Here is a 55,488-nt window from a genome sequence, read left to right as displayed (position 1 = left end):
TCATAACCGATTAGAGGCTGCCACAACGACTTGCGGTTCACCAGACAGAGCCTAGGCGTGACGTACCGTACCGGCCCGATGGGATGGACGGACTTGCACGCTGGCGGAATCTTCTTCTGCGTCGTCTATCGGGAATGCCTGCGGTTCGATGACCAAGGCCGTGTCCGTCGGTGGTGCGAGGTGCTTGACGATTCCCGACCCCTTGACGATGAGGTCGAACAACTTCGGGCGCACCGTTCGCGCGGGAAGTATCGAGTCAATGATCGCGGGTATCTATCTTGCCTCTTTCCCGATCTTCAGTTGACCGGACTGCCTTGCGACCAAGTGCCAGAAATCCTCGCATTCCATGCATATCGGGCAGAGTCGGGCGTCTCGTCCAGTTTGGTTTACCGCAGGCGACGAACCAGTCGAAATCGGGACCATAAGTGACCTGGGCCACGTTCCAGGGCCGCGACTTCCGCCTCACCGACGTCCACGGCCACGTCGTGAAAGACATCCTGGCGTGACCGCCGCTCGACCCGCACATCCGGCACGGCCCGCACAGGTTCCCGTGCGGGACAACTTGAACAATTCCGGCGCGATTCTGGTAACGGGGGTGCAACCACTCCCTTGAGAGTGCCCCAACCCGCTGTTAGGCTAGAACCGGTACCGGAAGCCCTCTCCGAGCATCCCGTCCGACGCCGCCCAGAGGCCACCACATGCGCCGCGAATCGAAGTGGGTCGTCGCCGCCGCCTTGGTCACCGGGAGCGCCGGCGTCGCGAGCTGGGCGCGAGAGGACGCTGCCCCCGAGAGCAAGCCGGCCCCGGCCCCCGCACCGCTGGTCGTCCGGCCCGACCCCAGGGTCGCGCAGCTCCTCGCCGACCTCGGGTCCGACGACTACCGCACCCGCGAGAAGGCCGGCCGCGACCTCACCGCCCTGGGCGAGAAGGCGCTGCCCGGCATGAAGGCGGTGCTGCTCGCGACGGACAGCCCCGAGGTCCAGCGGCGCCTCGCGGTACTGGTCCGCAAGATGGAGGTCGACCGGCTCGTCGCGCCCAAGCGGGTGACGCTCGCGGTGAAGCAGAAGACGGTGAAGGAGGCGCTCGACGAGGTCTCGAAGCAGACCGGGTACAAGATCGAGTACGGCGGCAACGGCGGGAACGAACTCAAGCACGACTTCGAGTTCGACGGCGCCCCGTTCTGGGTCGCCATCGACCGGGTCGCGTCGGCCAACGGGTGTGTGGTGTTCGCCGAGTACGACGACGAGACGATCCGCGTGTACAACCAGGACTCGGTCAACCCGTACGTCGCCTACGCCGGCCCGTTCCGGTTCCTCGCCACGAACATCAACTCGAACAAGAGCGTGCAGCTCTCGGGCATCAACCGCCGCGGCGGCAACGCCCAGCGGCACGAGAACATGAGCTTCCAGTTCCAGATCCAGTCGGAGCCGAAGAACCCGATGCTCGGCGTCACCCAGGCCGAGGTCATCAGCGCCACCGACGAGAACGGGGGCAGCCTGATCCCGCCCAGGGACCCGAACAACCGCCAGGCGTACTACGAGAACCGCGGGATGCGGGGCCACAACACCTACGGGAACCTGAACCTGAACCGGTCCGGGGCCGGCGCGGCGACCACCATCAAGTCGCTCAAGGCCAAGATCGGCATCATCCTGCTGTCGGGCGTCACCCCGGAGATCCTGATCGGCGACCCGCTCAAGGTGAAGGGCAAGGCGTTCGTCGGCCGCACCGCGGAACTGGACTTCACCAGCCTCGTCGAGGACCCGAACACCAAGGGGTCCTACGTCCTGGACGCCACGATGCGGAAGCTGGGCGTCACCGACGAGAACCAGCAGGACTACAACTGGAGCAACTCGGCGTGGAGCCGCATCGAACTCCAGGACGCGGCCGGCAACAAGTACCAGACCCACGGCCCGAACAACCTCAACAACAACGGGGCGTCGGTCCAGTTCACGATCCCGTTCACCCCGAACGACCGCCGCACCGGCAAGGCGAACAAGCTCGGCCCGCCGGTCAAGGTCGTCGTGAACGAGTGGCTCTCCGTCACGCACGAGGTGACGTTCGAGTTCAAGGACCTGCCCCTTCCGTGATTGTTGAAGAGTGTTGGGAGTGTTTCCGTGTTGAGCGTCTCTTGGACACCAACACGGAAACACTCCCAACACTCTTCAACACTCCGAATCAGAATTCTGAATCCGAGCTGTACACGCGGTCGAAGTCGCCGACGCCGAGCCGCAGCGCAAGGTGCTGGAACTCGTCAGCATACCCCGCGGTGGTGTGGTGCAGGTGCTCGCCCTCGGAGAGCAGGGGGAGGAGCTTGCGGCGGCGGACCCCGGCCCTCCGCAGCGCCCGGCGGAACGGCTTCAGGTTCTTGGCGTAGACGTGGAACAGCTTGTGCTCGTCGAACTGCACCTCGACCGCCCGCCCCGGGGCCATGACCGCGATGCCCGTGCAGCCGTCGTGCGTGAGCAACTGCTCGAACTCGCACAGGTAGCTCTCGAGGACCGGGCGGTCGATGTGGTCGCGGCGCAAGTCGGTGTGGTCGGTGCCGTTCCCGTGGCTGCTCTCGAGCACCACGTGGACGACCTCGCCGAGCGGTTCCAGGAGGGCCAGGAACGTGTCGAACACCCGCTCGGCCGAGACCGCGGCCGAGAGCATCGGCATGCGGACCCCGACGCTCGGGTCGCGGTAGACCTCGACCCGGTAGCCCTCGTGGGGCCGGACGGGGACGCCGGGTCCGGGCCGGACCGCGTCGGTCAGTTCGAACGCGCCGTAGCGGTTCGTGGAGAGGTGCGTAGCCAGCCAGTCCGAATTCACGGAACGCCCTCGCGACAAGGGGGAATGACGGCCCGGGCGGGGTGAGCTGCGTGGTGTCGCGTCGTGGCGTGTGGTCTGGTCGGGTGCCCGGTCCGTCTCGATCTCAAAAACATAGTCCCTGTTCCGAACCCGTGGCGTCCGTGCCGCGGGAATTATACTCACCCGGCGGCCGAAAAGGCGCGAAACTGGCGGGTCTCCGGGGTGTTCGGGTTCTTCGGGCGGGACCGCGGCAGCCGGGATTACCGGCCGTTGGGATGGCACCGGGCCAATAAACGGGTAAGCTCGAACCTGCTTTCGGGCCGAATAGTATGTGGTCACCCCTCCGGGGACCCGCGCCCGGCAGCTCCTCGCCCCCCACGACCGGCGGTCCGCGCCATGCGAATCTGGCTCGCGCCACTCCTGTTCCTCGTGTCGGCTGCGTGGTTCGTGGCCGCGCAGCCGCCCACCGGGTCGCCGGCCGACCAGGGGAAGCTCGTCATCCGGCCGGGCGGGAAGGGGATCGAACTCCCGCAGCCCGCCGACGCCGCGCCGGGCGCGCCAGGCGCGGCTGGTGACGAGAAGGCCGGGTTCATCGTGATCCGGCCGGGCGGGAGGGGCGTCCCGTTCTCGGCGACGGCGAGCACCGTTCCCAAGCAACCCGTGCCCACGAGTGGGCAGCCCGTGCCCACCGCGGGCGTGCTGAACGTGCCCCCGCCCGGCCCGCAGCCGGCCCCCGGCAAGGACGAGAAGCCGCTCTTCGACTACTGGTTCGCGATCGGCGTCGAGGGGCAGCGGGTCGGGTACGTCAACTGGGCGGCGAAGGAGGTGGAGAAGAACGGGAAATCCTTCGCCGTCGGCGTGCGCTACCTGAACCTCACGGTTTCGCGGTTCGGCAGCGCCGTGACCCAGTGGGGCGAGGAATCCACCGTCGAGACGCTCCCCGGTGAGGTACTGATTACGTCGATGCGGCAGGGGCTGGGCAAGGACCAGGCGCTGGCGCTCACCGGGGCCGTCGAGGGGAAGACCCTCAAGGTGAAGGGTGACGGGGCCGCGGCCGGCGCGACCGACACCCCGTGGGTCGAGGGGGTCGTGGGGCTGGCCCGCGAGCCGAGGCTCTACAAGGAGCTGAAGCTGAAGGCGGGCGAGGGGTACGAGTTCCCGTCGTACATCCCGACCGTGAACCGGGTGGTGAAGACGACCCTCACCTACGAGGGCGAGGAGACCCGCGTCCTGTGGGACAAGACCCCGGCCCAGAAGTTGCTACGGTTCGTCACCAGGCCCGAGCCGATCGGCAAGGTGAAACTCCCCGCGTCGACCACCTGGGTCGATGCCGAGACGTTCGAGCCCTTGATGATGGAGACCGACTTCCCCTCGTTCGGGGGCCGGCTCACGTTCCTGCGGACCACGAAGGACGCGGCCACGGTCGCGGTCGCGAAGCCGATCGAACTGTTCAACGTGCAGTCGATCCGCCTGGACCGCGAGATTCCGGGAATACACGGCAAGGGGTCCGTCGTCTACAAGGTTGCGATCTCGAAGGACGACGACCCGACGACGGTGTTCGCCACCGACACCCGACAGGTGGTGAAGAACCTCGACGACAAGGCGAAGACCTTTGAGCTGCACGTTTCGGCGAGCCACGGCCCGGTCAAGGACGCGCCCGCCCAGCCCGCCCCCGGCAAGGAGTTCCTCGCGAGCAACTTCTTCATCAACTGGGACAACGACGCGGTGAAGGCGCACGCGGCGAGGGCCGCCACCGGGCTCCCCGCGGCCGCGACCCCCTGGGACAGGGCCGTCGCGGTCGAGCGGTGGGTGAAGGCGAACATGAAGGCGTTCGAGTTCTCGCAGGCGATGGCCACCGCGGACAACGTTGCGAAGACGCTGAGCGGGGACTGTACCGAGTACGCGATGCTCTCCGCGGCGATGTGCCGGGCGCTCGGCGTGCCGTCGCGGACCGCCCTCGGGGTGGTGTACGCACCCGGGCCGGGCGGGAAGCCGTACCTCGCGTACCACATGTGGTTCGAGGTCTACGCCGGGGACCAGTGGGTGCCGCTCGACGCGACCCTCGGGCTCGGCGGGGTCGGCCCCGGGCACGTGAAGATCACGGACCACAGCTGGCACGAGGAGCGGTCCCTGGCGCCGCTGCTCCCGGTGCTCCGGGCGCTGACCACCCGCCCGGCGTTCGAGGTGCTGAAGGCGAGCCCGTGACGGGGAAGGCGCGAGCCGGGGACGCCCACCGCGGCCGTTCGGATTTCGAGCTCCGAGCTTCGATTTCGGGTTCCTTGTGGTGGCGTTGTGAAAATTGAGTGCGAGATAGCTTCCTTGCCGCGCGGCGTCTATACTCGTGGAGGTTCGAACTCGTGCCCCCGCCGCGGCCGGCGGGTCGCGCAAGCACACACGGGGGCCGGCGTTCCCCCAGCGAACGGGTCGGTGTGTCGGGGCCGTGCGGGACGATGCCGTGAGCCAGAACCGATGAACCCGCTCCGCGCTCCGCTGTCGGGGGTGCGGACATGACCGACCGGGAACCGACAGTCCCGGCCGAGCAGCCCCCCCACCCCGGGGGGGCACGGGCCGCCGTTGCGGGGGGCCGGCCCGTGACCACCACCGCGCACACCGAAGTTGCCCACCGAGGCGATGCCCAGCCGATGTCCCTGACCCTTTCACCACGGCCGCCCGTTCGCGCCCCGGCCACCGACGAGCCGCCGGCCGACCCCGTCCGCGGCTTGCTGGCGCGGCTCCTGTCGCCCGGTGCGGAGCCCCCGGCCTTTGCCGCCGTCGCGAGTTGCCCCCCTCTCGACCTCTCCCCCGCCGAGTGCCACGCCGCCCGCCGCGCCGCCGCGTGCCCCGACCTGTTCGTGGCCCACGCGCCGGACGCCGCCGTCCGCGAGCGGGTCGTCGCCGCCGTCGCCCGGCTGTGCGGTGCCGGCCGGTGCCTCGTGCTGACGCCCAACCCGGCCGCCGCCGACCGGATCGCCGAGCGGCTCGCGCGGCTCGACGCCGCGTGCGTCGCCCGCGCCCTGGCCGACGACGAGAACCCGGTCCGCCCGTCGCCCCTCGCCTCGAAGGTCACCTCGGCCGCCCTCGGGGCCGCCCACGCCGACGCGCTAAAGTCCGACGCGGCCGCGGCCGTGGCCGCCGCCGACGCCCGCCTCAGCGCCCTGGAGCACCTCGCCGGGCGCGTCGCCGCGGTCGCGGGGCTCGAAGCCGACGTCGCCGCGTGCGCCGCCCGCCACGCCGCGGTCGAGGCGGCCGTCCGGTCCGAGACCGACACGCCGTTCGCGGCCCGACTCGCCGGCCTCCGGGCGACGCACGAGCAGCACGCCGCCCGGCTGACGGCCGAGGTCGCCGCGCTCGAACTGTCCCGCTCCGAGAAGGAGGCCGCCCTCGCCACCGCCCACCAGCAGCACGCCGAGTTGGCGGCCCCGGGAGCGAAGAAGCCCGGGCTGCTCGGCCGGCTGTTCGGCGGCGGCAAGCACGGCCCCGACCCGGTCGAACTCGAGAAGCTGACGCACGCGCTCGAAGCGGACCTCGCCGCGATCGCCGCCGGCACCGCCGACCGCCGGGCGCAGCTCGCGGCGGCCGCGGCCGCACACGCCTCCGAACTCGAAGCCGTGGTCCAGGCCGAGGTCGCCGCCCGCCGCACCGGGATCGAGGCCGAACTCGCCCCCCTCACGTCCGAGACCGAGAAGGCCCGCTCCGATGCGTGGGCCGCGGCCGCGGCCGCCGGTGTGACGTCCCTCGCGGCCGACGAGCTGACGGCGGCGCGGTACGCGACGACGCTCTCGCTGGTGGAGGCCAAAGAACGGGCCGCCGAGGCCGTTCGGTCCGCCCCGGACGCGGCCCGCCGGCACCTCGAACGCGTCCCGGTCGTCGTCGGCACCCCGGGGAGCGTTCACGTCGATCCCGCGTTCGGCCGTGGCCCCGACGGCGGCGCACCGTTCGACCTGCTCGTTCTGGATCAGGCCGAGGAACTCGGGGAGAACGACTTCGTGCAACTCGCGAAGCTCGCGACGCGGTGGGTGTTGATCGGCGACGCGGCGCTCCCCGACGAGCCGAAGCCGACGCACAACGGCACCGGCCCGCGGCGCAACGGCCGGCCGGTGGAGGTCCCGTTCGCGGCCCGGCTGGCCCGGGCGCTCGACCACGAGCCGTGGGCCGCGGAGCGCGACCGCCTGGTGTTCCGGCTCGTGCGGGTCGCCCCCGAGCAGCGCCGCAGCCTGTCCCGTGAGGCGGTCATCGACCGCCCCGAGGTCGAACTGCGGATCCTCGACACCGCCGCCGAGCCCGTTCTGGCCGAGGTCGCGTTCCCGCTTGCGACCGACGTCGCCGCGGCGAAGGCGTTCCTGTTCCGCGAACTCGGCGAGACGCTCCTCCGCCCACTCGGGACCGTCCGCTGGGAGGCGACGCCCGCGGGCGTGACCGCGTGCTGGCCCGACGCCGGCCGGCCCGACGGCACCTGGATCGACCTGGAACCGGGGGTCCGCGAGCGTGTCTGCGGCGCCGGGTGCGGGGCGTTCACCGCCGCGATCAGCTTCGACGCGAGTGCCGGCTGGGACGCCGACCGCGCCGCCGAGTGGCTGGCCGCCCGCGTGAGCCCCGAGTCGAGCGCCCGCTACGCCGCCGTGCCCCGCTCCGCTCGGGGCTGATACCGAATCCCCGGGATTCGTTTCTGTTCGTGGGGCAGGCATTCTTGCCTGCCCCCAGGCGCGTCGGGAGGCAGGCAAGAATGCCTGCCCCACCAAGGGCAACTGAGCCACGCGATCCGGGCTGAGTTGCCGCTTCTCGTGTGGCGTACACTGAACGTATGCCAATCCTCCTCGTCTTCGCACTCACCGCGGCCTGCATGCCGGTCCCGTGGCCCGAACCGCTCGTGGGCGGCGGTGAGCGCGCCGCCGTCGGGCTCACGGCCGCGGCGGTCACGCTGTCGGTGCTGCTTTCGTTCGCGGTCCGCACCTGGGTCGTCCACGCGCTCCGCGGCTCGCCGTCTCGCAAGATCGAAGTGGTCGACGGCTACGCCAGGCTCCGCCGCGTCCTCCTTTTTGTGAACCTCGGCCTCGCGGCCGCCTGCGTCCTCGCGTTCGGCTGGGGCTGGTACGTCTACCGGGCGGCCCTGATCGCCAACCCGTCCGGCGGCGGACTGATCTTCGCGCCGTTCGCCGAACTGCTCGTCCCGGCCCCGTACTTCGCCATCCTCCTCGCGGCCTGGACCATCTACTACGACGCCGAGCGGCTCATCCACCGGACGACCGTGCTCGGCCCGGTGCCGCGGCCGTTCTGGACCCGCGGCGGGTACGTGTTCCACCAGTTCCGCCAGTTCGCCCTGCTGGTCATGCTGCCGGTGGTGCTGTTCACCACACAGCAGACGCTCTCGCGATTCGCCCCCGAATTGACGCGCACCGACGGCTACCGCATCGGTTCGCTCGCGGTGGTGCCGGTGCTGGTCCTGTTCATGCCGCTGCTGATGCGGCCGCTGCTCGGGCTGAAGTCGATGCCCGCCGGGCCGCACCGGGCGCGGCTCGAAGCGCTCGCGGCCCGGCTCCACTTCCGCTGCGCCGACTTCCTGCTGTGGCCGACGCACGGGGCCGCGGCGAACGCGCTCATCGTCGGCCTGCTCCCGCGGGTGCGGTACGTCGTGTTCACCGACCGCATCCTCGACGACCTCCCGCCCGACGAACTCGACGCGGTGCTGGGCCACGAGGTCGGGCACGCGAAGCACGGCCACATCTGGCTGTACGCGGCGTTCCTCGGCCTGAGCATGACGGTGCTGGCGGCGCTGCTGGTGCTCCTCGACCAGCGGTTCACGGCAGCGGGCGTGGTGCTCCCCGAGTGGTCGAGGGACTGGCTCGCGCTGCCGCCGGTCGCGGTGCTGGCGGCCTACATTTTCCTGGTGTTCGGCTACCTGTCGCGGCGGTGCGAGCGACAGGCGGACGTGTACGGGTGCCGGGCGGTGTCGTGCGGCGACCCGAACTGCACGGGGCACGACTCCAGCACGGTGTACCCCGAGCGCGCCCGCGGCCTGTGCCCGACGGGCATCCGCACGTTCGCCCGCGCCCTGGAGCGGGTGGGGCAGGTGAACCACCTGGACGAGCCCGCCGGCGGCCGCCGCTCGCTGGTGCAACTCGTGCGGGGGTTCCTCGGGTGGCTGCGGGCGTGGCAGCACTCGACGATGCCGCGCCGCGTCAACTTCCTCCTGTCCCTGATCGCCGACCCGGCCCGCGAGCGCCGCTTCCAGCGCTCCGTGACGCTGCTGCGCTGGGCCCTCCTCGTCGGCCTCGTGGCGCTCCTCTACGCGCTCGGCGAAGCCGTCGGTTGGCACGAGTTGATGCAGGTAATGTGAAACGGGACCGGAGGTGTGAAGATGGCGAGCCGAAAACAAGAGATCTACTGTGCGCTTCTGTACGACGGCTTGATTCACATTCGCTTCTTGTGCGGCCGAGGGGCGCGACTCTCGGCCGAAGAGGCACTAAATTTCCAGGGCTGGTTCGAAGTTGGTTGGGAAGAAGCCAACTTCCTTCACCACGTCCACAACTCGATCCTTGATCCGGAGTATGTGGAGAATGACATCTCGTTCATCAACTTTGCCTTCCCGTGTCACATTTCGAGAATGGGTCACCAACTCGGGGGCTCGAAAGCGGCGTTAATGCTAGAGTTTTACGAGGGCGTTCCGGAAGCTCTGCACCCGCAACTCACCTGGCACCCATCAAAGGAATTCCGTGTGCTCGCAGCGCAGGGTAGGGGAGAGTGATGAGCGGGCTGGACTCCCTCAGCGTTGTGCCGTTCGCGGCGAAGCGGATCCCGAACGAGTACCCCGGCGGCGACCTGCCGTGGCAGGTGTACCACACGGTCCGCAACGCCATCGTGGCGACGTGCCGGAGGTGCGGACCGACCGGGCCGATGGGCGTGGTCAAGATCGTAGCGGACGCCGTAGACCCGTACCTGATGCTCGCCCACGATCCCAATTTCTGGGAGCGCGGCGACCAAGGCCCGACCTACTACATCCTCGACGACCAGCCCAACAGCGAGCGGTACTGCTACGCGGAACTGCTCGGTGACGACTCGTTCAACGCCTGCTGGTTGCTCGCGATCACGGCGACGCTCCGCGAGTTCGACGGCTGGGAGCTCGGCGTCAGCAACATCCCGGGCAGCTACGTCCTCATCTTCGGCAACCGGTTGATGGTCCGCGGTCGCCTCGCGAAGTGTCGAACCGCGACGGAAGTGGTCGAAACGGCGCAGCGACTGATCCGCCGCGGCCGCAAGCGGTGGTGGCAGGTCTGGCGGAGCGGCCGCGGAGAGGGATGAGGCGTCCCCCCGTCACCGGCCGCGGGTCGCGGCGCCCGTGCCGAACATTCCCTGTCCCGCCGGCCGCGCTCCGGGTACGCTGCACGTCCTTCCCCGACGTAGCCCGGTGCCCCATGCCCGCCAAGAAAGTCGCAGCGGTCGTTACCGAGTACCGCAAGTGGTCGCACGCCGACGTGATCCTCCGCAACCTGCTCGACGGGTACCCCGACGGCACCCGGCCCGAGATGCAACTCGTGTCGCTCTTCACCGACCAGGTGCCCAAGAACGACATGAGCCGCGAGTTGGCGAAGAAGCACGGGTTCAAGGTCTGCGACACGATCGCCGAGTGCCTCACGCTCGGCGGCAAGGCCCTCGCGGTCGACGCGGTCCTCTCCATCGGCGAGCACGGGAAGTACCCGACGAACGAGAAGGGCCAGCTCCTGTACCCGCGGCGGCGGTTCTTCGAGGAGATCACCGCGACGTTCGAGAAGACCGGCGCGTCGGTCCCCGTGTTCAACGACAAGCACCTCGCGGCGACGTGGGACGACGCGAAGTGGATGTACGACCGGTCGCGGAAGCTGATGTTCCCGTTCATGGCCGGGTCGTCGCTCCCGGTGACGTGGCGGAAGCCGAAAGTGGTGCTGCCGAAGGGGTGCGAGCTGACCGGCGTGGTGCAGATCGGGTACGGCCCGTTCGAGGGGTACGGGTTCCACGCGCTGGAGGCGATGCAGTGCATGGTCGAGCGGCGCGCCGGCGGCGAGACGGGCGTCGCCGCGGTGACGTGCCACAGCGGGGGCTCGGTCCTCGCCGCGATGGAGGGGCACGTGTGGGCGCTCGGCGGGCCGGCCGCTCGCGCCGCGCGACGCGAGGTGATGTGGGAGGCGTTCGACAAGCACCCCTGGGCCGGGCCGCTGCTCGAAGCGGGGCTGAAGCACGTCTCCGACCACGCGGCCGGCGACATGCGGCGGATCGCGGCCGCGGCGAAGGACTCGGGGGTGATCGAGGTCGAGTACCGCGACGGGCTGCGGGCGTTCGTGGTCGTCCTGAACGGGTGGTTCCACGAGGGCGACGGCGGGGCGTTCATTTTCGCCGGGCAGCGAAAAGGGGCCGACAAGCCCGACGCGTGCCAGTTCTACCTGCAGCAGCCCGACCCGTTCGCGCACTTCGCCGAACTGACGAAGGCGATCGACTCGATGGTGCGGACCGGGCACGCCGCGTACCCGGTCGAGCGCACGCTGCTGACCACGGGCGTCCTCGACGCGGTGATGACGAGCCACCACGCGAACGGCAAGCGGATCGAGACGCCGCACCTCGCGATCAAGTACGCCCCGACCGAGTGGGGACCGGCCACGGGCGAAATCCCGAAGCCGAAGAAGGAGTGACCGGCACCGCCGCGTCGAGTTCGGGTTGAACCCTTCGCACCCACACGCTGTCCCACCCCGGAGCCCACACGATGCCCCTCCGCGTCGCCCTCGCTGCCCTGGCCGCCCTCGCGCTCGCGGGGCCGGTCTCCGCCGCCGACAAGCCGAACGTCGTCGTCATCCTCGCCGACGACCTCGGCTACGGCGACGTGAAGTGCCTGAACCCCGAGGGCAAGATTCCGACGCCGAACATCGACCGGCTCGCGGCGAGCGGCATGGTGTTCACCGACGCGAACACGCCGAGCGGGGTGTGCTCGCCGACGCGGTACGGGCTCATCACCGGCCGGTACCCGTGGCGGTCGAAGCTCAAGAGCGGCGTCCTCGGGGGCCTGAGCCCGCGGCTCATCGAGCCGGGCCGCGTGACCGTCGCCCAGTTGCTCAAGGACAGCGGCTACCACACGGCGTGCATCGGCAAGTGGCACCTCGGCATGGACTGGCAGCTCAAGCCCGACAAGAAGGTGACCGAACTCGGCATCGAGCCGCGGGACCAGGTGTTCAACGTCGAGTACGACAGGCCGATCAAGAACGGCCCGACCGCGGTGGGGTTCGACCACTACTTCGGCATCTCGGCGTCGCTCGACATGGTGCCGTACACGTTCATCGAGAACGACAGGGTGACCGCGAACCCGACCGAGGACCGCGACTTCCCGTTCTTCCCCGGCCGCACGACTGGGCCGCGGTGCCGCAAGGGGCCGGCCGCGCCGGGGTTCGAGGCCGAGAACGTGCTGCCGGAACTCACCAAGCGGGCGGTCGCGTACCTCGGCGAGCGCGCCAGGGCGAAGACGCCGTTCTTCCTCTACGTGCCGCTGGCCGCCCCGCACACGCCGATCCTGCCGACGAAGGACTGGCACGGGAAGTCGGGGCTGACCCCCTACGCCGACTTCGTGATGGCCACCGACGCGGCCGTCGGCGAGGTGCTCGCGGCGCTGAAGGCGAACGGCCTGGAGGAGAACACGCTCGTGGTCCTCACCAGCGACAACGGGTGCTCCCCGCAGGCCGACATCCCGGCGCTGCTGAAGCTCGGCCACAACCCGAGCCACGTGTTCCGCGGCCAGAAGGCCGACATCTTCGAGGGCGGGCACCGCGTCCCGTTCGTCGTGCGGTGGCCCGGCAAGGTTCCCGCGGGCGCGAAGACCGACCGCACCGTGTGCCTCACCGACCTCACCGCGACGTGCGCCGAACTGATCGGCGCGAAGCTCCCGGACGACGTCGGTGAGGACAGCATCAGCTTCGCGGCCGCGTGGGCGTCGCCGAAGGACCCGCCCGCCCGCACGGGGCTGGTGGTGCAGTCGGTGAACGGCTCGTTCGCGGTCCGCGAGGGAAAGTGGAAGCTGTGCCTGTGCCCGGGGTCCGGCGGGTGGAGCGCGCCGAGGCCCGGCAAGGACGAGGCCGGCCTGCCCGCGGTGCAGCTCTACGACCTGGAGGCCGACGTCGCCGAGAAGACCAACCTCCAGGACAAGCACCCGGACGTCGTCGAGCGGTTGACCAAGCAGTTGGAGAAGTGGGTCGCCGACGGCCGCAGCACCACCGGCAAGCCGCAGCAGAACACCACCCCGGTAACGATCCGCAAGAAGTGACCGTCACTTGAGGTACACGCGGCGCGCGGCCTCGCGGTACGTTGTTTCCAGGTCGATTGTGATCGCGTGCTCGACCGTCAGCGGCAGCGGAATGGCCGCGAGCGGTTGCCCCGGGGTGAGGGGCCGCCGCCACACCGCCAGCAGCGTCCCGCCCGGGACACTCTCCCCGACGCGGTAGCTCACCGCGAACGGCACCGGGCACGGCGGTTGCTCGAACGCGAGGTTCGCGGCGATCACGTCGGCGAAGGAGAACCCGACCGGCCGCGGCAGCACGTCGATCAGCATCAAGTGAACGCCCTGCCGCACGTATGCGAGGGAGCGGCCCGTGTACCGCTCCCGGGCCGACGGCCGGTCCTTGTTCCGTGGCGAGACGATCTCGATGGCCGCGACGAGTTGGCCGTGCAGGTCGATGTGTAGGGCCGTCTGCGGGTCGAGGTCGAACACCGCAACGGTCTCGGTGTCGGGCGCGGTGGGGTCGCCGGTGGGCTGCGCCGCGGTGCCCCCGGGCTCACCCTCCCAGGTCCGAACGTTGAGGTCGGGACGCCCGTTGGGGGCGTCGATGGTCAGAGCGGGCACCGAGCCGATGTACGCCCGGTACCCGGGCGGCAATCGTTGCTGAATCAACTCGAGAAGTTCGTTCTGCCAGACGAGGTGCAAGCTGTTCCACCCGCGGTCGTCGGCCCAATCGTGCAGCGGCATCTCGCCCCTCCGGTGACATCTTACCACGCCGCGCCTCACTTCTTCGCGCGCGCGAAGTCCTGCTCCAGGAACGTCATCCCCTCGACGTCGCCGGCGGCGCTCAGGCGGAAGACGACGTCGAACGTCGTGCGGTCGAGCGTCGCGACCTCGTCGGCCGGTTCGACCGGCACCGCCGTGAACGTGTCGAAGTGGTAGTGCTCGAGGCGGAACGCGAGCTTGCCCCACTTCACCCGCAACTGCTCGCCGTCGAGCGCCACCGCGGCGCGGCCGTAGGCCGGCTCGTCGTAGCTCCCGGCGTAGCTCTTGAGCGGCAGGCTCGGCTTGGTGTCGGGCTTGCGGTCGGTCTTGCGCTTGTTGAGGCGTACCGCGGTGGTGAAGTCGAGCAACTCCAGCGACGCCTTCCCCTCCTTCACCCAGTCCTCGGGCGGGAGCCCCAGGAGTTGGTCCAGCGCGGTCTTGGCGACCGCTTCCGCGAAGAGCGACGGCCGGAGGTTGCACACCACGAACACGCCGACCCTCTTTTCCGGAACGAGCATGCACTGCGCCCGGAACCCGGTGAGCGTGCCGCCGTGCGACACGCAGTCGAACCCGCGGTAGTCGTGGACGAACCACCCGAGCCCGTAGCTGCTGAACCGCGTCGCCCGCTTCGGGAAGTACAGCGCGAACGCCCCCTCGGGCTTGAACAGCATCTGCGGGGCGTGCGTCTCCTTCAGGACGCGCTCGGGGAGGAGCCGCTTGCCGTCGAACTTGCCCCCGGCGATCTGGAACCGGAGCCAGTTCGCCAGGTCGGCTGCGGTGCTGTTCACGCACCCGGCCCCGCCCGCGTGGTCGATCTCGTCCCACTTCACTTGCGACACCGACTTGTCGAACGCGAGGTAGTGCGGGGTCGCGTGGTCCGCCGCGGACGAGCCGGCCCTCGAGGTGCAGCTACTCGCCGTCATCTGGAGCGGGTCGAAGATTCGCTTCTGCACGGCCGCCGCCCAGTCGCCCCTCTCGATCCGCCCGGCGATCAGCCCCGCCGTCGTGAACGGCACGTTCGAGTACTCCCAGGTGCTGCGGAACGACGTGGACGCCTTCGCCTTGCCCCACCGCTTGATGACCTCGCCCGGGTCGGTGCTGAGGCCCGCCCACAGCACGTCGTGCCGCGGCATCCCGGTGCGGTGGCACAGGAGGTCGCGGAGCGTGACCTCGCGGTCCGCGAGTTCGTCGGACAGGCGGAACGTGTCAAGGTGGTCGCGGACCTTGTCGTCCCACTTCAGCTTCTCGTCGGCGACGAGCATCGCGAGGAGCGTGGCGGTGAACCCCTTCGAGCACGACGCGACCGGGAACACGGTGTCGGGCGTGACCCGCTCGGGCCTCCCCTTCTGGCGGACGCCGAACCCCTTCAGGTAGACGACGTCGTCGCCCCTCACGACGACCACGGCCGCCCCGGGCACGTTCATCTCCTTCATCGCCCGCTCGATGACCTCGTCGAGCGCCTTCGGGTCGAGGTCGGCGGCGCGGGCCGGGTGCGGGACGAGCAGCAGCGCGATCAGGGCGTACCGTCGCATGTCGGTCTCCGGGGTGTGCGGTCCCGTCCGTTGTACCACGCGGCCGCCGCCGTAAGGTAGTAGTCACCCCCAGACCCGCGAGATCCCCATGACCCCGACCTCTCCGCTGCCCGACCCGGCCCCCGTGCTCGACCTGCTGATGGCGTTCCGCCGTTCGAAGGTAATGTTCGCCGGCGTCACGCTCGGCGTCTTCGACGCGCTCGAGGCCGGGCCGAAGACCGCCGCCGCGCTCGCCACCGAACTGAAGGCCGACGGGGACGCGCTCGGCCGGCTGCTCGATGCGTGCGTGGGGCTGCACCTCCTCACGCGCAGCGGCGAGGGCTACGCGAACACGCCCACCGCGACGGCGTACCTGACCTCGGCGAGCCCGCGGCGGCTCACCGGCTACCTGCGGTTCACCGACGAGATCCTGTGGAAGCTGTGGGGCAACCTCGCCGACGCGGTCCGGGACGGTACGCACGGGTGGAAGCGCACGTTCGGCTGGGACGGCCCGATCTTCGGGCAGATCTTCCACACCCCGGACCTGCGCCGCGAGTTCACGATGGGGATGCACGGCATGGGGGTGATCTCATCGCCGCAGGTGGTGGCGGCGTTCGACCTGTCCCGGTTCCGCACGCTCGTGGACCTCGGCGGCGCGACCGGGCACCTCGCGGTCGCCGCGTGCCGGCGGTACACCGCGCTTCGCGCCACCGTGTTCGACCTGCCGGAAGTCACGCCGATCGCGACCGAACTGGTCGGCGCCTCGGACGTATCCGCCCGCGTGGGCGTGGTCAGCGGCGACTTCTTCGTCGACGAGCTCCCCGCGTCGGACCTGTACTCGCTCGGCCGCATCCTGCACGACTGGTCCGAGGACAAGATCCTGCTGCTGCTCCAGAAGGTCTACGACCGCCTGCCGGCCGGCGGGGCGCTGCTCGTCGCCGAGAAGCTCATCAACGACGACCGCACCGGGCCGGACATGGCCCAGATGCAGGACCTGAACATGCTCTTGGTAACTGAAGGGAAGGAGCGAACGCTCGGCGAGTACGCGGCGCTCCTGAGGCGCGTCGGGTTCGCGAGCGTGGACGGCCGCGCGACGGGCGCCCCGGTCGACGCGATCCTCGCGGTGAAGTAGCGGCGTCGCATGCCGCTGGTTCCTCACGGGGGCGCGGCGGCTCGCGCTGATCATTTTTCTCTTGTGCGAGCCCCGGGGTTGGGGGTAACCTCAGGCAGTTTCACGTCTTTGGTTCGCGCACCACACCGGCACCCACGGCACTCGCCCCCGTGGCCGAATCGAACTGGGGTTCTCCATGCGCTCGGTCATTCCGGCAGGTCGGTGGCTCGCCGCGGCGGTCGCGGTGGCGTACCTGGTGTCGCTCGGCGGGCGGGCCGCGGCGCAAGCGCCCAAGCCGGCCGACAGGCAAGCGATCGACATGGCGATCGACAAGGGGGTGAAGTACCTCCGGGAGAGCCAGAACCCGGTCGGGAGCTGGGGCAAGGGGACCGGGGCCGGGCCGGGGAAGGGGTGGGGCGTCGGGTACACGTCGCTGGCGTGCGTCGCGCTCATCGAGTGCGGGGTCCCGGTCACCGACCCGGGGATCGTCAAGGCGGCGAAGGCCGTGCGGGGGTTCGCCGACGCGGGCGAACTCGTCGACACCTACGAGATCTCCTTGGCGATCCTGTTCCTCGACCGCCTGAACGGCGGCAAGAACGACCGCACCCGGATCCAGTACCTCGCGGCCCGGCTCATGGCCGGGCAGTCGATGAACGGCGGGTGGACGTACAAGGTGCCCAAGCTCACCGGCCCGGAGACCGTCTCGACCCTCGCGGCGCTCCGGAAGATGTCCCCGCCGCCGCCGCCGTTCGTGCCCAGCTCGCGGGACCGCCCGGGGGCGCTCGGCCTGTGCATCAAGGCGTCCGACGACGTGGTCCCGAGGGCCCCGCCGCCGGCGTTCGACGCCGACAAGGGCCGGGCCGACGCGATGAAGTTCACGACCCCGGTCATGCGCGGGTGGGCGGTGTTCCAGCCCCCGGGCCTCGTCGCGGCGACCGACCCCGAAAAGAAGATCGCCGACTGTAACTCGAACACGCACTTCGCGATCGTCGCCGTGTGGGCCGCCCGGAAGTACGACGTGCCGGTCGAGCCGACCCTCACCCTGCTGGCCAAGCGGTTCCGCGTCAGTCAGGCCCGGGACGGCGGGTGGGCGTACAACTTCGTCAAGGGCGGCGGCCCGAACGGCACCCGGTCGATGACGTGCGTGGGCCTGCTCGCGCTCGCCATCGGCCACGTCGTCGACCCCGAGGTCGGCGTCCCGCCCGAGAAGGACCCGAAGGTCGTCAACGGGTTCGCGTGGCTCAGCAAGCAGATCGGCGCGCCGACCGGCACGGCCGACAACAAGCCCCCGGTCAAGAACATCGGCGGCCTCTACTACATGTGGGCGATGGAGCGGATCGCGGTCGTCTACGACGTCGGCAAGCTCGACAAGAAGGACTGGTACCAGTGGGGGGCCGAGGTGCTCCTGTGCCACCAGAAGGACGACGGCTCGTGGGCCGACGGCGGGTACCACGGCGAGCACGAGGTGCTGAACACCGCGTTCGCGCTGCTGTTCCTCAAGCGCGCGAACCTGACCCCGGACCTGTCGCGGCGGTTCACCATCGACCCGTCGGCCCTGACCGCGAAGGTCTCGGAAACGGTCGCGCCGCCGGTGTTCGTCCCGGACCCGCCGCAGCAACCGGAGCCAATCGCCCTCGCCCCTATGCCGCACGACTACGCCCCGCCCCCGCCGCCGAAGGCCGCACCGGCCCCGGTCGCGCAGCCGGCCGCCGCCGCGGTCAGCCCGCCGCCGAAGGAAAGCTCGAGCACGTGGCTCTGGATCGTCCTGGGCCTCGTCCTGCTGCTCGTGCTCGGCCTCGTCCTGTTCTTCCTGCTGCGGAAGAAGGGCGACGAGGAGGAGAAGCCCAAGAAGAAGAAAAAGAAGAAGGGCGTGAAGTCGGGCGGAAAGACGGAGAAGGTGGAGACCGCGGCCAAGGCAAAGGTCAAGGCGAAGTCGAAGGACGACGACGACGAGGACGACGACTGACCGTTCACATTTGGAACCGCGGCAGCTCGACGCCGCTCTCGCGAATCGCCCGGGCCACGTCCACGGCCCGGGCGAACTCGTTCCCCCGCAGCAGCGCGCGCAGCCGGCCGGTCGTCTTGTGGGTGCCGACGTAGGTGCGCCACGCGGACAGGCGCTTGAGCGGCAGTCGCGGCTGGCCCGGGTCGAACTCCCACGGGTGGAAGTACAGCATCGACACGGCCGGGGCCGGGGCCGCCGCCATCTGCCGCATCCCGGCCCGCATCACCCCGAGCGGGAACAGGCGGAAGTACCCGCCCCCCGCAACCGGCAGGTTGAATCGACCGACGCGGTACGTCAGCGGCGGCAGTTCCAGGATCTCGCGGGACCGCCCGACGGCCCAGAACGGCTGCCGCGGCGCGTCCGGGACGCCGTAGCGGTCGTGCCGCACGGGGAACACCGACGAGTCGTACTCGAACCCGCACCCGGCCAGCACGTCGACCGCCCACGCCGTCTCGCGCACGACGCTGAACGTCGGCGCGCGGAACCCGACGACCGGTGCGCCGGTCACGTCTTCCAGCGCGTGCTTGCTCGCGAGCAGGTCGTCCCGGAACGTCTCGGGCGTGAAGCGGTGGACCCGCCGGTGGTCCCAGCTGTGCGACCCGACCTCGTGGCCGGCGGCGTGAAGGTCGCGGACCAGCCCCGGGTGGGTGCGGGCGATCTCGCCGACGATGTAAAAACTCGCCTTCGCGCCGGCGGCGTGGAGCTGGTCGAGGAGCCGGCGGGTCGCGGCTTCCATGCGCCGCCCGTACTCGGCCCGCACCTCGACCGAGACCGCTAGACCCGCAGCGGCCTCGATCCGGTAGTGCTCCTCGACGTCGAAACTGGCGATGTGGAACGGTCGCACGCGGCCCCCTGCTACGCCCCGATAGGTTCGGGAGGTAGAGATAGCCCCGGACCGTGCCCGGGGCCACCGGCCGCGCCGCCCGATCACTCGACCCGTTCGACCGGGTCCGCGCCGCCGTCCTTCTTCCGGCGGAACAGGCCGTAGCCCGCGGCGGTCACCAGCCCGAAGAACCCGGTGACGATCGAGGCCGGCTCCGGCACGCTGCACGGCGGCGGGGGCGGGCACACGCAGCAGCACGGTCCCGGGGGCGGCGGCGGCGGCACGTCGATCGGCGGCGGCGGCGGCGGCGGCACGAACGGCGGCGGCGGCACCGGCGGGATCACCGGCGGAATCACAGGCGGCACGACCGGGGGTACCACGGGCGGCACCACCGGCGGAACAACCGGCGGCACGACCGGGGGCACCACGGGCGGCACCACCGGCGGCACCACGGGGGGCACCACGGGAGGAACCACCGGCGGCACGACCGGGGGCACCACGGGCGGGACGACCGGCGGCACCACCGGCGGGGGCGGCGACACGGGCGGCACCACAATGATCGGCGGCACCACGGGCGGCACGACGATCGGTGGAGGGGGCACGACCGGCGGGAAGAACGCGGTCGCGACCGTTGGGTTGATGAAGAACGGGATCGCGGTCAGCGTCGCCGTCGGGAGGATCGTATTCCAGCGCTTCTTACGGCGGGCGGCCATGGCACCCTCCTACCAAGTCTACCGGGTCTGGCGAAACTGCTCGGGTTCTGCCCCTTACTTCGGTTCGTCAAACTGCGCCGCTCCAGCATTTCGCCGCGGTCCGGCGGAAATCGCGGGCTTTGGGGGCGTGCGCGGAAGTGCCGGTTGTCGGGGTCGCGGGTCGGGTGCCGCGGGCGAGGGAAGGGAGGCGGGCGGCGCGCGGGAACCGGCGGGCCGGGGGTCTCGGGGTGCGGAGCGGGATGCGGGGGGGCCGAATGGTTCCGTAAGGTGACTCGCGCCGCCCGGGTTGCGGCGGCCCGTCGGAGACGTCAAGGAGGACTCATTCCCATGCGCCGGATCTATCTCGGTGGACTGGCCCTCGGACTGGGGATGTTCGCGTCCCCGGCCGCCGGCCAGGACGCCCGCACCGCTCCGCCGCAGCGGGCGGCCAGGCTCGGGAGGCCGGTCGCGGCGTCCGAGACCCCCGCGCCCGCCCCGGTCGATACCGGCGTCCGCCCTGCGGGCCTCGTCACGCCCCGCTCGGGCGAGGTTCCGGTCCCCAGTCCGATGCCCGGGGGGGGCGGCCGGCCCACGAGCACGCCCCTCGGCTCCGCGCCGGTGGGCACCCCGACGATGACCGCGCCGCTGCCCGGGGGCCGGGTCGCCGGCGGCCCGAGCGTCGTCGAGGACCGCGGCGTCCCCGCGCCGACCCCGACGCCGACCCTCGGGACGCTCTCGTACCCGACCGCGCTGCCGAACGGGGCCACCGTGGTCCCGTCGGTCGGCCCCGAGTACGGCTCGCCGCTCCCGGGGTACGAGGGGCCGGTGACCATCGGCGGCGACTGCGCCGGCGGCGACTGCGGCCTGGCCGTGGGCGACCCCGGCATCCCGGTGATGGGCGACGCGGTCGGCCGCATCGCCGGCCCCGGCCGGTGGTGGGCCACGGGCGAGTACCTGATGTGGTGGACGCAGTCCACCGCCGTGCCGACGCTGGTGACGACCAGCGCCCCGCAGTTCAACGGCATCCTCGGCCAGGGGAACACGACGCCCCTGGTGACCGGCTCGTTCGGGCAGACGTTCCACTCCGGCGGCCGGTTCGGCGTCGGCCGGTGGTTCGGCACCGAGCAGATCCGCGGGGTCGACGCCCGCATGTTCTTCCTCGGGCAGGCGGCCAGCACCGCGACCTACACCACGGCGACGGTCCCGTTCCTGGCCCGGCCGTTCAACAACGTGAACCCGAACACGCCGTTCTTCGGGCCGGACTCGGAGATCGTGGCCGACTCGACCCGGGCCACGGGCGGCGTGCAGGTCCACCTGGAGAACCAGCTCTGGGGGGCGGAGATCAACTACCGCCGGAACCTGTGGGGGGCCGACCCGTGTAACCCGTGCAGCGCGCACCGGCTCGACGCGCTCGTCGGCTACCGGTACGTGAACTTCAGCGAGAAGCTCTCGGTCACCGAGAACTTCACGACGCTCCCGGGGGCCACGCTCCCGGTGCCGCTGGCCTCGGGCGTCGTCACCGACCTGTTCCGCACGTCGAACGAGTTCCACGGCGGGCAGATCGGCCTGGCCGGCTCGGTGCAGCGGGGCCGGTGGTCGCTCGACGGGCGGGCGGCGATCGCGTTCGGTACGCTGAACCGGACCCTGTACATCGACGGCTCGCAGAACCTGGTGATGGCCAACGGGATGCCGGTGACCGCCCAGGGCGGGCTGCTCGCGCTCCCGGGGGCGAACATCGGGAAGTACAACGACAGCGTGTTCTCGGTCGTCCCCGAGGCGGGCCTGAACCTCGGGTACCAACTGACGAGCCGCATGAAGGTCTTCGTCGGGTACAACTTCCTGTACATGACGAACGTCCTGCGGCCGGCGGGCGCGATCGACACGAACGTGGACGCGGCCCGGATCCCGAACTTCCTGGCGGTCGGCGCGCCCCCTGTCCCGGGCACCCCGCGGCCGGCCCCGCAGTTCGGCTCGACCGGGTTCTTCGTCCAGGGCATCAGCTTCGGGCTGCAGTTCAACTGGTGACCCGGATCGACGTTCCCCTCGCGGCCCGCGGACTCCGATCCGCGGGCCGCATCATTTCCCCTGACCCAACTCCTCCCGCAAGAACGCGATTGTCACAACCCGGCCTCAACTGGTATGGTTCGCGGGCCGGACCCCCGGACCGGGCCGGGGGGTGGCCGAGTTGCTATATCTGACGTGAGCTTACCAGACCGGTACGACTGCCCGCCCGACACCCTGCCAGCCGCCGCGGAACGCGCGGCGCACGCCGACACGCACGCTCTCCCCGTTGCGGTGGCGGTTGTGTGACGGGACCGAGAAGGTTCCTCTCCCGACGACCCGTTGAGAACGAAGTCGGCCCCGCCGGGCCATCTTCCTCCGCCCGCCCTTGGCACCGCAGCCCGGGGCGCACCTGTTTCGTTGGAGTTGACCGCCATGAACCGCCGCTCGCCCCGCCCCCGCGGGTTCACGCTGATCGAACTGCTGGTGGTCATCGCGATCATCGCGGTCCTGATCGGCCTGCTCCTGCCCGCGGTCCAGAAGGTCCGCGAGGCCGCGTCGCGGATGCAGTGCCAGAACAACCTCAAGCAGATGGGCCTGGCGCTGCACAACTTCCACGACTCGCGGGGCAAGTTCCCCCCGGGCCTCGACTGCGCGACCTCCGGCGACAGCCGCGGCAGTTCGTTTTTCGTGTACATCCTGCCGTACATCGAGCAGGGCGCGCTCTTCAGCAAGTGGGAGTATGCCAACGGCGGCGGATACGCAAACGCCGCGAACAATTTGCTGGTCCAGAACGTCACCATCAAGATGTACAAGTGCCCGTCGAGCCCGCTCCCGGACCTCAACGGTGTCAACGGCTCGTCCCTGCCCGTCCAGCGGTCGGACTACATCGGCATCTCGGGTGCGGTGAACGGGCTGATCCCGGGGTACACCGACACTCGTACCCAGAACGGCGGCCCCTCTTCGGGTTGCTGCGGGGGCTCGACTATCTCGGGCGGCGGCATCCTGTACCCGTGGAGTGCCGTCGAACTCACGCAGATTTCCGACGGGACCAGCAACACGATCTGCGTCAGCGAGTGGGCCGATTGGTTGAACAAGACGACAACCCCGGTCGACTGGCGGTCGGTCGGCGGATGGATGATCGGAAACGGGGATCCGAACCACAACGCCCGCACGCCCCCGCCGAACTGGAACACGGGCAACAATTTTGGGAGCTACTACCCGGACATCCGCACGTTCAACCTCACCACGGTCCGGTATGCGATCAACCAGGTGAACGGGTGGTCGGGTGACTGCGCCGCGACGGGCGTGTGCGAGAACTACGGGTCGAACGGGCCGCTCCGCTCGGCGCACACCGGCGGGGTCAGCGCCGTGTTCGGCGACGGCTCGGTGCGGTTCCTGGCGAACTCCACGCCGGTCGGCGTCCTGGCGGCCCTGTCCATCCGCGACGACGGACAGGTCGTGGATCTGCCCTGATCGCGCGACCCGCACAAGGAGCCCCAACGATGCGCGTGAACCGAACGTCTCTGGCCGTGGTCGCCGCCGGGTTGCTCGCGGCCGCGGGGTGCGGCAAGGGCGAGCCGGGCCCGGTGCCCGTAAAGGGGACCGTCGAGCTCAACGGCAAGCCGCTGGAGTCGGGCAAGATCTACTTCGCCGCGCCCGACGGCAGGCCGCCCGTGCAGGGCGACATCGTCAACGGCGCGTACGCCCTCGAGTCGCTCCCCGGCGAGCGGCGCGTCGAGGTCCGCCGGTACGTGGACGTGAAGAACAAGAAGGGGCCGGCCGGCGAGCCGCTCACGACCGACACGATCCCGGCGAAGTACAACACGAACAGCACCCTGAAGGCGACCGTCACCGAGTCCGGCCCGAACGAGTTCCACTTCAAGCTCGACGCGAAGAAGTGACCGCCCGGCCGCAGAAAACCCTTGACGGGCGGGGCCGCGGCGGGCATACGCACCGGTCCGAACGACTCACGAACCGGGGGGCGGTCATGCGGCGACGAGTGGCGCTGGCGGCGGGGGTGGTGTGCGCGACCGCGGTCCTGGCCGACTTCGCCGGCGCGCAGAACGCGATGCCCGGTCAGGTCGTCGGCACCGGGTACGGCACGAACATCGTTGGGCAGCAGATCCCGAAGGCCGCACCGGCGGTCGGCCAGCCGCTCGGCCTCCCGGCCGACTCGGCGATGGTGCGGCGGTACGACCCGAACCGGCCGTACGACGCGCTGAAGGGCTCCAGCTACACCCCGGGCCAGGTCCGGGCCCCGGTCCCGGGCGGGGACCGGACGATCCTCCAGACGATCAAGGCGATCTTCATCAAGGAGAACCCGCCGGCCCCACCGGTCCAGCAGTCGACGTACTTCCCGAGCCTGTCGCGCCGCAACCGCGAGCGCGAGGAGGCGCGGCAGTGGCGGCGCGACTGACCGCCGGTCACTTGAGCGCCCCGGCCACGGCCGCGGCCCAGACCTCGTACCCCTTCGCGGTCATGTGCAGCCCGTCCTTGAGGAACAGCTCGGGCACCGGCGTCCCGTCGGCCCCGAGCATCAGCGGCACCACGTCCACGTAGACCAACCCGGTCCCCTTCTCGCAGTACGCCCTGATGAGGGCGTTCGCCTCCTTCTGCACGTCGAACTTCTTCCACCGGGCGATGCTCGGCTTCACGGCGACGAACAGCACCTTGCACGACGGGTTGTCGGCCCGCACGGCCGCGACGAACGCCTTGAAGTCGGCCGCGAGCTGCTCGGGCCTGCGGCCCCCGCCGATGTCGTTGTCTCCCGCGTAGAACACGACCGTGGCGGGCTTGTGCGGGGTGACGATCCGCGGGGCGAAGTGGACGCTGTCGGCCACGACCGACCCGCCGAACCCGACGTTGACGTACCCCGCGTCGGGGAACGACTTCTTCAGGTCCCACATCACGATGCTGGAGCTGCCGACGAAGAACACCCCGCCGGGCTTCGGCGGGTTCGCCGCGAGCCGCTTCTCGATGGCGGCGATGCTCTTCTCCCACTTCGCGAACGGGTCGACCGGGTGCGGCGGAGGGGCGACATCGGGGGCGTGGACCGCGGCGGCGACGAGTAGGGCAAACATCACGGATCCCCCGTCGGGCAGAATGTGTGGTACTGTGTGTTCTACCGTTGAAGTGTCGTCATACAACCCCCGAGGCCCCCGACCCACATGAGCACCCCGCCCCCCTCGACCGAGCCCGCGCCCCCGCCCTCGCCTCCCGTCCCACCCGCCCCTCCCGCTCCGCCATCCGCCCCGGGCCGGTCGTTCTTCGCGCTCCCGCGCCGCGACTTCTTCGTGGGCGGGGTCGCGGGCCTGATCGCCGGCAAGGTGGCGACGTGGGTGCAGCCGCTGGAGTGGACGCAGAAGGAGCTGCCCGACGGTACGCAGTTCTCGTTCTCGCAGTTCGGCGAGGACCTCGTCATTCGGGGGCTGTTCGAGCCGCTGGGGGTTGCCCGGCCGAGCTACCTGGACATCGGGGCGTACGACCCGATCCGGTCGAACAACACTTACCTGTTCTACCGGGGCGGCGGCCGCGGGGTGTTGATCGAGCCGAACGTGGCCCTCACGGACCGGCTGAGGCGGAAGCGGCCTGGGGACACGCTCCTCGTCGCCGGCATCGGCATCGACGACGCGCCCGAGGCGGATTACTACGTCCTCGACAATGACCAGATGAACACCTTCGACAAGGATCAGGTCGATCGGCTCGTCCGGGAGCACCGCGTTGACGTGGTGAACGTGGTGAAGATGCCGCTGCTGAACATCAACCGGGTGATGGCCGAGCACTTCGGCGGCGGCGCACCGGACCTGCTCTCCATCGACATTGAGGGACTGGACTACGAGGTGCTCCGGACCCTCGACTTCTCGCGGTTCCGGCCGAAGGTGATCTGTGCCGAAACCCTCATCACCGGGACGATGCGGCACAACCCCCGGAGCGCGGCGCTGCTGGCGGAGAAGGGGTACGAGCTCCGGGGCCTGACGCCCCCCAACGCCATTTTCGTGGACGCGCGGCTCATCCGCGGGTGACCGGCGTTCCGGGGCGCGTTAAGATGCCCTCTCCCCAGGACGCCGCGCATGCCCCCCGAAGACCAGACCGTCGTCGAGTTCGACGTCCGCACCGACGAGATGCTCGTCAACATGGGGCCGCAGCACCCCAGCACCCACGGGGTGCTGCGGCTCGTGCTCCGCACCGACGGCGAGGTCGTCTCCGAGGTCACCCCGCACCTCGGGTACCTGCACCGGTGCGCCGAGAAGATCGGCGAGAACGTCACCCCCATCCAGTTCATCCCGTACACGGACCGGATGGACTACCTCGCCGCGATGAACATGAACCTCGGGTACTCGCTGGCGATCGAGAGGCTCGCGGGCCTCAAGGTGCCCGAGAAGGCCCAGGTCATCCGCGTCCTGATCTGCGAGCTGAACCGGATCGCGTCGCACCTCGTCGGCATGGGCGCGTACGGCCTCGACCTCGGCACCATCTCCCCGTTCCTCTACGCCTTCCGCGAGCGCGAACACATTCTCGACCTGTTCGAAGAGGTGTGCGGGGCGCGGCTCACGTACAGCTACCTCACCATCGGCGGCGCGCACGACGACCTCCCTGCCGGGTTCACCGCCCGGTGCCGCACGTTCCTCGCGTACTTCAAGCCCCGCATCCCCGAGTACCACGCGCTGCTCACCAACAACCACATCTTCGTGAAGCGGACCGCCGGCGTCGGCGTGCTGTCGAAGGAGGCGGCGCTGAGCTACGGCTGCACCGGCCCGATGCTCCGCGCCTCGCTCGACCGCACCAAGGGCGACCCGGCGTGGGACCTCCGCAAGACCGAGCCGTACTCGGGGTACGAGCAGTACACGTTCGACGTACCGGTCCCACCGTTCGACGCGGCCCCGGCCGGCGCGAGGATCGGCGACTGCTGGCACCGGTTCTACGTCCGCATGTTGGAAGTCGTGCAGAGCATCCGCATCGTCGAACAGGCGCTGGACAAGTACGACGCGCTGCACGCCCAGGGCGATAAGGTGAGGGCGGAACTCGCGCCCGAGATCGCCGCGGACGCGAAGGGGCCGGCCGCCACGAAGTGGGCCGAGTTGATGCGCACGAAGTACGCGCACCGCGTCGAGCCGCCGCGGGCGCTGCCGGCGGGCGAGTGCTACGTCGAGACCGAGTGCCCGCGGGGGCAGATGGGGTTCCACGTCGTCGGCCGGCCGAGCAAGGAGAACGTGCCGCTGCGGGTCCGGGCGCGGTCGAGTTGCTTCGCGAACCTGAGCGTGACGAAGGAACTGTGCAAGGGGTGCCTGATCGCCGACGTCGCCGCCATCGTCGGCAGCATCGACGTCGTCATGGGCGAGATCGACCGATGAACCGGACGGCGTTGGAGCCCGCCCGGTTCGTTTCCCAGTGCCCGACCGAGACCGCCAATGCACACGCCCCCCCGATCCCGCGGCCCGTGTTGTGACCGGGTCACGCTCGGGATCGTCGCCGCCGCGGCGGCCGTATCGGGGTGGTTCGCGATCCCCTACGCCGGCGGGTACAGCGACGGCAGCCGCCTGGCGGCCATCGAGTCCGTCGGGGCCAGGGGGACGCTCGCGATCGACGACTCGGTGTTCGTCGGCCAGCAGGTGTCCCGCGAGGGCGTCCCGCCGGCCTACGACCCCGCGCTCGGTGCGCTCCTCGGGTGGGGCACGGGCGACAAGATGTTCGTGGGCGGCCAATTCTACTCGCACCACCCGCCGGTTCCGCTCCTCGCGGCGGGGGCGCTGTACCGCGGGTGGCTCCTCCTCGGCCTCCCGCCCGCGTCGCGGCGGCCCGACCTGTTCGCCACGTGGGTCACGATCGCGACCGCGTGCGTCCCGTACGCGGTCGCCGTCGGCTCCGTCGGGTGGCTCGCCCGCCGGGAGGTCGGCCTGCCCGGTCCCGCGGCCGCACTGCTGACGCTGAGCATCGCGGCCGCGACGTGCGCGCCGGCATACAGCCGGCAGGTGACCGGCCACGTCCTCCTGCTCGCGGTCGGGGCGCTGGCGTGCGTGGCGGTCGCCCGCTCGGAGCGCCTCGGCCCCTCGCGGGGCCGGTCGATCGCCCTGGGCACGCTCGCCGGTGCCGGGTACGCCCTCGACGGCGCGCTCGGGCCGGCACTCGTCCTGTGCGTCTTCGCGTACGTCGCGTCACTGCGGTGGCGGAGCCTGTTGCCGGCGGCGCTGGCCGCCGCCCCGTGGGCGGCAGCGCACCATCTCGTGCTCTACGCCGTCACCGGCGACGCCCTTTCGCCGGCGAGCGACCCCAAGAACTGGGCGTGGGGCAGCCCGTTCAACCCCGAGAACCTGACCGGGGGCCGGTTCATGCACACCCCGCTGGGCACCCTGGAGTACCTCGCGGAAATGCTCGTCGGGCCGCGCGGGTTCCTGTCGCACAACCTGCCCCTGGCGCTCGCGCCGGCGGCGGCCGCGCTCCTGGCCTGGAGATGCCCCGCCGACCGCCGGGCGGTCGTGTTCGCCTGCGGGTGGGTGGTGGTCGGTGCCGCGCCGTACGTCCTGTGCTCCAACAACCACTCCGGGACGTGCCTGTCGGTCCGCTGGTTCGTGCCGTTCCTCGCGCCCGGTTTCTGGCTCGTCGCGCTGCTGCTCCGCCGCCGACCGGAGTGCGCCTACGACCTCGCCTGGCTCACCCTCGGCGGGCTGGTACTTGGATACCACATGTTCCTGGGGGGGCCGTGGCGGATGGACACGGTCCCGTACCTGAACCTGGTCGGCGTGGTCGCCGTGCTCGGCTGGGGCACCATCGGGGTCGTTCGCGGAGGCGGTACGGGCGACTGCCGCGGAGGGGCGACCGCGGTCACACCATCGCCTCCGCGACCCGGTTGACGGGTGCCACGGGCGTTTCCGCGACCGGTGTTTCGGTCGCCTGCACCTCGACGGTCACCTTCACCGGGCCGATGACCGTGGCTGCGACGGCACCGAGCACCTCGCCCGCGAGGGCCGTGTAGTCGGCCGCACCGGTGCTCTTCGGCGCGTACCCGAACACCGACTTCCCGAAGCTCGGGCACTCCGCGAGCTTGATGTTCCGCCGGATCTTCGTGCCGAACACCCGGGCGTTCGCCCACGGCACGTTCGCGCCGCGGCTCTGGCCCAGGAACGCCGTCAGGTCCGACACGACCTCTTGTGCGAGCTTCGTTGCGGCGTCGTACAGGCACACCACCACGCCACTGACCTTCAGCCGCGGGTTGATGCGCTTGGCGACGAGTGCCGTCGTTTCGAGCAACTTCGACAGGCCGTGCAGCGCCAGGAAGTGCGGCTGGAGCGGGATGAACACCTCGTCGGCGGTCGCCAGCGCGTTCAACGTGAGGACGCCGAGCGACGGCCCGCAGTCCATGAGTACGAAGTCGAACGGCTCCGCGTCCTGGGCCATCGACTCGCGGAGCAGCACCTCGCGGCCGACGATGCCGGCGAGTTCGACCTCCGCCGCGGCGAGATTGATGTCCGACGGGACGACCCACAGGTTCTGGCCGGCCGGGCGGCGGACCTCAGCGAGCGGCTTGTTCGACACGAGCACGTCGTAGATCGACGGGATCGAGCCGTCCGGCTCCAGCCCGAGGTGCGTGCTGGCGTGGGCCTGGGGGTCGAGGTCGATCACGCAGACCCGCTGCCCGGCGTTGGCGAGTGCCGCGGCCAGGTTCACGGTGGTGGTCGTCTTCCCGACCCCGCCCTTTTGATTGATGACTGCGATCCGTCGCATGGTGTACCTCCCGGTCCTTCCGGTCGTCGTGCCCTCAAGGTCGTCGCGCCCTCAAGGCGTTCGGCGGTGCCGCCCGGGGCTCGCGCCCTACCACCTGAACGTGACGCGTTTGCGACCTGAAGACTTGACGACTTCTTCGGTTGCCGCGTTCCGAATCGGTCTTATAACCACAGTATCCTCTCCTCGACCAGCCCAACCGCGTGCCCCGACGGCCCAGCCGCCCGGGGTTGTGGTGGACCGTCGTGCCCGTACCGGACCGACCCGCACCGCTCTCGCCTCACACCCTCACGGAGCAGACCCACGATGTCCAACGCGCGTCAGAAGGCGATCGAGGCGATCGCGAACACCGAGTACGACCTGAACCAGATCGACTTCCGGGCCACGTCCCTCAAGGACCTGTACGGCTCCCTGGTGTTCAGCGAAGAGGTGCAGAAGGCCCGCCTGCCCAAGCCCGTGTTCAAGGCGCTGCAGAAGACGATCAAGCAGGGCGTTAACCTCGACTCGACGATCGCCGACGCCGTCGCCAGCGCGATGAAGGACTGGGCGCTGGAGCACGGGGCCACCCACTACACCCACCTGTTCCAGCCGATGACCGGGCTGACGGCCGAGAAGCACGACAGCTTCCTGAGCCCGACCGGCTCGGGCCTGGCCATCGCCGAGTTCAGCGGCAAGGAACTGGTGAAGGGCGAGCCGGACGCCAGCTCGTTCCCGAGCGGCGGCATCCGGGCCACGTTCGAGGCCCGCGGGTACACCGGGTGGGACCCCACGTCCCCCGCGTACATCCGCGAGACCCCCAACGGCACCACGCTCGTCATCCCGACCGTGTTCGTGTCGTGGACCGGCGAGTCGCTCGACAAGAAGACCCCGCTGCTCAAGTCGATGGAGGTCGTCTCGACCCACGCGCTGCGGATCGTCCGCCTGTTCGGGAACACCGAGGCCCGGAAGGTGTTCAGCAGCGTCGGCCCCGAGCAGGAGTACTTCCTGATCGACAAGAACTTCCTGTACTCCCGCCCGGACCTGCTGAACTGCGGCCGCACCGTGTTCGGGGCCAAGCCCCCCAAGGGCCAGGAGCTCGAGGACCAGTACTTCGGCACCATCCCGGAGCGGGTCATCGCGTGCATGGCCGACTGCGAGGCCGAGCTGTTCAAGCTCGGCGTGCCGGTCAAGACCCGGCACAACGAGGTCGCCCCGAGCCAGTACGAGATCGCCCCGATCTACGAGGACTCGAACCTCGCGACCGACCACAACCACCTGACGATGGACGTGATCCGCCGCACGTCCGAGAAGTACGGGCTCGTGGCGCTGATGCACGAGAAGCCGTTCGCCGGGATCAACGGGAGCGGCAAGCACAACAACTGGAGCCTCGCCACCGACCTGGGCGAGAACCTGCTGAACCCCGGCGACACCCCGCACGAGAACATGCAGTTCCTCGTGTTCTGCGTCGCCACGATCCGGGCCGTCGCCAAGTACCCCGAGCTGCTCCGCGTGTCGGTCGCGTCGGCCGGGAACGACCACCGCCTGGGCGCGAACGAGGCCCCGCCGGCCATCATCTCGATCTTCCTGGGCGACCAGCTCCAGGACGTGATCGACCAGCTCGAGCGGTCGGACCTGAAGTCCACCAAGCAGGGCGGGTTCATGGAGGTCGGGGTCTCGGTGCTCCCGAAGCTCCCCCGCGACGCGGGCGACCGGAACCGGACCTCGCCGTTCGCGTTCACCGGCAACAAGTTCGAGTTCCGGGCCGTGGGCTCGTCGTTCTCGATCGGCGGCCCGAACGTGGTCCTCAACACGATCGTCGCCGAGTCGCTCGACTTCATCGCCACCCAGCTGGAGGTCGCCACCAAGGGCGGCAAGCCGCTGAACAAGGCGATCGCGGACCTGCTCCCGGGCATCCTCCACGAGTCCAAGAAGGTCATCTTCAACGGCGACGGGTACAGCGAAGAGTGGCACAAGGAGGCCGAGAAGCGCGGGCTGCCCAACCTCAAGAGTACGACCGACGCGCTCCCGATCCTGATCCGCAGGGACACGGTCGAGTTGTTCGGCAAGTACAAGGTGTTCACCGAGCGCGAGCTGCAGTCGCGGTACGCGATCTTCAGCGAGAAGTACGTCAAGGAGGTCACCATCGAGTCCAACCTGATGGTCTCGATCGCCCGGACGATGATCCTGCCGGCGGCGCTCCGGTACCAGGCCGAGGTGGCCACCGCCGTGAACGCGACCAAGGCCGCCGGCGTCGACGCCGCCGCCCAGCTGGAGGCGCTCCGCGAGCTGACCGACGTGACCACCAAGTTCCAGGCCGCGACCGCGGCGCTCGAGAAGGTGGCCCACCACCACGTCGACGGCGAGCCGTACGCCCACGCCAAGTACATGAAGGAGTCGGTGATCCCGAAGATGGTCGAGCTGCGGACCTTCGGGGACAAGCTCGAGACCATCGTCGCCGACGACCTGTGGCCGCTCTCGACCTACCGCGAGATGCTGTTCATCAAGTGACGCCCGGCCGTCCCACACGTGAAAACCCGAGGCCCGCGGCACCCGCCGCGGGCCTTTTCCGTTTCTGGTGCTCGGTTGTAGTCATCTGCGGTTGGCGGCAATCGTTAGGCGAACGATTCAACGGAGCACGCGGCCGGGTCACTCGACCTCGATGACCCGCGTGCCGCCGAGGTCGTCCGGGTACACCACCGCGACCCGCCCGCGGAACCGGCCCGAGAGCCACTGCTTCAGGTGCTTGATTCGGTACTCGTCGGTCGTCATCAGCACCTCCAGGAACTCGATGTTCGGCACCCGGCCCGAGTACCCGTTGACGACCGGCACGTTCGCCCGCAACCCGGCCCACATGCCCAGCACGCTGTCGTGGGCCGCGCCGCGCGCGTCCCCCCCCGGCCGCACGCCCTTCGTGTCGGTGTACGGCGGGTTCACGTACCCCACCTCGCCCTTCCGCAGCTCCGCGGCCGCGGCGTCGGCGATCGGGTAGAAGTCCTTTCGCTCGAAGCTCGGCTGCTCGTACCCGAGTTGCTCGGCGACGCACGCCGCGGTCACGAGCCACAGCAGCACCGCGCGCCCCCCACCCGGGAGCCGCTCGGTCGCACGGGCCAGCCACACGATCGCACCGAGTGAACCGAACAAATACACGGTCACGTACACCCGCGACACCGCCCGCACCGCACCGCCGCCGGGGACGTGGCGGACGTAGCGCCACAGCGAGTCCTCCTCTCCGAACTTGAGCGTCAGCACGACCCACGCGGCCGCCGTGAGCAGCGCCGCGAGAATGACGGCCGCTTCGCGCTGTCGGCCGCGGGCGGCGACGCGCCAGACGAGCGCAACGGTCGCCGCCAGGAACAGGAGGTCGAGGCCGAACCCGCAGAACAGCCACGCCTCGTCGATGACACCCGTGCGGAACCGGCCGAGGAGCCAGTCCCACGGCGTGCCCGGGAGCGGCGCGAGCCACGCTTGCGGCGGCGGCAGGTGCTCGATGCACTCGAAGTACCCGCGCTCGCGGCCCCGGTTCACGACGAAGTACGGGACGTACGCGGCCACCATCGCCGCGGTCCAGCCGCCCACAACGAGTCCGCCCCGCCAGCGCTCCCGGACCAGGAACCGGAGCAGGTCGCGGACCCCGCCGGGTTGCAACACGACGGCCAGCGCCAGGAACGTGCCGAGCCCCGAGACCAGGAACCACCCGGTGTTCACGCACGTCACTGCCTGGAGGGCGACCGCGGCGCACAGGCGGTTCAGGTGCCGGGCCGGGTTCCCGGCGCTGGACCCGAGTGCGAGCACGAGCCGCCAGGCGTGGTACACCGCCAGGACCATTGCGAACCGCGGGATCATCTGCTGGTGCTTGATCTGGTCGAGGTGGATCAGGCCGAACGCCCACAGGTAGCCGCCGAGGACCGCGAGCGGGTGCGGCCCGCGGAGCCACCGCACCACGGCCGCGAACGCGACGAAGTTCAGCCCGCTCAGGACGATCATCCACCACTGGTACGCCGTCACGTGGTCCGTGACCGCCCGCAGCGCCCAGTAGAGCGGTGCCACCCCGAGCAGGTGCTCGGAGTACCACAGCGTCGAGCGGGTGGGGTAGAAGCACGGCGGGCTGAACAGCGTCCCGCAGTAGTCCGGGTCGCCGAGCGCCTGCCACGAGTGCTCGAGGATGTAGTGGTTCAGAACGCTGTCGCCGCGGTCGGCCTGGACGCGGTCGAACCCGGAGCGGAGCGTGGGGGCGAACGCCCGGTCGGTGCCGAACGCGAGGGCACCGAGGTAGGCCAGCAGAACGACGACTTTGCGCATGGGTTCAGAGGTACGAACCCGCGGCGGCGTTGGACATTCGCGGTCAGGCGGCGGCCGGCTCCGTCGCGGGTGCGGCCCGGGGCCGCGTGAGCGCCGCGAGGAGGTACAGCGCGGCGACGACCAGGAGTAGCGCCTTCACCCCGATGACGAACGTGAGGGACTGGAGCAGCGCCCCGAGCAGCGCGCCGAACAGGTTGGCCCCGAGTGCGGCGTCCTTGCGGGGCGCGGCGGCGAACGACCGGGCGAACGCGAGGCCGCTGAACAGCATCGGCAGGCTCGTGAGCAGGCCGACGGCGGCGGCCTTGGCCGGGTACGGGAGGAACGCGAACCGGGCGAGGTCGACGAAGTACAGCCCGAGGCACGTGGCGACGAGGGCCGCGTACACGGCGGCCGCGGGCACCCGGCGGGTGACCCCGGCCAGTGCGTTCGCCAGGAGGATCATCACCATGACCCCGGAGATGATGACGGCGCTGACGGCCCAGGTGTTGCCGAGGACCACGGCGGCCTTGCTGACGTTCTGCACCTCCAGGAGCATGAACCCGGCCCCGAGCAGCGCGAAGTGGGCCTCGGGCCGGCCCCACCGCGCGACGGACCGCGCCCCCGCGACCCGCTGCGAGCCGACCGCGAACAGGGCCACCAGGGCGACCGCGAGGAGCCCGTACAGGGGCGGGATCTGGCGGCGCTCCAGGTACAGGTACGGCCAGTCGTCGGTCGGCACCTCGGTCGTGCCGGGGAGCGTGTACGGCATGTCCCGGGTCCACTCGGCGACCAGGGCCGCGAACTTCGGGTCGGCGGCGACCTGCGCCCGGGCCGCGGGGAGGTCGCCGCACACGAAGCTCACGCCCTCCCACCCGAACGCGTTGTACGGGATGTGGAACACGATCGGGGCCTCGCCGAACACCTCGGTGAGTGCGGTGTTCATCCGGTCGCCGATGTGCTGCTTGTAGGCGTCGAAGCTCAGCACCATCACCCCGCCCGGCTTGAGCAGCGACTTCGCCTGCTGCAGGCTCTCGCGGGTGTACACGTAGTGGTCGAGCCGGGTGTTCACCATCGCCGAGCCGGACGTGTGCGAGTCCAGGAGCCCGAACCCGATCACGTCGAACTTCTGGTCGGTGGTGGCGAAGAACGACCGGGCGTCGTCGTTCACCACCCGCACCCGCGGGTCCGAGTACGGCTTCTCGGGGTGCAGCCGGCGGCCGATCTCGATGATGACCGGGTCGATCTCCACGGCGGTCACCGACTCGGCCCCATTCCGCAGCGCCCCGGCCGCGTCGTTCCCCGAGCCCGCACCGACCAGCAGCACCGACTTGGGGCTCGGGTGGAGCTTCAGCGGCACGTCGTACCGCGAGAACCCGTGCTGGTCGGCCCGGACCCGGCCGCTCGCGTCCGGCTTCGGGTTGAACTTCTCGGGGTCGGCCGCGACGACCGCCGGGCTCAGATCGATGATTGACTGGTAGCCGACGTTGTTGACCGTGATGAGGTAGGACCCGTTCCCCTGCTCGCCGGGCGCGCGCGCGCCGCGGACCTTCGCCCAGGCGGTGCGCGGCCGCGGGCCGTCGACCGACCACACGCTGAGCTTCTGGTACGGGGACCAGTGCGTCTCGTTCCACCCGGGCTCGGTCCCGGCGAGCACCCCGAGGCCCACGAGCGCGGCCAAGAGCGCGCCGTCGATCAGCCGGGCGCGGGCGGTGCCGTGGAGCAGGAACAGCGCGCCGGCGGCGAAGACGGCGAACCACCCGACGGGCGGGAGACTGAGTGCCGAACACGCCACGAACAGCAGGATCCCGGCGAGGCTCCCGGCGACGTTGACGGAGTACGCGACGAGCGGCCGGGGGTGCTCGTCGAGGAGCCGCCCGAGGAGCCGCCCGACGGGGACGAACACCGCCCACAGCAGGTACATCACCCCGGTCGCCAGCGTCAGCCCGACGGCCGCGAGCGCCGCCCGCTCCGGGCCCGACGACTCCTCCGTCCCCCAGAACTCGAGGGTGCCGGTCTGGGCCAGCATCTCGGTGATGGTGTGGCCGAGGAAGAACCGGGTCGTGGGGACCGCGAGGAGCGCGGTCACGAGGAGCAGCGGGACGAGCACGTCGCGGAGCCGGAACGGCGTCCTCGCGTCCCAGCACCCCATGCCGAGCCCGAGGACGCAGACGACCAGGACGGTGTTCTGGAGGTACGCGAAGATGCGGATCTCGGTGCCGACCCAGCGGATCAGGAGCAGTTCGACGAACAGGCCGAGCACGCTGACCACGAACAGCGCCCAGAGGCCGGCGGCGTGCGGGGTCGTCGCGGGGGCGGGCGGGGAGGGCGCTGCCTCGGTCATGGCCGGTTCCGGTGTAGGTGGTGCGGGCGCCGGAAACATAGAATACGTTTGGGCGCAGACGCGCCACACGTAATCCGCGAACCCGCCCGGAGGCCCGCCGATTCCCCCCACCCTGCGAGTGTCGGTCGCCAACCCCTACGAGTACCCCCTCGAGTTCCAGCGGCTCAAGGACGCGGCCGCCGCCGTGTTCCAGGGCGAGGGGGTGCGGGCGTGCAAGGTCACGCTCGCGTTCGTCGACAACGCCCACATCCACCGGCTCAACAACCAGTTCCTCAAGCACGACGAGCCGACCGACGTGCTCACGTTCCCGTACACCGAGCCCGGCGCGAAGACGCTCGAGGGCGAGGTCGTGATCGGGTACGAGGTCGCCAAGGAGTACGCCGCGGACCGCAACCACGACGTGAGCCTGGAACTGCTCCTGTACGCGATCCACGGCGCGCTGCACCTGTGCGGGTACGGCGACACCGACGACCGGTCGGAGCGGGAGATGCGGAGCAAGGAGCGGCACTACCTCGCGAAGCTCGGCCTGCCCGACATTGCCGGCGCGTGAATCGCAACGGGCCACGGGTACCCCAGTGGCCCGAACGACGCGCGTCGGACTCACCTCGCGATGGTGCTGAAGTCCACGTCCACCCGCTCGCCGGCCCGGAACGGCACCTTCTGCGTGAACGTCTCCGTATGCCCGTTGCGGACGATCTCGGCCCGCATCAGGTACGAGAAGTCGCGGCCGGTCGGCAGCGGCGGCGTGCTGAACCGCCGGACCGGTTCGCTCGACGGGCTCTTGCGGTCGTCGACGAACAGCGTCGCGCCGGGCGGCAGCTTCACCGTGATCGTCGCCCGGTCGCCGGTCCCGTTCGGGTCGGCCATCTGGGGCACGGCCGGCGCGGTCGGGGCGGCCGGCACGCTCGGGACGGTCGCGGCGGGGGCCGCCGGGGTGTGGTTCGAGGTCGGCGTCGCGGCGACGGCCGTGTTGGCGTTCGAGGGCCGCTCGGGGACCGCCCGCTCGGTCGGGGCGGCTTTCGCAGTGAGGTCGGTGAACTCGACGCTCAGCACCGCACCGGCCCGCACCGCCACCTTCTTGGTCACGCTCACCGTCTCGCCGTCCCGCTCGTACTCGGCCCGGAACCGGTACACGAACTCCTGGCCGACCGGCAGTTCCGGGGACACGAACTTGCGCTCCGCACCGACCAGCGCCAGCGCCTTGGCGTCGGCGAACAGGCGGGCGTCGACCGGCAGGCGGACGACCACCGTGGCGCGAGCCGTCGGGCCGTTCGACACGAGGGCCGACCCCGGCGTCGGGCGGAACCCGGTGTTCTGCGGGTTCGTCCCCGGGGCGGCCTCGGGCGGGGCGTAGGGGATCTGTTGCGGGGGGATCGTCGAGGGGGGCAGGTCCGGCACCATCGGGGTGCCGTCGAAGACCGGCGGCGGGGCCGGCCACGCCATCCCGCCCTGGCACGACAGGCCCGCGTTGAACGTCGGCGTGTACGCGACCGCCGGGCCGCCGAAGCACGAGTACGGCGACGACCCGAAGCACGAGTACGCCATCGACCCGCCGCAGCACCCGTTGGCGTAGGAGCTGCCGGTGCAGCCGTAGCCGCTGCCGGCCCCGGTGCAGCCCTGGCACGAGCCGCTGCACCCGCCGCGGTCGAACAGCTTGCGGACCCGGCTCAGGAACCCGGTGCCCGAGCAGTTGTTCGAGGCCGAGCTCGAGCCCGAGCACCCGGAGCAGTTCGTGGAGCCCGAGCAGTTCGACGCGGCCTGCGAACTCGAGCACCCGCCGCCGTAGCAACTGTACCGCGGGGCGTAGTTGCCGTAGCAGTTCCCCGAGCACTGCGAGCCCGAGCACCCGCTCCCGCCGTGGAACAGGTTCGGGAACACCCCGCTCCCGTTGAACTCGGGGCCGTCCGGCCCGGCGGTCATCGCGGTCATCAAGACGAGGCTGTACATGGTAGGGTACCGGTAATCCGGGTGGTTTGCACAGGTTGTGTTGTGAACGTAACCCGGGGGGGCGGGGCGGTCAAAACGACTTGAGGAAAAGATTACACGCGGCCCGGTGGCGCAGGGGTCGGCTCCCGTGCGACACGTTTGGCGGGTATAATCGGCACATCTGGCAGGCGGCGGGCGGCGGTCAAAGGCTTGAGGTGGCGTTCAACCGCGCCCCGTGCTACGACCGGCCCGACCTGCAACACCGGGGGCGAAATGACGCATCGGAACCTCGCCTGGCTGCTCATCGTCCCGGGCCTCATCGGCCTCGGCGTCGCCATCGGGTACAGCGCCCCGGCCCCGGACCAGGACTACCAGCTCGTCCGCCAGTTCGTCGAAGTGATGGCCGAGGTGGACGCCAACTACGTCCGCGAGCTGGCCCCCGAGGACCGCCAGAAGTTCGTCGAGGACGCCATCGGCGGCGGGCTCCGCAAGCTCGACCCGCACTCGGTGTACCTGAACGAGAGGCAGCTCAAGGAGTTCGACACCGAGACCGAGGGCAGCTTCGACGGCGTCGGCATCCTGTTGGGTCAGGACGAGAAGACGAAGCGGCTGAAGATCTCGTGGCCGTTCGCCGGCGGCTCGGCCTACGAGTCCGGGCTGATCGCCAACGACGTCATCGTGAAGGTCGGCGACACCGACACCAGGGACATGACCGCGGAGCAGGCCAGCAAGCTCATCAAGGGCGAGCGGGGCACCAAGGTCACGCTCACCATCGGCCGCGGCGACAAGGAGTTCCCGGTCACCCTGACCCGGGCGCGGATCGCGATGCACCCGGTCGCGGGGGTGTCGCGGCGGGCCGACGACCCGGCGAAGTGGAACTGGTTCGTCGACCCGCAGAACAAGGTCGCGCTGATCCGCATCTCGTCGTTCAGCGGGCTGACCACGAAGGAGGTCGAGGAGGCGGTGAAGGAGATCGAGGCGGCCGGCGCACGGGCGCTCGTCCTCGACCTCCGCGACAACCCCGGCGGCCTGCTCGACGAGGCGACCAAGATCGCCGACCTGTTCCTGACCGACGGGAAGATCGTCACCACCAAGGACCGCCGCGGGGGCGAGAAAACGAGTTCGGCCCGCGGGGCCGGGACCGTGTTCCTCCCGGCCGAGACGAAGCCGATGGTCGTGCTCGTAAACCGCGACAGCGCCAGCGCCAGCGAGATCGTCGCCGCCGCGCTCCAGGACAACAACCGGGCCGTCGTCGTCGGCGAGCGGACCTACGGCAAGGGCAGCGTCCAGAGCGTGTTCCGCCTCGCCCCGGACCAGAAGAACGCGGTGAAGCTGACCACCCAGACGTGGTGGCGGCCGAACGGGAAGAACATGGACAAGCTGTACGCCGAGAAGCAGAAGATCGACGAGTGGGGCGTGACCCCGAACGAGGAGATGACGGTGGCGCTCACCGACCCGGAGTTGCTGCGGTACCGGGTCGAACTGCGGAAGCTGGAGTACGTCGCCGGCCGGCCCGACATCGTCGGGCCGAACCCGCCCCCGCCGCCGGAACTGCCGGCGCTCAAGGGCCAGGACGGCAAGCCGCTGTGGGACGAGAAGAAGCCGTTCGAGGACCGGCAGATGGACAAGGCGCTCGACTACCTCCGCAAGAAGCTCTCCGGCATCGGCGCGGCCCCGCGGCGGCCGCTGCCCGGGGTGCCGGACCTCGTGCCGGCGTGACCTACAGACGGGGAGACAAGGGGACACGGAGCGTGGGAGCGAACGACATGAGCGATTCGGGCGACACTCCGGCCGCAGAGCAGGGGAGCGCCGCGCCCGGCCCGGTCTCCGTGTCTCCCCTTCTCCCGGTCTCCCCAACTGAACCCGCGGCGCTGACGGCCGACCAGATCCTCTACGAAGACTACCACCTCCTCGCGGTCAACAAGCCGGCCCCGCTGCTGACCCAGGCCCCGCCCGGCGTGCCGAACCTGGAGGCGCTCGCGAAGGCGTACATCAAGGCGAAGTACGCCAAGCCCGGCGGCGTGTACCTCGGCGTCCCGCACCGGCTCGACCGGCCCGTCAGCGGCGTCGTGTGCTTCGCCCGGAACACCAAGGCGGCGCAGCGCGTCCACTCGCAGTTCGAGCACCATCAGGTGCGCAAGGTGTACTGGGCGCTCGTTGAGGGCGAGGTGACGCCCGACACCGGCGTGTGCGAGGACTGGCTGCGGAAGGTGCCGGACGAGCCGCGGGCCGAGCGGGCGAAGGAGGGCGACCCGGGCGCGAAGCTGGCGATGCTCGAGTACCGCGTCGTGAGGAGGCTCGGCGACCGCACGCTGGTCGAGTTGCTCCCGCTCACCGGGCGGATGCACCAGTTGCGGGTGCAGATGGCGTGGCGCGGCCACCCGGTGCTGGGCGATGAGATGTATGGCAGCACGCGGCCGTTCGGGCCGGTCGCCGAGGTGCCGCGGGACCGCGTCGTCGCCCTGCACGCCCGGTCGCTCACGATCACGCACCCGTTCACGACGCACCCGCTCACCTGGGTCGCGCCGCTGCCGGCGTACTGGGGCGATGTGGAACCCGCGTAGGGCCGGCTGTGCCGGCCGAAGCGCAGGGTGACGCGCAAGGCGTCGGCCGGCACAGCCCGCCCGACGCTGCACACGAAATCACGTCCCCTGGTTCCAAAAGAAGCGGCAGTTCCCGGTGGCGCGGCCCACGGCGATGATGTCCGGCTTGCCGTCGCCGTCGAGGTCCGCGACCGTCAGGTCTTCGACCGCGACGCCGCCGTCGTCGATGATCTGCCGCTCCCACTTCGCGCCTTTGCCGTCGGTCGCCTTGTAGATGCGGACGCCGCGGCGCTCGGTGTGCTTGTCGCCGGCCTTCGGGTTCGGGTCGTCGCGGACGCCGATCACCAGTTCGTCGGTGCCGTCGCCGTCGAGGTCCGCGAACCACACCCCGTGGCCCCACCGCAGTTGCTCGTCCACGACGTGCCGGTCCCACAACTTCCCGGCCTCCTTCGGCGGGGTGTACACGACGACCTGGTTGCCGTGCCACGGCTCGATCGTCGCGATAACCCAGTTACCCGTACGGAACTTGGTGGACTTGATCTCGCTTGCACCGCGGGTGCCCATCGGGTTGGCCTGGTTCCCCGCGCCGATCTTGGACGTCACCCACTTGCCTTTCTCCCACGAGATGATGTGCACGCCCTCGTAGGCGGTCACCAGAATTTCCACGTTGGGAGTCTTGCGGCCGGTCACGGTACTCGGCTCCAAACTCGCTCCGAGATCAGTCGAGAGGGGATGCTCGTAGAAGTTGTGGCATACGTGCAGTTCCTCCGAGAGCACCTCGGTCTTCCAGTTCTCGGCCTTCTCGGGGTCCTTCGCGGGCACCTTCAGCGCGATGACCCGCACCGGCCGGCCGTCGGTCCAGTTCCCCTTCGCGGTCGCGTCGCGGCCCATGAGCGGGACGTGGACGATCTCCGGCTTGCCGTCGCCGTCGGTGTCGAACGCCCGCACGCGGTGGACCGTCGGCTCGTCGCACGGGAGCGGGTGGTAGGTCCACTCGTCGTCGAGCGACTTGCCGCGCTTGACCCAGCCGAGTTGAGCGGCGTTCGCGGTGTCGAACGGCTTCCACGCCGAGCCGATGACGAACTCGGGGAGCCCGTCGCCGTCGATGTCGATGGCCGCGGCGCACACGTTGTCGGGCCTCGTCTTGCCGTCGAGCATGACGCGCTTCTTCCAGTCGCCACCGGGCCTGCCGGGGTTCTGGTACCACACGAGCTTGTGCTGGTCCACGACCACGACGTCGAGCTTCTTGTCGCCGTCCACGTCGGCGGCGAGGACCGCGTACCCGATCTTCAGCCCGGAGTCGATCTCCTGTGCCTTGAACTTCGGGAACTCGGCGGCGTGCGCGGCGAGTGGCAGCGCCGCGAGCAGGGCGGAGAGGAGGTGTCGCATGGGGGAACCTCGGGGGCGGGAGCGCGCTCGGCGCAAAAAAACACCCCGGGCAGGCCCGGGGTGTTTTGGTGGATCAACCTTCGACCACTTCTTCCTCGGCCCCTTCCTTGTGGGCCGGCTCCTCGACCGCGGCTGGGGCGTGCTCGTCGTGGCCCTCGCCGAACGCGAGGAGCAGCGGGGCGGCGACGAAGATCGAGCTGTACGTCCCGACCAGCACGCCGATCACCATGACGAACGCGAACAGGTGGACCCCCTCGCCGCCGAAGGCGTAGAGCACGATCGACACGAGGAACACGGTCGTCGCCGTCAGGATGGTGCGGCTCAGCGTCTGGTTCACGCTGTCGTTAATCATCTGCGGGACGAGCTTCGGGTTCTTCCCGCGGACCTCGCGGATCCGGTCGAACACGACGATGGTGTCGCTAACCGAGTAGCCCACGAGGGTGAGCAGCGCGGCGACCGCGACGAGGTCGATCTTGAAGTCCTCGATGCCGAGCAGGCTCGCCCCGGGGATGAAGTGCAGGTAGTGGCACACCGCGATCGCCCCGAGCGTGAAACACAGGTCGTGGACGAGGCACAGCACGGCGGCCAGGCCGAACGTCCAGTTGCCGAACCGGAACCACAGGTACAGGAGGATCGCGACCCAGCTCAGGGCGATGGCCCAGAACGCCTTGGACCGCGTCTCCTTCGCGAGCTGGCTGTCGAACACCTCCAGCCGCTCGGGCTCCGGGGCCGACTCGAACAGTTGCTTGGTCTCTGCCAGGATCCGCTTGAGCGCATCGGTCTGGGTCTTCTTCTCGGCGTCGGTGTCCGGCCCCTTGAGCTTGCCGAGCGCCGGGTTGTTCGAGACGTCCACTGTCATCTTGGTGAACCGGCCGTTGGTCTCGGTGGCCTTGTCGCCGGTGATCGAGAACGTGTCGGACTCGCCGCTGGCCCCGGCCTTCTTGAACTCGCGGTTCAGGATCTCCTGCACGTAGGCCCGGGAGGTCGGCTGCGAGAACGTCAGCTCGACTTTTGGGCCGGTCACGTCGCCGATGCCCATGGTCGCGCCGGCCATGAGCGACTTGCCGCTGTCGTCGCGGAGCAGCCGGTCCAGCGCCGCCCGCACGAGTTCGGGCTGCCGCTCGGTGGTGCGGATGGTGAAGTACCGGCTCTTCCCGTCGCCGTAGGCCGGCTCGCCGGCCAGGAACATCTGCTCGACCGACCAGTCCGGCAGTTCGCGGGCGCGGCGGACGACGTCGGCGGCCATCTCCTCGACGGTGGCCCCGGGGGGGCGGTGGCTGAGGGTCACCGTCGTGTTCGAGTTGTCGGCGTAGGCGATCGTGTACACGTAGGTGTTCGCCGTGGTCGTGTCGCCGGCGGGCTTGTTCGCCCACTGCGCCGACGTGGCGGTCAGTTGCTTCTTCTGGTTCGCCTCGCCGAGCAGCTCGCGGAACCCGGGCTTCCCGTCCGAGGTGGTGGTGAGCGACCGCTCCTCGCCCTCGCGGAGCTTGCCGGCGAACACGGTGCCGCCGCGGAAGTCCACGTTCAGCCCGGCCTCGCCGCGGGCCACGAACAGGCCCAGGCCCAGCACCGAGCTGACGACGGCGAACGTGAACATCGCGAACCGCAGCTTCATCGGGTGGAAGTTCGGCTTCTCGAACAGCTTGAGCATCCGCAGCTCGGTGAGCCACCGCTTGTGCAGCCAGAAGTCGAACATGAGCCGGGTGAAGTACAGCGACGTGAACAGGCTGATGACCAGCCCGACCGTGAGGCTGATGGCGAACCCCTTCAGGTTGTCGTTGCCGAACGTGTACAGCACGATCGCCGTGAAGATGCTCGTCATGTGCGTGTCGATGATGGTCCCGAACGCCCGGTCGTACCCGTTGCGGATGGCGGTGATGAGGTTCGCCCCCTTGTTCCGCTCCTCCCGCAGCCGCTCGTAGATCAGCACGTTCGCGTCGACCGCGATGCCGAGCGTGAGGACGAGGCCCGCGAGCCCGGGGAGGGTGAACGCGGCGTTCACCGCGACCATGAACCCGACCGTGAGGAGCAGGTTGGCGAAGAGTGCGACGCACGCGACCAGCCCGGCGAACCGGTAGTACACGACCATAAACACGAGGATCGCGACGAACGCGAGGCCGACGGCCAGCGTCCCCTTGGTGATCGTGTCGCGGCCGAGCGTCGGCCCGATGGTGTTCTCGCTCACCGGCTTCTCGCGGAGTTCGGCGCTCAGCGCCCCGCTCCGCAGGATGTACACCTGCCGCTCCACCGTCTTCCGGTCGAACCGCCCGGTGATCTGCCCGTGGCTGGTGATCTCGCTCTGGATGGTGGCCGACGACACGACCCGGTCGTCGAGGAGCACCGCGAGGAGCCGAGAGTTGTTGTTCGACGGCTTGTTCCGCCGGGTGATCTTGCCGAACACCTGCGCGCCGGCGGCGTTGAAGTTGAACTCGACGCACGGGTTGAACGTCTTGGCGTCGGTCCCGGCGGTGGCCGTCAGGGTGACGTCGCCGCCGACGCGGACCGAGTCCTCGGGCGACACGCGGGTCAGCACGAAGTACTCGTACTTCTTGGCGTCGACGAGCTTGGCGATCTCCTCCTTCGACTTGCCCTCGCGCTCCAGCCGCTCCCGCTCGGACTCCTCGCGGGCGAGCTGGTCGCGGTTGGTGCAGACCCGGCTGTACAGCACCTCGGTGGCGACGGCGTTGTCGTTGACCACGGTGCGGTTCGGCCCGATCACGAACGTCTTGCCGGTGGCGCGGGCGGCGGCTGCGGCGGCCCACAGCCCGCCGGCCCCCTCGCTCGCGTTGCTCAGCCCGAGGTCGATGCGGAACTCCGGCCCGACCTCGGCCCACACGTACCGCACCTTGGCCTTGGTGGCGTTGATCTCGACGTTGAACTCGTCCCGCGGGCCGGGCGGGGCCTTGCCCTCGTCGGCCAGCGCCTTGAGCACCTCGGGCGACTCGTTGTCGACGGCGGCGCGGGCCGCGGCGATCCCCTCGGCGTCGTCGGCCCCGTTGGCGAGGATGCGGAACTCGAGCACGCCCATCTGCGAGATGAGCCGCTTGGTCTCCTCGATCTCCTCGGCCGTCAGGTTCGTCTTGCCGCTGCTGGCCCCGCCGGTCGGGAGGATGATCTCCAAGCGGCGGTCGCCGAGCGGGCGGACGGTGACGTTCTTGATGTCGGTGGGGTCGATGCGGCGCTTGATCTGGGCCGCGAGCTGGTTCATTTCCTCGGGGCTGAGCCCGGCGGCGGCGGTCGCGTCCCGCTTGACGAGTTGCCCGTCCTCGCCGACCGCCTCCTTCCGCTGCTTGGTCCGCTCCAGGTTGATCTCGTAGACGAGGATGGTCCCGCCCGCGAGGTCGATGCCGAGCTTGTACTTGTCGACCCGCACCGCGAACACGCCCGCCAGCAGGCAGGGGATCAGACAGATCAGCAGCCCGCGGAGATAGTTCCGTTGCATGGTGTTCCGTTCCCTGTCCGGCTACGCCCCGCCGCTCGTCGCGGCCGGGCGGACTCCGGGTCTTGATTCCGCACCCCGACGCCCGCACTCCGCACTCGTCACTTCGCGGCGGTCTCGGCCTCGTCGGTCCCGACCACCTGGATGACCGCGCTCCGCTTGATCCGGAACCGCGAGTCCTCGGACTTGATCACGATCTCGTCCTCGCCGTCCTTCGCCGACACGACCACGCCCACGATCATGGCGTTGGTCACCACCTTCGCGCCGCGCTTGACGCTCGCGTGCAGGTTCTCCAGCTCCCGCTTCTGCTTCCGGTTCATCATCGGCATCACGACGACGACCAGGAACAGGATCCCGATCGCCATGATGAAGACCGGGTTCGCCGGCCCGAGCGGCTGCGGCTGCTGTTGCGCCCCGGGGTCCTGCGCGATCAGGCTGTACGTCATGGTGTGCGTCATTGATGCGAGCGGCGGCCGCGGGGCCGCCGTGGTCGGTCTAGTCGGAAAATTCAGTTTAGGGAGCGGCGTTCCACCGGGCAAGGCAACCGGCGTGGAACGCGGCGTACCGGCGCCCGATGATCGCGTCCCGGGCGCCCCGCATCAACCGCAAGTAGAACGCGACGTTGTGGAGGCTCAGGAGCGTCGGCCCGAGCATCTCGTCGGCGGCGAACAGGTGGTGCAGGTACGCGCGGGAGTAGTTCGCGCAGCAGTAGCACCCGCAACCGGACTCGACCGGGGCCGGATCTCGCCGGTGCGTCGCGTTCCGCAGCCGGATCGGGCCGTCGGCGGTGAACGCCAGCGCGTTGCGGCCGTTGCGGGTCGGCATCACGCAATCGAACATGTCGACCCCGGCGGCGACCCCGGCGAGGAGGTCCTGCGGCCGACCGACGCCCATGAGGTACCGCGGCTTCCCCTCGGGGAGCAGGGCGGCGCACGCCGGCAGCGCCGCGTGCATCGACTCGGGCGACTCGCCGACGCTGAACCCGCCCAGGGCGTACCCCGGGAAGTCCATCGCGACCAGCTCCCGGGCGCACTCGGCCCGCAGCTCGATGTCCAGGCCGCCCTGCACGATGGCGAACTGCGCCTGGTCGGCACGGGTGTGGCACGCCTTGCACCGGGCGGCCCAGCGGACCGTGCGGGTCACGGCGGCCCGCACCTTCGCCGGCGTGGTGTCCTTGAGCGACGGGCACTCGTCGAGCACCATCGCGATGTCGGACCCGAGGTTCTCCTGGATGCGCACCGCCCGCTCGGGGGTGAGCTCGAGCGGGGAGCCGTCGATGTGGCTCCGGAACTTCGCGCCGTCGTCGGTGACCTTCACCTGCGTGGCGAGGCTGAACACCTGGAACCCGCCCGAGTCGGTGAGGATCGGGCCGGGCCAGTTCATGAACCGGTGCAGGCCGCCGAGGTCGCGGACGAGTTCGTCGCCGGGCCGCAGGGCGAGGTGGTAGGTGTTCCCGAGGATGATCTGCGAGCCGGCGTCGCGGACCATCTCGGGGGTGAGCCCCTTGACCGTGCCCTGGGTGCCCACGGGCATGAACACGGGGGTCCGCACGACGCCGTGGGGCGTCGCCATCGTGCCGGCCCGCGCCGCGCCGTCGGCGGCGTCGAGTTGGAAGGAGATGGCCATTTCGAAGGCAGAGGTCAGAGGACAGAGGTCAGAGGACAGAGGACAGAAAGAGAAAGAGGCAGAGGTCAGAACCAAGTTGGCTTGGTTTCTGACCTCTGGCTTCTGTCCTCTGTCGCCGAAGGCGTGTGTCTGTTGTCCTCCGAAGGGTCAGTCCCCGCGGAGCTTCAGGTTGTGCTGGACGAGCCGCTCGCGGACCTCGGTGAGCGAGGTCATGCCGAAGTTCTTCGCTTCGAGCAGCTCGTCGGCGGTCCGCTGGACCAGCTCGCCGAGCGTGGTGATGTTGAGCCGGTTCATGCACTTGCGGGCCCGGACCGACAGGTTCAGGTCGCTCACCGGCTTGTTCAGGGTCGCCTGCTCCTCGGGGCTCAGGTTCTGCTGCGGGCGGTACCGGAACTCGTACTGCTGGCCCTGGTCGAGCGACTGGCCGATCCGCAGCGCCTTCGCGTTCATGATGGCCTTGATCTCTTCGAGCGAGGTCTCGCCGAAGTTCTTGCTGGCCAGCAGTTGCGACTCGGTGACGCGGGTCAGGTCGCCGAGGGTGCGGATGTTCATCCTCTTGAGGCAGTTCCGGCTCCGCACGGACAGCTCGAAGTCCGTGATCGGGACCTCCAGCACCCGCTGGTGCTCCTCGCTGAACTGCTCGTCCTGCGGGTTGTAGTCCTGGGTCAGCGACGCCTCGGCGTCCTTGACGAACAGCTTGGCCCGCTCGTCCCGCGGGTCGGCCCGGTGGAGCCGGCGGTAGCACTCGGTCGCCTTGTCGTACTGGTCGTGGTCCTCGTACAGGATGCCGAGGTTGTACAGCACGCCCTTGCCGACCGGCGGGTACTTGAGGCACTTCTCGTAGTACCCGATGGCCTCCTGGTCGTTGCCCTGGAGGTCGTTGAGGAACCCGAGGCGGAACAGCGCGCCGGCGTGCCGGGGCTCGAGTTCGACGGCCCGGGCGTACGACTTGGCGGCCCGGATCGGGTCGCCCTCGGCCTCGGCGACGCCGCCCTCCTGGAAGTAGAACTCGGCGTTGTGGGCCGCGCCGTCCTTGAGCTTGGCGAGGATCGCCTTGGCGTCGCCGAGGTGCTTCTGGAGCCGGAGGACGCCGGCCTTCTGGAGCTGCGTCAGTTGGGCCGCGTAGCCCGACTTCTCGGCCCGGTCGAACGCCTTGACGGCCTCGGCGAGGTGGTCCGTGGCGTCGCCGTCGTCGTCGGCGTAGGGCTTGGCCTGGCCGAGGTACATGTGGGCCTGGCCGAGCCAGAACGCGGCGAGCGGCCCCTCGGCCTTGTTCAGGTGCTCGACGGCCGTGCGGATCTGGCCGAGGAAGTAGAACGAGATGCCGAGCTTCAGGTGGATCTTCTTCTGCTGCGGGGCGGCGGCGACGGCCAGCCGCTTCTGGAGCGTGTCGGTGATCTCGCGCATCGCGCGGACCTGCGACCCGCCCTGGGCCAGCCCCTCGCGGAGCCGTGACACCATCCCGCCCTCGAAGTCCTCGCGCTCGACGAGGAGGGCACGCAAATCGATCAGAGGTTCCGTCACGGGTGGCTCACTCCCGGGGCCGGCGGCGGCGCGGCACGCGGGGGTGCGTGGCGGCGCGTCGGTCCCCAAAAACGGGCCGGGCCTTTCCGCGCGTCGGCAGAGCGCGCGAGAGCCGGCCTTGCAAGGTGCATGCCGAAGAGTTGTATCCTACGCACCCGACCGGGGGCGCGGCAACCCCACCGCCGCCGGAGGGGCGCTCCGGGCGGGCCGGGCATTGCCGTTGCGGCCGCAAACGCCGCGGGTATCTTGTGTGTTGTCAGGGACTGGGGAAGAGCTCACCAGGGGACCGCCATGTTCACCAGACCTCTCGCCGGACTGGCCCTCGCCGCGGCGCTCGCCGTCACCGTTTCCGGCCAGGAACGGGTCGCGGGCCTCCAGCCCGATCCCAAAGAAACCAAGAGCCCCGGGCCGACCAAGCTCCCCGAACTGAAGTGGCCGACCGAGATCGGCGGCAAGGACGCGAAGTCGTGGCTCAAGGACCTGAGCGACCCCGACGCCGCGATCCGGCAAGCGGCGCTGAACACCATAACCGGATTCGGCCCGGAGCTGAGGAAAGATAAGGCCGTTGGCAAGGCGCTGCTCGCGCGGCTGAGGGTCGAGCCCGACCCGGGAGTGAAAGCCGTACTCTTCGACACCGTCGCGTTGATCGGGTTCGAGGACCCGGGGGACGAGACCGAGGCAATCCGCCTGCTGGCGGGGGTCATCGACAGCCAGTTGACGAGTTCGGTCGGGCGGAGGCACGCCGTCCAGGCGGTCGCGGCGTTCGGACCCAAGGCCGAAAAGGAAGTGAAGCGCGTCGCGGGCTACTCGCTCAACGACCCGTCCTTCGAGACCCGTCAAGTGATCGCCCGGTGCCTCGGCCAGATCGGCTTCAACAAATCGGTCGGCCCCAATTATCTCGCGCTCCAGGCGCTCGCCACGCTCGCCCGCGACGGGAGCGGCGCCAAGGACGGGAGCGTGGCGGTCCGGATGGACGCGCTCCAGGCGCTGGTGCTGCTCGGGCCGCCGTGGGAGGGCGCCCGCAAGGACGACAAGACCCCCCCGAAGATCAACCAAAAGTCCGCCGACTTCGTCGCCGACGTGATGCGGGCCCGGCTCGGCAAGGGGAAGACCAAGGACGTCGAGCCCGACAAGCAGCTCGAGATCTGGTGCCGCGTGGTGCTCATGCGGTTCGACCCGAAAGAGATCAACGACGAGAACCTGACCGCGATCGCCCGCCACTGCGAGGCCAAGGACGACGGGCCCAAGGTCCAGGCGCTCCAGGCACTGGCCATCTTCGGCGAGCAGGCCGGCGCGAAGGTCGATGCCGTCGTGGGCGTGCTCCAGGACGACAACCCGCTGGTGCTGAACACGGCGCTCACGGCCCTCGCGTCGATGGGCGTGAAGGGCGCCGGGGCGATCGAGCACCTGGAGAAGGTCGAGAAGAAGTGGGAGAAGCTCCGGCAGGAGCGGCTCATCGAGAACCTCAAGGACAAGACGTTCTCGGAGGCCTACGACAAGCTCTCGGCCAAGGAAAAGGAGCAGGTCGTCGCCAGCATGCCGCAGGAGCAGGTCCGGCTGACGGTGGCCAACACCATCAAGTGGATCAAGAACTCGAAGCCCGGGGTGCCGGGCGGCGAACAGCCGGCGCCCGACAAGGCCCCGTGATACCGAATCGTGGTGAACAGTATCTGTAGCCGGCCTCTGTGAGGCCGGGCCTTGGCGAGTCCCCAAGGCCCGGCCTCACAGAGGCCGGCTACAGTTCGGAATCAATCAGATCCGGCATCACTCCACGGGGCCGAGTTCGACGCGGTCGCGGCCGGCGTGCTTGGCCCGGTACAGCGCGAGGTCGGCGGCCCGCAGGAAGGTGTCCGGCGTGGCGCCCGCCCCGGGGACCGCGACCGCCGCCCCGATGCTGACCGTGACCGCGATCCGGCGGCCCTCGTAGGTGACGCTCGCGTCCGCGACGGTGCGGCGGACCCGCTCGCACAGCCCCCGCACGCACGCCTCGTCGCACCCCGGCATCACGATCAGGAACTCCTCCCCGCCGTACCGCCCGATCCGGTCGTACCGCCGCACGGCCGCGTTCAACTCGCCCCCCAGCGCCCGCAGGACCGCGTCCCCGGCGAGGTGCCCGTACCCGTCGTTGATCCGCTTGAAGTGGTCGATGTCGAGCAGCGCCACCCCGACCGCGGTCCCGTCCCGGCGGCCGCGGTCGAGTTCGTCGGCGAGCAACTTCAGGATCGCGCCGCGGTTCCACAGCCCGGTCAGGGCGTCCTGCGTCGCCTGGACCTCGAGCTGGGCCTGCGCCTCCTTGCGCTCGGTGATGTCCCGCATGATCCCGGTGAAGAACGTGAGCCCGTCGAGGGTGAACTCGGTCAGGGTGAAGTCGAGCGGCACCGGGGACCCGTCCTTCCGCCGCCCGGTCACCTCGCGGCCGGTCCCGATGACCCGCGGCACGCCGGTCCGCAGGTAGTTCTGGATGTACCCGTCGTGCTCGCCCCGCCACGGCTCGGGCATCAGGACGCTGACGTTCCGGCCCACCGCCTCGGCCGCGGCGTACCCGAAGATCCGCTCGGCGGCGCCGGCGAACGACTGAATGGTTCCCCGGTGGTCGATCGTCACCAGGGCGTCGGTCGAGTGGCTCACCACGGACCGCAGCGCCTCCTCGGCGTGCTTCCGCTCGGTCACGTCGCGGACCACCCGGCAGAACCCGCGGAACCCGCCGCGGTCGTCCCGGAGCGCGGCCGTCACGTAGTCGCCCCAGAACCGGGTGCCGTCGCCGTGGACCAGCCACCCCTCGCGGGCGGCGTGGCCCCAGGCCCGCGCCTCGGCGAGTTCGATCCCCGGCTTGCCCGCGGCCGCGTCGCCCGGGGGGTAGAGCCCGGAAACGTGCGAGCCCACGAACGCCGCCGCGTCCCCGGCCCACCCGGCCGGGCCGCTGTGCCATTCCGTGATGGTGCCGTGCGGGTCCGTGAAGAAGATGGCGTACTCCCGCACGCCGGCCAGCAGCAGCCGGAACCGCTCCTCGCACTCTCGCGACGGGTCGCGAACACTGTCGACGTTGTGGGCGGTGCCCATGGGCGTTCCGAGATCGTGGGGCGTCGATCGTCGCGCGGCCGTGCGCCGCGTTCGGGCCGGACACCCATCTGTAGGCGCGGCCCGGTCGCGTTCCCACCCGTCACCCGGGCGGACCGAAACGGGGCTCTCGCGACGAGGCACACACTGGTAGTCAAATTCCGGGCCGGCCTTCTGATTCTGGTCCGGGGCTGGAGCCGCGGATCCGATGCGGCCTCCGATCGGTGGACGCTCCGCCGCCCGAGACCGCACGGAACGCGATCTGCTTAACGAGAGAACTCGGCTCCAAACCGTCAGGAACGCCCTCGCGGGGCACCGCGAATCCGAGCCCTCGCAGTCGGGCGCGTAGGGTCCGGTCGGCCCGGTCGGTGTGTCGGGCGGGCGCAGGTGGTGACGCGCCACGTGTGCGGCGGTGGCACACCGTGTGTTGACACCCGTGGCGCGATCTGAAACCATTCGAACAGAGTTTGGGATGAAATTGGACCTTCGGAATCGCGCCGTCCTCGGGCCACCGGGCGGTCCGTCCATGAGGAGCGTCGTGCTCGCACGCATCACCTCGGACCAGCTCGCCGAGATCCTCGACATCGCCGAGGACGGCATCGTCACCGTGGACGCCCGCCAGGAGATCGTCCTCTTCAACCGCGGCGCGGCCAAGCTGTTCGGCTACGCCCCCGACGAGGTGGTGGGCCGGCCCCTCGACGTCCTCCTCCCGGCCCGGTACCGGCCGCCGCACCGCGGCCAGGTGGACGGGTTCGGGCGGGCCGCCGAGCACGCGCGGCTCATGGGCGAGCGGCGCGAGGTCCACGGCCGCCGCAAGGACGGCACCGAGTTCTCCGCCGAGGTGTCCATCTCGAAGCTCGGCTCGGGCGACGGGATGCTGTTCACGGCGATCGTCCGGGACGTGTCGGTCCGGAAGCAGTACGAGGCCGCGCAGCGGGAGCTGGCGCACCTCCGCGCCCAGGCCCAGCTCGCGGCCGCCGAGGCCCGGCTCGACGCGGTCATCCGGTCGGCGCAGGACGCGATCATCACCCTCGACTCGGACCTGCGGACCACGCTGTTCAACCCGGCCGCCGAGCGGGTGTTCGGGTGCCCGGCCGCCGAGGCGACGGGCACGGACCTCGCGCGGTTCCTCCCGGGCGGGCTGCCCCTCGGAGGCCCGGTCGCCGCGGCCGCGCCGCTCCGGATCGAGGGCCGCCGGGCCGACGGCACCCCGGTGCCGCTGGAGGTCTCGATGGCCCGGACCGAGGTGGGCGGCGAGGCGGTCCACACGCTCATCCTCCGCGACGTGACCGGGCGGGTCCTGGTCGAGGGGCAGCTCCGCGAGACGGCCGCGCAGCGGGAGCGGGCGCTGGTCGAGTTGCAGGCCAAGTCCGAGGAGCTGCGGGGCACCACGCAGCAGCTCTGGCAGGCGGCCCGGCTCGCCGGGGTCGGGGAACTGGCCGCGAGCATCGCCCACGAGCTGAACAACCCGCTCGGCACGGTCAGCCTGCGGGTCGAGGGGCTCATCGCGAAGACCCCGCCCGACGACCCGCGCCGCAAGCCACTGGAGATCATCGAGGGCGAGGTCGAGCGGATGGCCAACCTGGTCGCCAACCTGCTCCAGTTCAGCCGCGCCGGGCGGGACCAGGTCTCGACCGTGGACGTGTGCGAGGAGATCACCAGGACCGTGGACCTGGTGGCGCACCACCTGCGGAAGAAGCGGGTGAAGGTGGACACGCAGTTCGCCGCCGACGTGCCCACGATCCACGCCGACCGGCAGCAGCTCCGGCAGGTGTTCCTGAACCTGTTCACCAACGCGGCCGACGCCATGCCCGACGGCGGGCACCTCACGCCCCGGGTCCGCCCCGGGACGCTGCCCGGCGGCGTGGCGGCCATCGTCGTCGAGGTGGCCGACACGGGGGCGGGCATCCCGGCCGACCTGCTCCCCCGGGTGTTCGACCCGTTCTTCACGACCAAGGAAGAGGGGAAGGGGACCGGCCTGGGACTTGCTATCTGTCGGAGGATCGTGGACCAGCACCGCGGGCGGGTCGAGGTCGAGAGCCTCATGGGGCAGGGGACCACCGTCCGCCTCGTGCTCCCGGTCCGCCCGGACACCAACGTCGCGGGCCTCAAGTAGCCGCCCCGGCCCCGCACCCCTTTCGGACCCCGCCATGACCCCCCCCACCCCCCGCGGCCGGCTCCTCGTCGTGGACGACGAGGTCGAGTTGATGCGCGCCCTGTGCGAGTCGCTCGGCGAGCAGGGGTTCGAGGTCCAGGGGCTCACGGACCCGGTGCTCGCGCCCGACGCGCTCCGCGACGGCGGGTACGACGTGCTCCTCTCCGACCTCATGATGCCCGGCACCGACGGCATCCAGTTGCTCCGCCGGGCGCTGGAGATCGACCCCAACCTGGTCGGGATCATCATGACCGGGCAGGGGACCATCCAGACCGCCGTCGAGGCCATGAAAACCGGCGCGTTCGACTACGTCCTCAAGCCGTTCCGCCTGCAGACCATCCTGCCGGTCCTCGACCGGGCGATGGAGGTCCGCCGCCTGCGGGTCGAGAACCTGCGGCTCCGCGCCATCGTCAAGGAGCTGACGTTCGAGTCCCCGCGGTACCGCATCGTCGGGTCGAGCCCGGCCGTGCGGCGGGTCACGCAGTTGATCGAGAAGGTGGCCGGCACGAACGCGACCGTCCTGGTCCGCGGGCCGAGCGGCACCGGCAAGGAACTGGTCGCCCGCGCGGTCCACGGCAACAGCGCCCGCCGCGACAGGCCGCTGGTCACGGTGAACTGCGCGACCCTCCAGGAGACGCTGCTGGAGAGCGAGCTGTTCGGCCACGAGCGGGGCGCGTTCACCGGGGCCGACCGCACCAAGCCGGGGCTGTTCGAGGTCGCCGAGGGCGGCACCCTGTTCATCGACGAGGTCGCGGAGATGGCCCCGGCCCTCCAGGCCAAGCTCCTGCGGGTGCTGGAGGACGGCCACTACCGGCGGGTCGGCAGCACCCAAGAGAAACACGCCGACGTGCGGGTCGTCGCCGCGACCAACAAGCCGCTCGAGGACGAGGTGCGGGCGAATCGGTTCCGCGAGGACCTGTTCTTCCGCCTGAACGTCATCGCGATCACCCTGCCGCCGCTCCGGGACCGCCGCGAGGACGTGCCCGAACTGGTGGCCCACATCCTGCGGACCCGGCAGGTCGGCAAGGCCCCGTTCGCCGTGGACCCCGAGGCGATGCGGGTGCTGTGCGCGTACGACTGGCCGGGCAACATCCGCGAACTGGCGAACGTGCTGGAGCGGGCGCAGATCCTCGCCGAGGGCGACACGATCACCGTGGACGACCTGCCCGAGGGGGTGGCGCACGCCGCGGGGCCGGCCCCCGCGGGCACCGGGGCGGTCGCGGCCGCGCCGGCCAACCCGGACGACCTGGACGACGTCGAGCGCCGGCACGTCGTCGCCGTGCTGCGGCGGCACGACGGGAACAAGGTCCACGCGGCGAAGGCGCTGGGCATCAGCCGGCGGACCCTGTACCGGCTGATCGACAGGTACCGGCTGGGGGGCGTGACCAAGGCGACCGACGCGGACCCGGCCCCGCCCGCGGCGGGGTGAGACGGGACGCCGTCAGTTCACATTTCGAGTTGCTCTGTAGCTTTCCTCTTGGGATACGCATGAAGTGGCTGGCGGGCCGCCACGGAGGGCGGCCCCTACCCGATGCATTAGATGTTCTTCACGATAAGCTCGGTGCCGGTGCGCACCCGCCGCGTGGCGG

General features: G+C 70.3%; 40 protein-coding genes. 24 read left to right on the top strand and 16 right to left on the bottom strand.

What is annotated here, in order from left to right:
* Positions 1-698 precede the first annotated feature (698 nt).
* The gene (locus ACTIGN_RS20900; protein ID WP_439627417.1) at positions 699-2,087 is read left to right on the top strand and encodes a hypothetical protein; all 1,389 of its coding nucleotides are present in this window, start codon (positions 699-701) and stop codon (positions 2,085-2,087) included.
* An 88-nt stretch (positions 2,088-2,175) separates the two neighbouring features.
* Here the strand turns inward: ACTIGN_RS20900 and ACTIGN_RS20895 are convergent, their stop codons facing one another.
* Positions 2,176-2,811, bottom strand: coding sequence for a hypothetical protein (locus tag ACTIGN_RS20895; RefSeq protein WP_439627415.1), 636 nt, complete (start codon positions 2,809-2,811; stop codon positions 2,176-2,178).
* A gap of 375 nt (positions 2,812-3,186) precedes the next feature.
* Here ACTIGN_RS20895 and ACTIGN_RS20890 point away from each other — a divergent pair, with 375 nt between their 5' ends.
* The 7 genes from ACTIGN_RS20890 to ACTIGN_RS20860 all read left to right on the top strand — a co-directional run bounded on the left by ACTIGN_RS20890 (position 3,187) and on the right by ACTIGN_RS20860 (position 13,063).
* Complete coding sequence (locus ACTIGN_RS20890) at positions 3,187-4,995, top strand: transglutaminase-like domain-containing protein (RefSeq protein WP_439627413.1); 1,809 nt, start codon at positions 3,187-3,189, stop codon at positions 4,993-4,995.
* A 437-nt stretch (positions 4,996-5,432) separates the two neighbouring features.
* Entirely contained in the window at positions 5,433-7,433 is a 2,001-nt protein-coding gene (locus tag ACTIGN_RS20885; RefSeq protein WP_439627411.1) for a hypothetical protein, read from the top strand.
* A 158-nt stretch (positions 7,434-7,591) separates the two neighbouring features.
* Positions 7,592-9,124: a M48 family metallopeptidase gene (locus ACTIGN_RS20880; protein ID WP_439627409.1), complete on the top strand. Its 1,533-nt coding sequence runs from the start codon at positions 7,592-7,594 to the stop codon at positions 9,122-9,124.
* A gap of 21 nt (positions 9,125-9,145) precedes the next feature.
* On the top strand, positions 9,146-9,532 hold the full coding sequence (locus ACTIGN_RS20875; protein ID WP_439627407.1) for a hypothetical protein: 387 nt from the start codon (positions 9,146-9,148) through the stop codon (positions 9,530-9,532).
* The gene (locus ACTIGN_RS20870) at positions 9,532-10,086 is read left to right on the top strand and encodes a hypothetical protein (protein ID WP_439627405.1); all 555 of its coding nucleotides are present in this window, start codon (positions 9,532-9,534) and stop codon (positions 10,084-10,086) included. Before ACTIGN_RS20875 ends, ACTIGN_RS20870 begins: the two co-directional genes overlap by 1 nt.
* Before the next feature lie 113 nt (positions 10,087-10,199).
* Positions 10,200-11,447 carry a hypothetical protein gene (locus ACTIGN_RS20865; RefSeq protein ID WP_439627403.1) on the top strand — a complete coding sequence of 416 codons (1,248 nt, stop codon included), beginning with the start codon at positions 10,200-10,202 and terminating at the stop codon, positions 11,445-11,447.
* A gap of 71 nt (positions 11,448-11,518) precedes the next feature.
* Positions 11,519-13,063 (top strand): sulfatase family protein, encoded by a 1,545-nt coding sequence (locus ACTIGN_RS20860; RefSeq protein ID WP_439627401.1) that lies wholly within the window; start codon positions 11,519-11,521, stop codon positions 13,061-13,063.
* Positions 13,064-13,066: 3 nt separating this feature from the next.
* Here the strand turns inward: ACTIGN_RS20860 and ACTIGN_RS20855 are convergent, their stop codons facing one another.
* Entirely contained in the window at positions 13,067-13,762 is a 696-nt protein-coding gene (locus ACTIGN_RS20855; protein ID WP_439627399.1) for a DUF4058 family protein, read from the bottom strand.
* Positions 13,763-13,797: 35 nt separating this feature from the next.
* Positions 13,798-15,312 (bottom strand): serine hydrolase, encoded by a 1,515-nt coding sequence (locus tag ACTIGN_RS20850; RefSeq protein ID WP_439627397.1) that lies wholly within the window; start codon positions 15,310-15,312, stop codon positions 13,798-13,800.
* 88 nt (positions 15,313-15,400) lie between these two features.
* Between ACTIGN_RS20850 and ACTIGN_RS20845 the strand changes: the two genes are divergently transcribed.
* Both ACTIGN_RS20845 and ACTIGN_RS20840 read left to right on the top strand, forming a co-directional pair.
* Complete coding sequence (locus tag ACTIGN_RS20845) at positions 15,401-16,423, top strand: class I SAM-dependent methyltransferase (protein WP_439627395.1); 1,023 nt, start codon at positions 15,401-15,403, stop codon at positions 16,421-16,423.
* Between the two features lie 175 nt (positions 16,424-16,598).
* Entirely contained in the window at positions 16,599-18,368 is a 1,770-nt protein-coding gene (locus tag ACTIGN_RS20840) for a hypothetical protein (protein WP_439627393.1), read from the top strand.
* Positions 18,369-18,372: 4 nt separating this feature from the next.
* Here the strand turns inward: ACTIGN_RS20840 and ACTIGN_RS20835 are convergent, their stop codons facing one another.
* Positions 18,373-19,251: a polysaccharide deacetylase family protein gene (locus ACTIGN_RS20835; protein WP_439627391.1), complete on the bottom strand. Its 879-nt coding sequence runs from the start codon at positions 19,249-19,251 to the stop codon at positions 18,373-18,375.
* 83 nt (positions 19,252-19,334) lie between these two features.
* A complete protein-coding gene (locus ACTIGN_RS20830) occupies positions 19,335-19,943 on the bottom strand; it encodes a hypothetical protein (RefSeq protein ID WP_439627389.1) in 609 nt (202 codons plus the stop codon).
* A 327-nt stretch (positions 19,944-20,270) separates the two neighbouring features.
* On the opposite strand from ACTIGN_RS20830, the gene ACTIGN_RS20825 reads away from it, so the two are divergent.
* The 4 genes from ACTIGN_RS20825 to ACTIGN_RS20810 all read left to right on the top strand — a co-directional run bounded on the left by ACTIGN_RS20825 (position 20,271) and on the right by ACTIGN_RS20810 (position 24,342).
* Positions 20,271-21,947, top strand: a complete 1,677-nt coding sequence (locus tag ACTIGN_RS20825; RefSeq protein WP_439627387.1) for a BBP7 family outer membrane beta-barrel protein — start codon at positions 20,271-20,273, stop codon at positions 21,945-21,947.
* Between the two features lie 411 nt (positions 21,948-22,358).
* Complete coding sequence (locus ACTIGN_RS20820) at positions 22,359-23,399, top strand: DUF1559 family PulG-like putative transporter (RefSeq protein ID WP_439627385.1); 1,041 nt, start codon at positions 22,359-22,361, stop codon at positions 23,397-23,399.
* Between the two features lie 29 nt (positions 23,400-23,428).
* On the top strand, positions 23,429-23,827 hold the full coding sequence (locus tag ACTIGN_RS20815; RefSeq protein WP_439627383.1) for a hypothetical protein: 399 nt from the start codon (positions 23,429-23,431) through the stop codon (positions 23,825-23,827).
* An 86-nt stretch (positions 23,828-23,913) separates the two neighbouring features.
* Positions 23,914-24,342 carry a hypothetical protein gene (locus tag ACTIGN_RS20810; RefSeq protein ID WP_439627381.1) on the top strand — a complete coding sequence of 143 codons (429 nt, stop codon included), beginning with the start codon at positions 23,914-23,916 and terminating at the stop codon, positions 24,340-24,342.
* A 7-nt stretch (positions 24,343-24,349) separates the two neighbouring features.
* Here the strand turns inward: ACTIGN_RS20810 and ACTIGN_RS20805 are convergent, their stop codons facing one another.
* Entirely contained in the window at positions 24,350-25,006 is a 657-nt protein-coding gene (locus ACTIGN_RS20805; protein WP_439627379.1) for a GDSL-type esterase/lipase family protein, read from the bottom strand.
* An 87-nt stretch (positions 25,007-25,093) separates the two neighbouring features.
* On the opposite strand from ACTIGN_RS20805, the gene ACTIGN_RS20800 reads away from it, so the two are divergent.
* The 3 genes from ACTIGN_RS20800 to ACTIGN_RS20790 are packed head-to-tail and all read left to right on the top strand — an operon-like array spanning position 25,094 to position 28,774.
* Positions 25,094-25,948, top strand: coding sequence for an FkbM family methyltransferase (locus tag ACTIGN_RS20800; protein WP_439627377.1), 855 nt, complete (start codon positions 25,094-25,096; stop codon positions 25,946-25,948).
* Positions 25,949-25,996: 48 nt separating this feature from the next.
* On the top strand, positions 25,997-27,277 hold the full coding sequence (locus ACTIGN_RS20795) for an NADH-quinone oxidoreductase subunit D (RefSeq protein WP_439627375.1): 1,281 nt from the start codon (positions 25,997-25,999) through the stop codon (positions 27,275-27,277).
* A gap of 57 nt (positions 27,278-27,334) precedes the next feature.
* Positions 27,335-28,774 (top strand): hypothetical protein, encoded by a 1,440-nt coding sequence (locus tag ACTIGN_RS20790; RefSeq protein ID WP_439627373.1) that lies wholly within the window; start codon positions 27,335-27,337, stop codon positions 28,772-28,774.
* On the opposite strand, the gene ACTIGN_RS20785 is transcribed toward ACTIGN_RS20790, so the two are convergent.
* A complete protein-coding gene (locus ACTIGN_RS20785; protein WP_439627371.1) occupies positions 28,746-29,645 on the bottom strand; it encodes a ParA family protein in 900 nt (299 codons plus the stop codon). The two genes, ACTIGN_RS20790 and ACTIGN_RS20785, sit on opposite strands and share 29 nt — an antisense overlap.
* Before the next feature lie 303 nt (positions 29,646-29,948).
* Here ACTIGN_RS20785 and ACTIGN_RS20780 point away from each other — a divergent pair, with 303 nt between their 5' ends.
* Entirely contained in the window at positions 29,949-32,129 is a 2,181-nt protein-coding gene (locus tag ACTIGN_RS20780; RefSeq protein WP_439627369.1) for a glutamine synthetase III family protein, read from the top strand.
* A gap of 138 nt (positions 32,130-32,267) precedes the next feature.
* On the opposite strand, the gene ACTIGN_RS20775 is transcribed toward ACTIGN_RS20780, so the two are convergent.
* Together ACTIGN_RS20775 and ACTIGN_RS20770 are read right to left on the bottom strand one after the other, a co-directional pair.
* Positions 32,268-33,920 (bottom strand): hypothetical protein, encoded by a 1,653-nt coding sequence (locus tag ACTIGN_RS20775; RefSeq protein WP_439627367.1) that lies wholly within the window; start codon positions 33,918-33,920, stop codon positions 32,268-32,270.
* Between the two features lie 43 nt (positions 33,921-33,963).
* Positions 33,964-36,240 carry a spermidine synthase gene (locus ACTIGN_RS20770; RefSeq protein WP_439627365.1) on the bottom strand — a complete coding sequence of 759 codons (2,277 nt, stop codon included), beginning with the start codon at positions 36,238-36,240 and terminating at the stop codon, positions 33,964-33,966.
* Positions 36,241-36,358: 118 nt separating this feature from the next.
* On the opposite strand from ACTIGN_RS20770, the gene ybeY reads away from it, so the two are divergent.
* Complete coding sequence (gene ybeY, locus ACTIGN_RS20765) at positions 36,359-36,790, top strand: rRNA maturation RNase YbeY (protein WP_439627363.1); 432 nt, start codon at positions 36,359-36,361, stop codon at positions 36,788-36,790.
* A gap of 50 nt (positions 36,791-36,840) precedes the next feature.
* On the opposite strand, the gene ACTIGN_RS20760 is transcribed toward ybeY, so the two are convergent.
* Positions 36,841-38,187, bottom strand: a complete 1,347-nt coding sequence (locus ACTIGN_RS20760; protein WP_439627361.1) for a TIGR03000 domain-containing protein — start codon at positions 38,185-38,187, stop codon at positions 36,841-36,843.
* A 252-nt stretch (positions 38,188-38,439) separates the two neighbouring features.
* Between ACTIGN_RS20760 and ACTIGN_RS20755 the strand changes: the two genes are divergently transcribed.
* Together ACTIGN_RS20755 and ACTIGN_RS20750 are read left to right on the top strand one after the other, a co-directional pair.
* A complete protein-coding gene (locus tag ACTIGN_RS20755; RefSeq protein WP_439627359.1) occupies positions 38,440-39,885 on the top strand; it encodes a S41 family peptidase in 1,446 nt (481 codons plus the stop codon).
* Between the two features lie 47 nt (positions 39,886-39,932).
* Positions 39,933-40,730 carry an RluA family pseudouridine synthase gene (locus tag ACTIGN_RS20750; protein ID WP_439627357.1) on the top strand — a complete coding sequence of 266 codons (798 nt, stop codon included), beginning with the start codon at positions 39,933-39,935 and terminating at the stop codon, positions 40,728-40,730.
* Positions 40,731-40,808: 78 nt separating this feature from the next.
* On the opposite strand, the gene ACTIGN_RS20745 is transcribed toward ACTIGN_RS20750, so the two are convergent.
* From ACTIGN_RS20745 to ACTIGN_RS20725, 5 genes are all read right to left on the bottom strand, one after another.
* Positions 40,809-42,098, bottom strand: coding sequence for an FG-GAP repeat domain-containing protein (locus ACTIGN_RS20745; RefSeq protein WP_439627355.1), 1,290 nt, complete (start codon positions 42,096-42,098; stop codon positions 40,809-40,811).
* A gap of 73 nt (positions 42,099-42,171) precedes the next feature.
* On the bottom strand, positions 42,172-45,540 hold the full coding sequence (gene secD, locus ACTIGN_RS20740) for a protein translocase subunit SecD (RefSeq protein WP_439627353.1): 3,369 nt from the start codon (positions 45,538-45,540) through the stop codon (positions 42,172-42,174).
* A gap of 98 nt (positions 45,541-45,638) precedes the next feature.
* Entirely contained in the window at positions 45,639-45,983 is a 345-nt protein-coding gene (locus ACTIGN_RS20735) for a preprotein translocase subunit YajC (RefSeq protein ID WP_439627351.1), read from the bottom strand.
* A 67-nt stretch (positions 45,984-46,050) separates the two neighbouring features.
* The gene (gene tgt / locus ACTIGN_RS20730) at positions 46,051-47,163 is read right to left on the bottom strand and encodes a tRNA guanosine(34) transglycosylase Tgt (RefSeq protein WP_439627349.1); all 1,113 of its coding nucleotides are present in this window, start codon (positions 47,161-47,163) and stop codon (positions 46,051-46,053) included.
* A 147-nt stretch (positions 47,164-47,310) separates the two neighbouring features.
* The gene (locus ACTIGN_RS20725; protein WP_439627347.1) at positions 47,311-48,687 is read right to left on the bottom strand and encodes a DNA-directed RNA polymerase subunit alpha C-terminal domain-containing protein; all 1,377 of its coding nucleotides are present in this window, start codon (positions 48,685-48,687) and stop codon (positions 47,311-47,313) included.
* 291 nt (positions 48,688-48,978) lie between these two features.
* Between ACTIGN_RS20725 and ACTIGN_RS20720 the strand changes: the two genes are divergently transcribed.
* Positions 48,979-50,334 carry a HEAT repeat domain-containing protein gene (locus ACTIGN_RS20720; RefSeq protein ID WP_439627345.1) on the top strand — a complete coding sequence of 452 codons (1,356 nt, stop codon included), beginning with the start codon at positions 48,979-48,981 and terminating at the stop codon, positions 50,332-50,334.
* Between the two features lie 117 nt (positions 50,335-50,451).
* On the opposite strand, the gene ACTIGN_RS20715 is transcribed toward ACTIGN_RS20720, so the two are convergent.
* Positions 50,452-51,747: a sensor domain-containing diguanylate cyclase gene (locus tag ACTIGN_RS20715; RefSeq protein ID WP_439627343.1), complete on the bottom strand. Its 1,296-nt coding sequence runs from the start codon at positions 51,745-51,747 to the stop codon at positions 50,452-50,454.
* A gap of 535 nt (positions 51,748-52,282) precedes the next feature.
* Between ACTIGN_RS20715 and ACTIGN_RS20710 the strand changes: the two genes are divergently transcribed.
* Both ACTIGN_RS20710 and ACTIGN_RS20705 read left to right on the top strand, forming a co-directional pair.
* Positions 52,283-53,860 (top strand): PAS domain-containing sensor histidine kinase, encoded by a 1,578-nt coding sequence (locus ACTIGN_RS20710; protein ID WP_439627340.1) that lies wholly within the window; start codon positions 52,283-52,285, stop codon positions 53,858-53,860.
* A 34-nt stretch (positions 53,861-53,894) separates the two neighbouring features.
* The gene (locus ACTIGN_RS20705) at positions 53,895-55,328 is read left to right on the top strand and encodes a sigma-54-dependent transcriptional regulator (protein ID WP_439627338.1); all 1,434 of its coding nucleotides are present in this window, start codon (positions 53,895-53,897) and stop codon (positions 55,326-55,328) included.
* Positions 55,329-55,488 lie beyond the last annotated feature (160 nt).

This window comes from Gemmata sp. (genome assembly GCF_051859125.1).
Taxonomy (GTDB): domain Bacteria; phylum Planctomycetota; class Planctomycetia; order Gemmatales; family Gemmataceae; genus Gemmata.
The sequence above is the reverse complement of the archived record's forward strand: the minus strand, read 5'-3'. Positions and strand labels throughout refer to the sequence as shown.

What these genes read in the sequence shown, in the direction of transcription:
- ACTIGN_RS20815 (WP_439627383.1), top strand. Translation starts at nt 23,429, where the DNA reads ATGCGCGTGAACCGAACGTCTCTGGCCGTGGTCGCCGCCGGGTTGCTC.
- secD (WP_439627353.1), bottom strand. Translation starts at nt 45,540, where the DNA reads ATGCAACGGAACTATCTCCGCGGGCTGCTGATCTGTCTGATCCCCTGC.
- ACTIGN_RS20800 (WP_439627377.1), top strand. Translation starts at nt 25,094, where the DNA reads ATGAGCACCCCGCCCCCCTCGACCGAGCCCGCGCCCCCGCCCTCGCCT.
- ACTIGN_RS20865 (WP_439627403.1), top strand. Translation starts at nt 10,200, where the DNA reads ATGCCCGCCAAGAAAGTCGCAGCGGTCGTTACCGAGTACCGCAAGTGG.
- ACTIGN_RS20825 (WP_439627387.1), top strand. Translation starts at nt 20,271, where the DNA reads ATGCGCCGGATCTATCTCGGTGGACTGGCCCTCGGACTGGGGATGTTC.
- ACTIGN_RS20760 (WP_439627361.1), bottom strand. Translation starts at nt 38,187, where the DNA reads ATGTACAGCCTCGTCTTGATGACCGCGATGACCGCCGGGCCGGACGGC.
- ACTIGN_RS20890 (WP_439627413.1), top strand. Translation starts at nt 3,187, where the DNA reads ATGCGAATCTGGCTCGCGCCACTCCTGTTCCTCGTGTCGGCTGCGTGG.
- ACTIGN_RS20745 (WP_439627355.1), bottom strand. Translation starts at nt 42,098, where the DNA reads ATGCGACACCTCCTCTCCGCCCTGCTCGCGGCGCTGCCACTCGCCGCG.
- ACTIGN_RS20750 (WP_439627357.1), top strand. Translation starts at nt 39,933, where the DNA reads ATGAGCGATTCGGGCGACACTCCGGCCGCAGAGCAGGGGAGCGCCGCG.
- ACTIGN_RS20755 (WP_439627359.1), top strand. Translation starts at nt 38,440, where the DNA reads ATGACGCATCGGAACCTCGCCTGGCTGCTCATCGTCCCGGGCCTCATC.
- ACTIGN_RS20805 (WP_439627379.1), bottom strand. Translation starts at nt 25,006, where the DNA reads ATGTTTGCCCTACTCGTCGCCGCCGCGGTCCACGCCCCCGATGTCGCC.
- ACTIGN_RS20810 (WP_439627381.1), top strand. Translation starts at nt 23,914, where the DNA reads ATGCGGCGACGAGTGGCGCTGGCGGCGGGGGTGGTGTGCGCGACCGCG.
- ACTIGN_RS20715 (WP_439627343.1), bottom strand. Translation starts at nt 51,747, where the DNA reads ATGGGCACCGCCCACAACGTCGACAGTGTTCGCGACCCGTCGCGAGAG.
- ACTIGN_RS20875 (WP_439627407.1), top strand. Translation starts at nt 9,146, where the DNA reads ATGGCGAGCCGAAAACAAGAGATCTACTGTGCGCTTCTGTACGACGGC.
- ACTIGN_RS20840 (WP_439627393.1), top strand. Translation starts at nt 16,599, where the DNA reads ATGCGCTCGGTCATTCCGGCAGGTCGGTGGCTCGCCGCGGCGGTCGCG.
- ACTIGN_RS20870 (WP_439627405.1), top strand. Translation starts at nt 9,532, where the DNA reads ATGAGCGGGCTGGACTCCCTCAGCGTTGTGCCGTTCGCGGCGAAGCGG.
- ACTIGN_RS20880 (WP_439627409.1), top strand. Translation starts at nt 7,592, where the DNA reads ATGCCAATCCTCCTCGTCTTCGCACTCACCGCGGCCTGCATGCCGGTC.
- ACTIGN_RS20885 (WP_439627411.1), top strand. Translation starts at nt 5,433, where the DNA reads ATGTCCCTGACCCTTTCACCACGGCCGCCCGTTCGCGCCCCGGCCACC.
- tgt (WP_439627349.1), bottom strand. Translation starts at nt 47,163, where the DNA reads ATGGCCATCTCCTTCCAACTCGACGCCGCCGACGGCGCGGCGCGGGCC.
- ACTIGN_RS20790 (WP_439627373.1), top strand. Translation starts at nt 27,335, where the DNA reads ATGCACACGCCCCCCCGATCCCGCGGCCCGTGTTGTGACCGGGTCACG.
- ACTIGN_RS20785 (WP_439627371.1), bottom strand. Translation starts at nt 29,645, where the DNA reads ATGCGACGGATCGCAGTCATCAATCAAAAGGGCGGGGTCGGGAAGACG.
- ACTIGN_RS20775 (WP_439627367.1), bottom strand. Translation starts at nt 33,920, where the DNA reads ATGCGCAAAGTCGTCGTTCTGCTGGCCTACCTCGGTGCCCTCGCGTTC.
- ACTIGN_RS20735 (WP_439627351.1), bottom strand. Translation starts at nt 45,983, where the DNA reads ATGACGTACAGCCTGATCGCGCAGGACCCCGGGGCGCAACAGCAGCCG.
- ACTIGN_RS20820 (WP_439627385.1), top strand. Translation starts at nt 22,359, where the DNA reads ATGAACCGCCGCTCGCCCCGCCCCCGCGGGTTCACGCTGATCGAACTG.
- ACTIGN_RS20855 (WP_439627399.1), bottom strand. Translation starts at nt 13,762, where the DNA reads ATGCCGCTGCACGATTGGGCCGACGACCGCGGGTGGAACAGCTTGCAC.
- ACTIGN_RS20860 (WP_439627401.1), top strand. Translation starts at nt 11,519, where the DNA reads ATGCCCCTCCGCGTCGCCCTCGCTGCCCTGGCCGCCCTCGCGCTCGCG.
- ACTIGN_RS20795 (WP_439627375.1), top strand. Translation starts at nt 25,997, where the DNA reads ATGCCCCCCGAAGACCAGACCGTCGTCGAGTTCGACGTCCGCACCGAC.
- ACTIGN_RS20705 (WP_439627338.1), top strand. Translation starts at nt 53,895, where the DNA reads ATGACCCCCCCCACCCCCCGCGGCCGGCTCCTCGTCGTGGACGACGAG.
- ACTIGN_RS20720 (WP_439627345.1), top strand. Translation starts at nt 48,979, where the DNA reads ATGTTCACCAGACCTCTCGCCGGACTGGCCCTCGCCGCGGCGCTCGCC.
- ACTIGN_RS20845 (WP_439627395.1), top strand. Translation starts at nt 15,401, where the DNA reads ATGACCCCGACCTCTCCGCTGCCCGACCCGGCCCCCGTGCTCGACCTG.
- ACTIGN_RS20850 (WP_439627397.1), bottom strand. Translation starts at nt 15,312, where the DNA reads ATGCGACGGTACGCCCTGATCGCGCTGCTGCTCGTCCCGCACCCGGCC.
- ACTIGN_RS20770 (WP_439627365.1), bottom strand. Translation starts at nt 36,240, where the DNA reads ATGACCGAGGCAGCGCCCTCCCCGCCCGCCCCCGCGACGACCCCGCAC.
- ACTIGN_RS20830 (WP_439627389.1), bottom strand. Translation starts at nt 19,943, where the DNA reads ATGGCCGCCCGCCGTAAGAAGCGCTGGAATACGATCCTCCCGACGGCG.
- ACTIGN_RS20900 (WP_439627417.1), top strand. Translation starts at nt 699, where the DNA reads ATGCGCCGCGAATCGAAGTGGGTCGTCGCCGCCGCCTTGGTCACCGGG.
- ACTIGN_RS20780 (WP_439627369.1), top strand. Translation starts at nt 29,949, where the DNA reads ATGTCCAACGCGCGTCAGAAGGCGATCGAGGCGATCGCGAACACCGAG.